The 57,069-nt window shown below is 73.4% G+C and carries 48 protein-coding genes, 1 tRNA gene, 1 pseudogene and 1 riboswitch (1 of these 51 only partly in view); of the genes and pseudogenes, 25 read left to right on the top strand and 25 right to left on the bottom strand.

Going from position 1 to position 57,069, the window contains the following annotated elements; all coding sequences use genetic code 11:
- Together ABD249_RS03025 and ABD249_RS03020 are read left to right on the top strand one after the other, a co-directional pair.
- On the top strand, nt 1-774 hold the 3' portion of the coding sequence (locus tag ABD249_RS03025; protein ID WP_344340158.1) for an HAD hydrolase family protein. It extends 36 nt beyond the left edge of the window; only the last 774 of its 810 coding nucleotides appear in the window; the start codon falls outside the window, past its left edge; the stop codon is at nt 772-774.
- 29 nt (nt 775-803) lie between these two features.
- Nucleotides 804-2,075, top strand: a complete 1,272-nt coding sequence (locus tag ABD249_RS03020) for a RuBisCO large subunit C-terminal-like domain-containing protein (protein ID WP_344340156.1) — start codon at nt 804-806, stop codon at nt 2,073-2,075.
- Here ABD249_RS03020 and ABD249_RS03015 read toward each other — a convergent pair.
- On the bottom strand, nt 2,072-2,851 hold the full coding sequence (locus ABD249_RS03015; protein ID WP_344340154.1) for a triose-phosphate isomerase family protein: 780 nt from the start codon (nt 2,849-2,851) through the stop codon (nt 2,072-2,074). The genes ABD249_RS03020 and ABD249_RS03015 overlap by 4 nt on opposite strands.
- An 88-nt stretch (nt 2,852-2,939) precedes the next feature.
- Between ABD249_RS03015 and ABD249_RS03010 the strand changes: the two genes are divergently transcribed.
- The gene (locus ABD249_RS03010; RefSeq protein ID WP_344340153.1) at nt 2,940-4,592 is read left to right on the top strand and encodes a glycerol-3-phosphate dehydrogenase/oxidase; all 1,653 of its coding nucleotides are present in this window, start codon (nt 2,940-2,942) and stop codon (nt 4,590-4,592) included.
- A gap of 104 nt (nt 4,593-4,696) precedes the next feature.
- Here ABD249_RS03010 and ABD249_RS03005 read toward each other — a convergent pair whose 3' ends face one another.
- Nucleotides 4,697-5,770: a BMP family lipoprotein gene (locus ABD249_RS03005; RefSeq protein WP_344340150.1), complete on the bottom strand. Its 1,074-nt coding sequence runs from the start codon at nt 5,768-5,770 to the stop codon at nt 4,697-4,699.
- A 135-nt stretch (nt 5,771-5,905) separates the two neighbouring features.
- Nucleotides 5,906-7,018, bottom strand: a complete 1,113-nt coding sequence (locus tag ABD249_RS03000) for a mannose-1-phosphate guanylyltransferase (RefSeq protein ID WP_344340149.1) — start codon at nt 7,016-7,018, stop codon at nt 5,906-5,908.
- Nucleotides 7,019-7,130: 112 nt separating this feature from the next.
- On the opposite strand from ABD249_RS03000, the gene ABD249_RS02995 reads away from it, so the two are divergent.
- Entirely contained in the window at nt 7,131-8,285 is a 1,155-nt protein-coding gene (locus ABD249_RS02995; protein ID WP_344340147.1) for a glycosyltransferase family 4 protein, read from the top strand.
- A gap of 58 nt (nt 8,286-8,343) precedes the next feature.
- Here ABD249_RS02995 and ABD249_RS02990 read toward each other — a convergent pair whose 3' ends face one another.
- Both ABD249_RS02990 and lipB read right to left on the bottom strand, forming a co-directional pair.
- Nucleotides 8,344-9,399 (bottom strand): lipoyl synthase, encoded by a 1,056-nt coding sequence (locus tag ABD249_RS02990; protein ID WP_344340144.1) that lies wholly within the window; start codon nt 9,397-9,399, stop codon nt 8,344-8,346.
- Nucleotides 9,396-10,082, bottom strand: a complete 687-nt coding sequence (lipB, locus tag ABD249_RS02985) for a lipoyl(octanoyl) transferase LipB (protein WP_344340143.1) — start codon at nt 10,080-10,082, stop codon at nt 9,396-9,398. Before lipB ends, ABD249_RS02990 begins: the two co-directional genes overlap by 4 nt.
- A 179-nt stretch (nt 10,083-10,261) precedes the next feature.
- Here lipB and sdhC point away from each other — a divergent pair, with 179 nt between their 5' ends.
- The 8 genes from sdhC to ABD249_RS02945 all read left to right on the top strand — a co-directional run bounded on the left by sdhC (nt 10,262) and on the right by ABD249_RS02945 (nt 19,155).
- The gene (gene sdhC, locus ABD249_RS02980; protein ID WP_344340141.1) at nt 10,262-10,684 is read left to right on the top strand and encodes a succinate dehydrogenase, cytochrome b556 subunit; all 423 of its coding nucleotides are present in this window, start codon (nt 10,262-10,264) and stop codon (nt 10,682-10,684) included.
- Nucleotides 10,684-11,148 carry a succinate dehydrogenase, hydrophobic membrane anchor protein gene (sdhD, locus tag ABD249_RS02975; protein ID WP_344340139.1) on the top strand — a complete coding sequence of 155 codons (465 nt, stop codon included), beginning with the start codon at nt 10,684-10,686 and terminating at the stop codon, nt 11,146-11,148. The genes sdhC and sdhD overlap by 1 nt, the downstream gene beginning before the upstream one ends.
- 20 nt (nt 11,149-11,168) lie before the next feature.
- Complete coding sequence (sdhA, locus tag ABD249_RS02970; protein ID WP_344340138.1) at nt 11,169-12,959, top strand: succinate dehydrogenase flavoprotein subunit; 1,791 nt, start codon at nt 11,169-11,171, stop codon at nt 12,957-12,959.
- Nucleotides 12,960-12,961: 2 nt separating this feature from the next.
- Nucleotides 12,962-13,918: a succinate dehydrogenase iron-sulfur subunit gene (locus tag ABD249_RS02965; protein ID WP_344340136.1), complete on the top strand. Its 957-nt coding sequence runs from the start codon at nt 12,962-12,964 to the stop codon at nt 13,916-13,918.
- An 81-nt stretch (nt 13,919-13,999) separates the two neighbouring features.
- Entirely contained in the window at nt 14,000-14,827 is an 828-nt protein-coding gene (locus ABD249_RS02960) for a siderophore-interacting protein (protein ID WP_344340134.1), read from the top strand.
- Nucleotides 14,828-14,916: 89 nt separating this feature from the next.
- Entirely contained in the window at nt 14,917-15,738 is an 822-nt protein-coding gene (locus tag ABD249_RS02955) for a TspO/MBR family protein (RefSeq protein ID WP_344340132.1), read from the top strand.
- A gap of 58 nt (nt 15,739-15,796) precedes the next feature.
- The gene (locus ABD249_RS02950; protein WP_344340130.1) at nt 15,797-17,575 is read left to right on the top strand and encodes a dynamin family protein; all 1,779 of its coding nucleotides are present in this window, start codon (nt 15,797-15,799) and stop codon (nt 17,573-17,575) included.
- Entirely contained in the window at nt 17,572-19,155 is a 1,584-nt protein-coding gene (locus ABD249_RS02945) for a GTPase (protein WP_344340128.1), read from the top strand. The genes ABD249_RS02950 and ABD249_RS02945 overlap by 4 nt, the downstream gene beginning before the upstream one ends.
- 40 nt (nt 19,156-19,195) lie before the next feature.
- Here the strand turns inward: ABD249_RS02945 and ptsP are convergent, their stop codons facing one another.
- Entirely contained in the window at nt 19,196-20,845 is a 1,650-nt protein-coding gene (gene ptsP, locus ABD249_RS02940) for a phosphoenolpyruvate--protein phosphotransferase (RefSeq protein WP_344340126.1), read from the bottom strand.
- A 47-nt stretch (nt 20,846-20,892) separates the two neighbouring features.
- On the opposite strand from ptsP, the gene ABD249_RS02935 reads away from it, so the two are divergent.
- From ABD249_RS02935 to ABD249_RS02895, 9 genes are all read left to right on the top strand, one after another.
- On the top strand, nt 20,893-21,897 hold the full coding sequence (locus tag ABD249_RS02935; protein ID WP_344340124.1) for a YhjD/YihY/BrkB family envelope integrity protein: 1,005 nt from the start codon (nt 20,893-20,895) through the stop codon (nt 21,895-21,897).
- Nucleotides 21,898-21,939: 42 nt separating this feature from the next.
- A complete protein-coding gene (locus ABD249_RS02930) occupies nt 21,940-22,788 on the top strand; it encodes an exodeoxyribonuclease III (RefSeq protein ID WP_344340122.1) in 849 nt (282 codons plus the stop codon).
- 49 nt (nt 22,789-22,837) lie between these two features.
- Nucleotides 22,838-23,836 carry a tryptophan--tRNA ligase gene (trpS, locus tag ABD249_RS02925; RefSeq protein ID WP_344340119.1) on the top strand — a complete coding sequence of 333 codons (999 nt, stop codon included), beginning with the start codon at nt 22,838-22,840 and terminating at the stop codon, nt 23,834-23,836.
- Between the two features lie 82 nt (nt 23,837-23,918).
- Nucleotides 23,919-24,040, top strand: a riboswitch (FMN riboswitch).
- A 47-nt stretch (nt 24,041-24,087) separates the two neighbouring features.
- Nucleotides 24,088-25,140 (top strand): bifunctional diaminohydroxyphosphoribosylaminopyrimidine deaminase/5-amino-6-(5-phosphoribosylamino)uracil reductase RibD, encoded by a 1,053-nt coding sequence (ribD, locus tag ABD249_RS02920; RefSeq protein ID WP_344340118.1) that lies wholly within the window; start codon nt 24,088-24,090, stop codon nt 25,138-25,140.
- A 3-nt stretch (nt 25,141-25,143) separates the two neighbouring features.
- Nucleotides 25,144-25,785, top strand: coding sequence for a riboflavin synthase (locus tag ABD249_RS02915; RefSeq protein WP_344340115.1), 642 nt, complete (start codon nt 25,144-25,146; stop codon nt 25,783-25,785).
- A complete protein-coding gene (ribA, locus tag ABD249_RS02910; protein WP_344340114.1) occupies nt 25,782-27,032 on the top strand; it encodes a GTP cyclohydrolase II in 1,251 nt (416 codons plus the stop codon). The genes ABD249_RS02915 and ribA overlap by 4 nt, the downstream gene beginning before the upstream one ends.
- A gap of 1 nt (nt 27,033) precedes the next feature.
- Nucleotides 27,034-27,519, top strand: a complete 486-nt coding sequence (gene ribH, locus ABD249_RS02905; RefSeq protein WP_344340113.1) for a 6,7-dimethyl-8-ribityllumazine synthase — start codon at nt 27,034-27,036, stop codon at nt 27,517-27,519.
- A 73-nt stretch (nt 27,520-27,592) separates the two neighbouring features.
- Nucleotides 27,593-28,993 carry an MFS transporter gene (locus ABD249_RS02900; protein ID WP_344340110.1) on the top strand — a complete coding sequence of 467 codons (1,401 nt, stop codon included), beginning with the start codon at nt 27,593-27,595 and terminating at the stop codon, nt 28,991-28,993.
- A gap of 123 nt (nt 28,994-29,116) precedes the next feature.
- Nucleotides 29,117-29,587 (top strand): hypothetical protein, encoded by a 471-nt coding sequence (locus ABD249_RS02895; RefSeq protein ID WP_344340109.1) that lies wholly within the window; start codon nt 29,117-29,119, stop codon nt 29,585-29,587.
- Between the two features lie 21 nt (nt 29,588-29,608).
- Here the strand turns inward: ABD249_RS02895 and ABD249_RS02890 are convergent, their stop codons facing one another.
- From ABD249_RS02890 to ABD249_RS02880, 3 genes are read right to left on the bottom strand one after another with little or no spacing between them, the layout of a single operon-like run.
- Nucleotides 29,609-30,436, bottom strand: a complete 828-nt coding sequence (locus tag ABD249_RS02890; RefSeq protein WP_344340108.1) for an ABC transporter permease — start codon at nt 30,434-30,436, stop codon at nt 29,609-29,611.
- Nucleotides 30,433-31,290 carry an ABC transporter permease gene (locus ABD249_RS02885; RefSeq protein ID WP_344340106.1) on the bottom strand — a complete coding sequence of 286 codons (858 nt, stop codon included), beginning with the start codon at nt 31,288-31,290 and terminating at the stop codon, nt 30,433-30,435. The genes ABD249_RS02890 and ABD249_RS02885 overlap by 4 nt, the downstream gene beginning before the upstream one ends.
- Nucleotides 31,287-32,210 carry an ABC transporter ATP-binding protein gene (locus tag ABD249_RS02880; protein ID WP_425546278.1) on the bottom strand — a complete coding sequence of 308 codons (924 nt, stop codon included), beginning with the start codon at nt 32,208-32,210 and terminating at the stop codon, nt 31,287-31,289. The genes ABD249_RS02885 and ABD249_RS02880 overlap by 4 nt, the downstream gene beginning before the upstream one ends.
- A gap of 72 nt (nt 32,211-32,282) precedes the next feature.
- On the opposite strand from ABD249_RS02880, the gene ABD249_RS02875 reads away from it, so the two are divergent.
- Nucleotides 32,283-34,127 carry an ABC transporter ATP-binding protein gene (locus tag ABD249_RS02875; RefSeq protein WP_344340102.1) on the top strand — a complete coding sequence of 615 codons (1,845 nt, stop codon included), beginning with the start codon at nt 32,283-32,285 and terminating at the stop codon, nt 34,125-34,127.
- A 1-nt stretch (nt 34,128) separates the two neighbouring features.
- Here ABD249_RS02875 and ABD249_RS02870 read toward each other — a convergent pair whose 3' ends face one another.
- From ABD249_RS02870 to gabT, 3 genes are read right to left on the bottom strand one after another with little or no spacing between them, the layout of a single operon-like run.
- Entirely contained in the window at nt 34,129-34,971 is an 843-nt protein-coding gene (locus ABD249_RS02870; protein ID WP_344340100.1) for a nucleotidyltransferase domain-containing protein, read from the bottom strand.
- Nucleotides 34,972-34,974: 3 nt separating this feature from the next.
- Complete coding sequence (locus ABD249_RS02865) at nt 34,975-36,444, bottom strand: NAD-dependent succinate-semialdehyde dehydrogenase (RefSeq protein WP_344340098.1); 1,470 nt, start codon at nt 36,442-36,444, stop codon at nt 34,975-34,977.
- A gap of 54 nt (nt 36,445-36,498) precedes the next feature.
- A complete protein-coding gene (gene gabT / locus ABD249_RS02860) occupies nt 36,499-37,881 on the bottom strand; it encodes a 4-aminobutyrate--2-oxoglutarate transaminase (RefSeq protein WP_344340093.1) in 1,383 nt (460 codons plus the stop codon).
- Between the two features lie 93 nt (nt 37,882-37,974).
- On the opposite strand from gabT, the gene ABD249_RS02855 reads away from it, so the two are divergent.
- On the top strand, nt 37,975-39,468 hold the full coding sequence (locus ABD249_RS02855) for a PucR family transcriptional regulator (protein WP_344340091.1): 1,494 nt from the start codon (nt 37,975-37,977) through the stop codon (nt 39,466-39,468).
- A 61-nt stretch (nt 39,469-39,529) separates the two neighbouring features.
- Nucleotides 39,530-40,822, top strand: a complete 1,293-nt coding sequence (locus tag ABD249_RS02850; RefSeq protein ID WP_344340090.1) for a cation:proton antiporter — start codon at nt 39,530-39,532, stop codon at nt 40,820-40,822.
- Here the strand turns inward: ABD249_RS02850 and ABD249_RS02845 are convergent.
- From ABD249_RS02845 to ABD249_RS02830, 4 genes are all read right to left on the bottom strand, one after another.
- Complete coding sequence (locus ABD249_RS02845; protein WP_344340088.1) at nt 40,794-43,004, bottom strand: MMPL family transporter; 2,211 nt, start codon at nt 43,002-43,004, stop codon at nt 40,794-40,796. The two genes, ABD249_RS02850 and ABD249_RS02845, sit on opposite strands and share 29 nt — an antisense overlap.
- A complete protein-coding gene (locus ABD249_RS02840; RefSeq protein WP_344340086.1) occupies nt 43,001-43,564 on the bottom strand; it encodes an isochorismatase family protein in 564 nt (187 codons plus the stop codon). The genes ABD249_RS02845 and ABD249_RS02840 overlap by 4 nt, the downstream gene beginning before the upstream one ends.
- Before the next feature lie 42 nt (nt 43,565-43,606).
- Nucleotides 43,607-44,038 carry a MarR family winged helix-turn-helix transcriptional regulator gene (locus ABD249_RS02835; RefSeq protein ID WP_344340084.1) on the bottom strand — a complete coding sequence of 144 codons (432 nt, stop codon included), beginning with the start codon at nt 44,036-44,038 and terminating at the stop codon, nt 43,607-43,609.
- Between the two features lie 111 nt (nt 44,039-44,149).
- Nucleotides 44,150-44,222 (bottom strand) — tRNA-Thr (locus tag ABD249_RS02830).
- Nucleotides 44,223-44,373: 151 nt separating this feature from the next.
- Between ABD249_RS02830 and ABD249_RS02825 the strand changes: the two genes are divergently transcribed.
- A complete protein-coding gene (locus ABD249_RS02825) occupies nt 44,374-46,062 on the top strand; it encodes an ABC transporter ATP-binding protein (protein WP_344340083.1) in 1,689 nt (562 codons plus the stop codon).
- A gap of 93 nt (nt 46,063-46,155) precedes the next feature.
- Here the strand turns inward: ABD249_RS02825 and ABD249_RS02820 are convergent, their stop codons facing one another.
- The 9 genes and pseudogenes from ABD249_RS02820 to ABD249_RS02780 all read right to left on the bottom strand — a co-directional run.
- Nucleotides 46,156-47,109, bottom strand: a complete 954-nt coding sequence (locus ABD249_RS02820; protein ID WP_344340081.1) for an ABC transporter permease — start codon at nt 47,107-47,109, stop codon at nt 46,156-46,158.
- Nucleotides 47,106-48,110 carry an ABC transporter permease gene (locus tag ABD249_RS02815; RefSeq protein ID WP_344340078.1) on the bottom strand — a complete coding sequence of 335 codons (1,005 nt, stop codon included), beginning with the start codon at nt 48,108-48,110 and terminating at the stop codon, nt 47,106-47,108. Before ABD249_RS02815 ends, ABD249_RS02820 begins: the two co-directional genes overlap by 4 nt.
- Before the next feature lie 73 nt (nt 48,111-48,183).
- Entirely contained in the window at nt 48,184-49,857 is a 1,674-nt protein-coding gene (locus ABD249_RS02810; protein WP_344340077.1) for an ABC transporter substrate-binding protein, read from the bottom strand.
- A 168-nt stretch (nt 49,858-50,025) separates the two neighbouring features.
- Nucleotides 50,026-50,622 (bottom strand): TetR/AcrR family transcriptional regulator, encoded by a 597-nt coding sequence (locus ABD249_RS02805; RefSeq protein ID WP_344340074.1) that lies wholly within the window; start codon nt 50,620-50,622, stop codon nt 50,026-50,028.
- A gap of 49 nt (nt 50,623-50,671) precedes the next feature.
- Nucleotides 50,672-52,276: an alpha/beta hydrolase gene (locus ABD249_RS02800; protein WP_344340073.1), complete on the bottom strand. Its 1,605-nt coding sequence runs from the start codon at nt 52,274-52,276 to the stop codon at nt 50,672-50,674.
- Nucleotides 52,277-52,330: 54 nt separating this feature from the next.
- Complete coding sequence (locus tag ABD249_RS02795) at nt 52,331-53,482, bottom strand: DNA polymerase III subunit delta' (protein ID WP_344340071.1); 1,152 nt, start codon at nt 53,480-53,482, stop codon at nt 52,331-52,333.
- A gap of 1 nt (nt 53,483) precedes the next feature.
- On the bottom strand, nt 53,484-54,110 hold the full coding sequence (tmk, locus tag ABD249_RS02790; protein WP_344342510.1) for a dTMP kinase: 627 nt from the start codon (nt 54,108-54,110) through the stop codon (nt 53,484-53,486).
- A 13-nt stretch (nt 54,111-54,123) separates the two neighbouring features.
- Nucleotides 54,124-56,784, bottom strand: a complete 2,661-nt coding sequence (gene topA / locus ABD249_RS02785) for a type I DNA topoisomerase (RefSeq protein WP_344340070.1) — start codon at nt 56,782-56,784, stop codon at nt 54,124-54,126.
- A gap of 28 nt (nt 56,785-56,812) precedes the next feature.
- A pseudogene (locus tag ABD249_RS02780) lies at nt 56,813-57,069 on the bottom strand (hypothetical protein); the annotation flags it as partial.

Below are 57,069 nucleotides of genomic sequence, written 5' to 3'. Positions count from 1 at the left end.
GTCGACGTCGACGGCACGATCGCCGGCGCCGACCACCGGGTGAGCGACCGCACCGCGGCCGCCATCCGCGGCGTGCTCGACGCGGGGCTCCCGGTCTACCTGCTCACGGGGAGGTCGCGCCGCAGCGTGCTCGGCCTCGCCCGCGAGCTCGGCATCGACAACGCCGTCGCGGCCTCGAACGGGTCGATCGTCTTCGACCCGGTCGCCGACCGCGACATCCGCACCATCCCGCTCGGCGCCGACGAGGTCGCAGCCCTCGTCGGCCTGCACCACGACCTGGGCCTCGGCCTCACGTGGTGGACGCGCGACGACATCTGGGTCGACGCGCCGGGGCCCCTCGCCGACATGCTCGCCTCGCTCAACGAGGAGGACGTGCGGATCGGCGCGATCGACGACGTCCGCCCCGGCGAGATCGTCAAGATCATGCTGCACGGCACGCCGGAGGCGCTCGACGCCGCCGCGGCCGAGATCCTGCAGCGCGTCCCCCAGGCGACGCGCTCGATGGACGTCTTCTTCGAGGTCGTCGCCCCGCACGCCACCAAGGCGACGGCGCTCGACCTCCTGCTCGGCGACGCGATCGACCCCGCCGACGTGCTCGGTCTCGGCGACGGCGGCAACGACGTCATCTGGCTGCGCCGCATCGGCCACCCCGTCGCGATGGGCAACGCCCGCGACGAGGTGCTCGCCGTCACGACGCGCCAGACCGGGCACCACGCCGACGACGGCGCGGCGCAGATCCTCGAGACGCTCGTCGAGCATCTCGCCGCCGTCTGAGCGCTCCCCTCCCGCACGAAAGGCCGGCCATGCCCTCCGCCCTCGACCTCTTCGCCCTGCCCGAGCACCTGCGGGGGGACGCGTACGTGCTCGCGACCTACGCGCTCGAGCTGCCCGCCGACGCCGACGCGCTCGGCCGCATGGGCGCCTTCGCCGTCGGCCAGACCATCGGCACGTGGCTGCCCGTCCCGGGCATCACCGCCGAGATGCGCGCCCGCCACGAGGCGCGCGTCGTGAGCGTGCTGCCGGTGCCGCCGATCGACGTCGGCGACGCCCCCGAGCGCATCGCCTACCTCGTGCGCATCGCGCTGCCGACGATCAACTTCGGCGACTCGATCCCCATGCTCCTCACCACCGCGCTCGGCAACGACTCGTCGACGTCGGTCGAGGCGAAGCTCGTCGAGCTCGAGCTGCCCGACTCGCTCGCCGAGCGGCTCTCCGGCCCGAAGCACGGCGTCGAGGGCCTGCGGGCGCTCACGGGCGTGCACGACCGCCCGCTGCTGCTGAACATGATCAAGCCGTGCGCCGGGCTCACGCCCACGGCGGCGCGCGACATCTTCCGCGACGTCGCGCTCGGGGGCATCGACCTCATCAAGGACGACGAGCTCATCGCGAACCCCGAGTACTCGCCGGTCGTCGAGCGCGTGCGGCTGTTCACGGAGGCCGCGAGGCAGGCCGCGGGCGAGACGGGCGTCGACACCATCTACGTGCCGAACGTCACGGACCGGCCCGACCGCATGCTCGACACCGCGCGTCGCGCCGTCGAGGCGGGCGCGCGCGCCGTCATGGTCACGTACGCCACCGCCGGCTACGGGGCGCTCGAGGCGCTCGCCGAGGCGGTCGACGTGCCGGTGCTCGGCCACTTCGCCGGCGCCGCGCCCTACTTCGAGGGCCCGTCGACCGGCATGTCCGCGCCGCTCGCGATGGGACTGCTGCCCCGCATCGCCGGCGCCGACATGGCGCTCGTGCAGACGCCGTACGGCGGCGGCTCCATCCGCACGCTCCCCTACCTGCGCACGGCGCACCAGATGCTGCTGCCGCGGCCCCACATCCGCCCCACGATGCCGATCATCGGCGGCGGCGTGCACCCCGGCACGGTCGATCGCTACGTGACGGACCTCGGGCTCGACACGATCCTCGGCGTCGGCGGCGCGATCCAGGGGCATCCGGGCGGCGCCGCCGCGGGCGTGCGCGCGATGCGCCAGGCGATCGACGCACGCCTCGCGGGCACAGCGCTCGAGGATGCGACGGCCGAGCACGAGGAGCTGCGCCAGGCGATCGAGGCCTGGGGCAGCATCTAGCGGGCGGTCGCCTCGCGCACCTCGGCCACCGCCGCGAGGAAGCCGCGCGGGTCGACGCCGGCGCGACCGAGGAAGACGCCGTCGGGGATGCCGGCGAGCCTGCCCGCCTCGCGACCGTGCGCCGCGATCGCCGCGAAGGTGCCGGGCCCCGCGCTGCCGCCGTAGAGCACGCGGGACTCGCCCGTGCGCTCGGCGAGCATCGCGCGGATGCGCTCGACGACCGCGACGACGTGCGCGGGCGGCGCCGGCTCGGGCGCGCCGATGGCCCACGTCGGCTCGTAGGCGACGACGACGGGCGCGTCGTGCGGCACGTCGGCGAACGCGACGTCGAGCTGCGGTCGGATGACCTCCTCGGGGTCGCGGCCGCGCTCGGGCTCGCCCACGATGAGGATCGGCACGATGCCGTGCGCGGCGGCCGCCGCCGACTTCGCGCGGAAGTCGTCCGGGCCCTCGCCCAGGTGGCGCACGCGCTCGGGATGCCCGACCATCGCCAGGCGCGAGCCGAGGCCGGCGAGCAGCTCGGCGCTCACCTCGCCCGTGTACGGGCCGATGGGATGGGCCGACACGTCCTGCGTGCCCACGAGGGCGCCGAGCGGCGCGAGCGCGTCGACGCCCTGCGCGACGAGCGGGTACGGCAGGCAGGCGAAGGCGCCCTCGCCCCCCGTCTCGGCGAGGCCGTCGCGGACGACCGCGATCCACTCGCGCGCGGCGTCGGCCGTCAGGTAGCCCTTGGGGCTGCAGCCGGTCATGGTCTCGGGCAGTCGCATCGCGCGCATCTCCTCATCGTCGAGGTTGTGTATGGTTGTATAGACAGCCTAGTCGCTCGCGCATCGACCGCGCGGGCGCCGTCGATGGAGACAGAGCATGACCGCATTCGCACGTGCCGACGCCGCTCGCCTGAGCGCCGGCTCCTACGACCTCCTCGTCGTCGGAGGAGGCATCAACGGCGCGGCCATCGCGCGCGACGCCGCGACGCGCGGCCTCGCCGTCGCCCTCGTCGAGCGCGGCGACCTCGCCATCGGCACGTCGTCGTGGAACTCGCGCCTCATCCATGGCGGCCTGCGCTACCTCGAGCACGGCGAGGTGCCGCTCGTCTACGAGTCGCTCCACGACCGCGAGGCCCTGCTGCGCATCGCGCCGCACCTCGTCCAGCCGCTCGGCTTCGTCGTGCCGCTCTACCGCCACAACCACCTGCCCGGATGGATGTTCCGCGCCGGCGTCACGCTGTACGACGTGCTCTCGGCGGGCAAGTCGATGCCGTCGACGCGGCACATGGGCAGGAAGGCGCTCGACGCCGAGCTGCCGGGGCTCGACAAGCGCCGTCTCGGCGGCGCCGTGCGCTACTACGACGGCCAGGTGACCTTCCCCGAGCGCCTCGTGCTCGAGACCGCGATCTCCGCCGCCGACGCGGGCGCCGACGTCGCGACCTACGTCGAGGCCGTCGCGCTGCGGCGCGACGGCAGCCGCGTCGTCGGGATCGACGCGCGCGACACGCTCACCGGCGAGACCTTCGCGATCGAGGCCGCGTGCGTCGTCAACGCCGCAGGACCCTGGGTCGACGAGCTCGGCGAGCGCGCGGGCCTCGCGCGGCAGATCGGCGGCACGACCGGCACGCACTTCGTCGTCGACCCGTTCCCGGGCGCACCGGACTCGTGCATCTACTTCGAGGCGCGCAGCGACAACCGCGCGATCCTCGTCATCCCGTGGAACGGCCGATACCTCATCGGCACGACCGACGACCGCTTCGACGGCGACCCGGGCGCCGTGCGCGGCACCGACGCCGAGGTCGCCTACCTCCTCGCGGAGACGAACGCGCTCGTGCCCGGCGCCGGCCTCACGACCGACGACGTGCTGTACACCTACACGGGCGTGCGTCCGCTGCCGTACCGGCCGGGCGTCAAGCCGGGCGCGATCCCCCGCAGCCACCTCATCGTGCGCCACGACGAGGTGCCGGGGCTCGTGACGATCGTCGGCGGCAAGCTCACGCCCCACCTCTCGCTGGGGAGGCAGACCACCGACGTCGTCGCGAAGGAGCTCGGCCGCACGCTGCCGAGGTCGCGCACCGCGACGCAGGCGCTGCCGGGTGCGACGACCGACCGGTGGGCGCGCGGCCGTCGCGCCGCCTCGGTGCTCTCGACCAGCCTGCCGTGGCGCGGCGAGATCGCCGAGCGGCTCGTCACCGTCTACGGCTCCGCCGCGCGCCGCATCGGCGCGCTGCACGAGGCCGAGCCGGACCTGCAGGTGACGTTCGGCGAGGGACGCGGTGCCGTGACGGGTGCCGAGCTCGCCCACGCCATCCGGGAGGAGGCCGCGATGACGCTCGTCGACCTGCTGCACCGCCGCGCGATGGTCGGGCTCGAGCCCGCCCTCGGCACCGACGTCGACCGCGAGGTCGCGGCGTTCGTCGCCCCGATGCTCGGGTGGGACGACGCACGCGTCGAGCAGGAGGTCGCGGACCATCGCACCTACGTCACGAGGCTGCTCGGCGGCGTCGTGCGCGCCCGCGTGCGGGCCTGACGCACTCCCGCCCGGCGACGGGCGGGCGCCGTCCTCGATCCCGCGACACGAGGACGGCGAGGGCCCCGGATGCACAGCACCCGGGGCCCTCATCGCGTGCGCGACTACGGCGAGCTGGGGCTCTCGACCGCGACGTCGCCCGCGACGATCTGCTCGCGCAGAGCGTCGAGCTCGGCCTGCAGCTCGGGGCTCACGCGGTCGGCGAGGTCGTGGTAGTCGGACAGGCCGACGCCCTCGTTCTCGAGCGTGCCCACGAGCGGCTCGTCGGTGACCTCGCCCGAGTCCACGAGGTCGCCGATCGCCTGCACGACGAAGTCCTGCGTGTTCTTCTCGACCGTCGTGAGCAGCAGCGGGTGGTACTCGTCCGGCAGCGTCTCGTAGCCGTCGGAGTCGACCCAGATCACGAGGGCGCTCGAGCCGGCGTCGAGCGAGGCGAGGAACGCGCCCTCGCCGACCTGCCCTGCGACGGGGAGGATGACGTCGGCGCCCTGCGCGATGAGCGACTGCGCGGTCGCCTGGCCGAGCTGCACGTTCTCGAAGTCGCCCGTGAAGATGCCGTCCTGCGCCTCGACGTCCCAGCCGATGACCTGCACGGCCGTGCCGTGCGCGGCGTTGTACGCCTCGACGCCCTGCACGTAGCCGTCCATGAAGAGCGTGACGGGCGGCTGGTTGCCGCCGCCGAACGTCGCGACGACGCCCGTCTCGCTCACGCCCGCGGCGAGGTAGCCGGCGAGGTAGGAGGCCTGGGCGGTGTCGAAGACGATGGGGCGCACGTTCGCACCCTCGACGACCTCGTCGACGATCGCGAACTGCACGTCGGGGTTCTCAGCGGCCTGCTCGCCGGTCGCGGCGGCGAGCTCGTAGCCGACGGTGAGGACGAAGTCGCAGCCCGTGCCGACGGCGGCCTCGACGTTCGGCGCGAGGTCGGACTCGCTCGTGGACACGAGCACGTTCGCGTCGATGCCGTACTCCTCCTCCGCCTGCTCCATGCCGGCCCACGAGGCCTGGTTGAACGAGCGGTCCTCGAGGCCGCCGGAGTTCGTGACCATCTGGGCGCAGACGTCGCTCGCAGGTCCGGCGCCGGCGTCGCCGCCGTCCTCGGGTGCGGCCTGGCAGGCGGTGAGCGCGAGCGCGACGAGCGCGACGGGCGCGGCGAGACGGAGGGCGGTGCGGGACATCGTGGTGCTCCAGGGTGCGGTGGTGCGGGTGGAAGTCACCATAGCCCGGCAGCATGCGCCCCGGCCGGGATCCGGACGCGCCCGCGACCCCTGACGGGGGACGGGGCACGCCGGGACGACGCGACGCGGGACGGGCTAGAGCACCGTGCCGTTGCCGGATCGGCGGATGGCGTCGACGACCTGCTTGACGCGCTGCGCGTGCTCGGTCGTCGTCACGAGCAGGGCGTCGCCCGTGTCGACGACGACGATGTCGCGCACGCCCACGAGCGAGATGACGCGGTCGGTGGTGGAGACGACGATGCCGGAGGCGCCGTCGGCCAGCACGGTCGCCTTGCCGGAGAGGATCGCGAGCCGGTCGGCGCCGAGGCCGCCGTTGTGCAGCTTCGCGACGGCCGAGAAGTCGCCCACGTCGTCCCAGTCGAAGTCGCCCGGCACGACGACGAGGCCGCCGCGGGCCGCCGCGGGCTCGGCGACCGAGTAGTCGATCGCGATGCGCTTGAGCCGCGGCCACAGGCGGTCGACGGCGGGTCCGCGCGTCGCCTGGTCGTCCCACGCCGCCGCGAGCTCGTCGATCTGCGCCGCGAGCTCGGGCTCCGTCGTCGCGAGCTCGGCGAGCAGCACGTCGGCGCGGGCGATGAACATGCCGGCGTTCCAGAGGAAGTCGCCGGAGGCGAGGTAGGTGCGCGCGTCCTCCGCGCTCGGCTTCTCGACGAAGCGCACGACCTCGGTGACCCCCGGCGCCTCGGCGATGCCCGCGGGCTCGCCCGCCTGGATGTAGCCGAAGCCGATCGCGGGCTCGGTGGGCGTGATCCCGATCGTCGCGATCTTGCCGGTGCGCGCGGCCGCGACCGCGTCCGTCACGGCACGGCGGAAGCCGCGCTCGTCGGCGATGACGTGGTCGGCGGCGAACGAGCCGACGACGACGCCCGGCTCGCGCCGCTCGAGGATGGCCGCGGCGAGCAGCACGGCGACGGTCGACTCGCGCGGCTCGGCCTCGAGCACGATGTTCGCGTCGGTCAGCGCCGGCAGCTGCGCCTCGACGGCGGCGCGGTGCGCCCTGCCGGTCACGACCATGACGCGCTGCTCGCCGGCGAGCGGCGCGAGGCGCTCGAACGTCGACTGCAGCAGCGTGCGGCCGGATCCCGTGAGGTCGTGGAGGAACTTCGGCGCATCGGCGCGCGACAGCGGCCAGAGCCGCGAGCCGACCCCTCCTGCGGGGATGATGCCGTAGAACCCGTCGATCGTCATGCACGCGACGCTATCGGCCCGCGCCGCAGCGCCCCTGACCGACGCGAGGCGTTCACACGGCATCCATGTGCGATGCCTCCGGCCGTCATCGGCGATGCCTAGCGTCGGGCACGTGCGGATCGAGCGCGTCGCCATCGTCACCGAGAGCTTCCTCCCGACGGTCAACGGGGTGACCTCCTCCGTCATCCGGGTGCTCGAGCACCTGCAGTCGACGGGCAGGCAGGCAATGGTCGTCGCACCGCGCTGCGGCGCCCCGACCCAGCTGCACGGCGCCCCCGTGTTCGAGGTGCCGTCGTTCGCGTACCGCGAGTTCCCCGTCGGCATGCCGAGCCCGCAGCTGCACGGCCTGCTGCAGCGCTTCCGGCCCGACGTCGTGCACGCGGCCTCGCCGTTCCTGCTCGGCGGGCAGGCCATCGCGGAGGCGCGGCGCATCGGCGTGCCGTCGGTCGCGATCTACCAGACCGACATCGCGGGCTTCGCGCGCCGCAACCGCCTCGGCGCGGGTGCGCCGATGGCGTGGAAGGTGCTGCGTCGCATCCACAACCAGGCCGACCGCACCCTCGCGCCCTCGTCGTCGTCGATCGCCGACCTCGCCGCCGCCGGCGTCGAGCGCGTCGAGCACTGGGCGCGCGGCGTCGACCTCGACGCCTTCCACCCCGACCACCGCGCCGGCCCCGCGGCGCTCGCCCTGCGCGCCCGGCTCGCGCCGCGCGGCGAGACGATCGTCGGCTACGTCGGTCGCGTCGCCCCCGAGAAGGGCCTCGAGCGGCTGCGCGCCCTGCAGGGCATGCGCGGCATCCAGGTGGTCGTCGTCGGCGACGGCCCCGGCATGGCTGCCGCCAGGCGCGCGCTCGCACCGCTCGGCGCCACCTTCCTCGGGCAGCTGACCGGCGCGCCGCTCGCCGCGGCCTACGCCGCGCTCGACGTCTTCGTGCACACGGGCGCCGAGGAGACGTTCGGCCAGACGCTGCAGGAGGCGGCCGCCGCCGGCCTGCCGGTCGTCGCGCCTCGATCGGGCGGCCCGATCGACCTCGTCGACCACGGCGTCACGGGCTTCCTCTACGAGCCCGACTCGGCCCGCGCGCTGCGCGACGCGGTGCGCACGCTCGTCGACGCCTCGACGATGCGCGCGCGCATGGGCGAGGCGGGCAGGCGCCGCGTGCTGCAGCGCACGTGGCCGCGCGTGTGCGACGAGCTGCTCGCGCACTACGAGGGCGCCCAGCGGCACGCGCTGCGCGGCGCGACGGCCACGCCGGCCATCGCCTGACCGGGTGGGCCGGCACGGCTCGGTCTGCGCGGCTCACCCTGCGCGGCCGCCTCGTCGGCTACGCGACGGCGCGGCCGCCGTTCGTGATGCCTCCGGCGGTCGTCCCCGACGCGCCCATGCCCGCGAGGATCGACGCCGTCCTGCCGGTCCCGCGCGCCTCGAGCGCCTGCCGGTAGAGCGTGCCGGCGCGGTACGACGAGCGCACGAGCGGGCCGGACATGACGCCCGCGAAGCCGATCTCGGTCGCGGCCTCCGCGAGGTCGGCGAACGCGGCGGGCTCGACCCAGCGGTCGACGGGGTGGTGCCTCGGCGACGGGCGCAGGTACTGCGTGATCGTGATGAGGTCGCAGCCCGCCTCGTGCAGCGCGTGGAGCGTGTCGAGCACCTCGGCGTCGGTCTCGCCCATGCCGAGGATGAGGTTCGACTTCGTCACGAGCCCCGCCTCGCGGCTCCAGCGCAGCACGTCGAGGCTGCGCTCGAACCGGAAGCCCGGGCGGATGCGGCGGAAGATGCGCGGCACGGTCTCGACGTTGTGCGCGAAGACCTCCGGACGCGTGGCGAAGAGCTCCTCGAGCAGGTGCCGGTTGCCCGTGAAGTCGGGCGCGAGCATCTCGACGCCCACGCCGGGGTTCGCCTCGTGGATGCGGCGCACCGTCTCGGCGTACAGCCAGATGCCCTCGTCCTCGAGGTCGTCGCGGCACACGCCGGTCACGGTCGCGTAGCGCAACCCCATCTGCCGCACCGACTCCGCGACGCGCATCGGCTCGAGGCGGTCGAGGAGGGCGGGCCTGCCCGTGTCGATCTGGCAGAAGTCGCAGCGACGCGTGCACTGGTCGCCACCGATGAGGAACGTCGCCTCGCGGTCCTCCCAGCACTCGTAGATGTTGGGGCAGCCCGCCGACTGGCAGACGGTGTGCAGGTCCTGCTCCTCGACGAGCGCCGTGAGCGCCGTGTACTCCGGGCCCATCCTCGCTCGCGTCTTGATCCACGGCGGCTTGCGCTCGATGGGCGTCTGCGCGTTGCGCACCTCGAGGCGCAGCAGCCTGCGCCCCTCGGGTGCTCGCGCGGGCCCGCCCGCGTCGACGACGGCGCCGTCCGGTCCTGCGCAGCTCATGCGGCCTCCCCCTCGGCGACGACGACGCTCGGATGCGCGGATGCGACCGGCGGATGGACGGCGGCGACGCCGAGGGCGAGCAGCGCCTCGGCGAACGCCTCCCCCACCGCCTCGACGCTCGGCGCGCGCCCGAGCTCGGCGGCGATCGACGTGACGCCCGCGTCGGCGATGCCGCACGGCACGATGCGCGCGAAGGCGGCGAGGTCGGGATCGACGTTGATCGCGATGCCGTGGGTGCTGACGCCGCCCGCGACGCGCACGCCGACCTGCGCGACCTTGCGGTCGCGCGACCAGGGCGAGCCGTCGCCGAGCAGCCAGACGCCTGCGCGGCCGCGCACGCGCTGCACGTCGAGGCCGAGCGGACGCAGCGTGGCGAGGATCGCCTCCTCGAGCCTGCGCACCCAGTCGACGACGCCGAGCTCGCCGATCGCGACGATCGGGTAGGCGACGAGCTGGCCGGGGCCGTGCCACGTGATGCGGCCGCCGCGATCGACCTCGACGACCCGCGAGCCGTCCGTCGGCAGGTCCGACGGCTGCGTGCTCGTGCCCGCCGTGTAGACCGAGGCGTGCTCGAGCAGCAGCAGCGCATCCTCGCCGCCGGCGGCCACCTCGTCGTGGAGCAGGCGCTGCTGCGCCCATGCCGTCTCGTAGTCGACCTCCCGGCCGAGCCGCATCACTCGCATGGCTCGACGATAGCCCTTTCTGCACTCGGTGCGGAAAAAGGATCTCGGACGGGGTCCGACGCGCCGTGGCGACGGCCAAGAATCACGGATCTTGCCGTGGGGGTGGCGGACGACCCCTTCCCTGCGGCGTAGGATGAGAGACGCAATCCGCTCGAACGAGACTCGTGAGGAGGGACCGCGTGACCAGCTCCCGCACCCCGACCCTCGCCGATCCCAAGCCGGGGCGCGTCCGCATCACGGGGACGCTCTACCGCGGCAACGAGGGCATGTGGTCGTGGGTCCTCCACCGCATCTCGGGCATCGGCATCTACTTCTTCCTCCTGGTGCACGTGCTCGACACGTCGCTCATCCGCGTGAGCCCAGAGGCCTACAACGCCGTCATCGCGACGTACAAGAACCCGATCATGGGGCTCGGCGAGGTCGCACTCGTGGGCGCCGTCGTGTTCCACGCGATGAACGGCCTGCGCATCATCGCGGTGGACGCCATCCCCGCCGCGACGCGCATCCAGCGCATCCTCTTCTGGGTGGTCATCGCGGTCGTCATCGTCCTGATGGCGGGCTTCACGCCCACGCACCTCATCAACGTCTTCGGGGAGCACTGATGACCGCCACCGTCGAGAGCCCCCGGACGCCGTACGCGTACCCCGCGCGCTCGACGGGCCGTCGCGGCCCGAACCTCGAGAAGGCCGGCTGGATCTTCATGCGCGCGTCGGGCGTCGTGCTCGTCGTGCTCATCTTCGGCCACCTCGCCTACAACCTGCTGTTCACCCCCGGCGGCATCCAGGCCATCGACTTCGGGTTCATCGGCGGCAAGTTCGCGAACCCGCTGTGGCAGTGGTGGGACGTCGTGATGCTCTGGCTCGCGGTCCTCCACGGCTCGAACGGCATGCGCACGATCGTCAACGACTACGTGCACCGCGAGGGCCTGCGCCGCATCGCGCTCGGCGCCATCGCCTCGAGCGCCTTCATCCTCATCGCCCTCGGCACGCTCATCACGTTCACCTTCGACCCGTGCCCCACGGGCGTCGAGGCCGAGCTGCTGCCGTCCTTCTGCGCGACCCGCTGATCCAGGAGTCCCACCACCACATGACCGAGTCGACCGTGTCCGACGGCATCCACTACCACCAGTTCGACGTCGTCATCGTCGGCGCAGGCGGCGCAGGCATGCGCGCAGCCATCGAGGCGGCGCCGCACGCCTCGACCGCCGTGATCACGAAGCTCTACCCGACGCGCTCCCACACGGGTGCCGCGCAGGGCGGCATGGCCGCGGCCCTCGCCAACGTCGAGGACGACAACGCCGAGTGGCACACGTACGACACCGTCAAGGGCGGCGACTACCTCGTCGACCAGGACGCCGCCGAGATCCTCACGCGCGAGGCGATCGACGCCGTGCTCGACCTCGAGAACATGGGCCTGCCGTTCAACCGCACGCCCGACGGCAAGATCGACCAGCGTCGCTTCGGCGGGCACACGCGCGACCACGGCAAGGCGCCCGTGCGTCGTGCGTGCTACGCCGCCGACCGCACCGGCCACATGATCCTGCAGACGCTCTACCAGAACTGCGTCAAGCACGGCGTGAACTTCTTCAACGAGTTCTACGCCCTCGACCTCGTCATGACCGAGGTCGACGGCGTCAAGCGCGTCGCGGGCGTCGTCGCGTACGAGCTCGCCACGGGCGAGATCCACGTCTTCCAGGGCAAGTCGGTGATCTTCGCGACCGGCGGCTTCGGCAAGATCTTCAAGACGACGTCGAACGCGCACACCCTCACGGGCGACGGCGTGGGCATCATCTGGCGCAAGGGCCTGCCGCTCGAGGACATGGAGTTCTACCAGTTCCACCCGACCGGGCTCGCTGGCCTCGGCATCCTCCTCACCGAGGGTGCCCGCGGCGAGGGCGCCATCCTGCGCAACGCCTCGGGCGAGCGCTTCATGGAGCGGTACGCCCCCACGATCAAGGACCTCGCGCCGCGCGACATCGTCGCGCGCTCCATGGTGCAGGAGGTGCTCGACGGCCGCGGCGCCGGCCCGCACAAGGACTACGTCTACCTCGACTGCACCCACCTGGGCGCCGAGGTGCTCGAGACGAAGCTGCCCGACATCACGGAGTTCGCACGCACCTACCTGGGCGTCGACCCCGTGGTCGAGCGCGTGCCCGTGTACCCGACGGCGCACTACGCCATGGGCGGCATCCCCACGAACAACGACGCCGAGGTCCTCAGCGACAACGACACCGTCGTGCCGGGGCTCTACGCGGCCGGCGAGTGCGCGTGCGTCTCGGTGCACGGCTCGAACCGCCTGGGCACGAACTCGCTGCTCGACATCAACGTCTTCGGCAAGCGCGCGGGCAACAACGCCGTGACGTACGCCAAGGGCGCCGACTTCGTGCCGCTGCCGGACGACGCCGCGGACGGCGTCGTGGGCTGGCTCAAGCAGCTGCGGGCGTCGACGGGCACCGAGTCGGTCGCGCAGATCCGCAAGGAGCTGCAGGAGACGATGGACCGCAACGCGCAGGTCTTCCGCACCGAGGACACCCTGAACGCCGCGGCGGCCGAGGTGCGCGACCTGCGCACCCGCTACCTGGGCGTCGCGGTGCGCGACAAGGGCAAGCGCTTCAACACCGACCTCCTCGAGGCCGTCGAGCTGGGCTTCCTGCTCGACCTGGCCGAGGTCCTGGTCGTGTGCGCGCTGAACCGGAAGGAGTCGCGCGGCGGGCACATGCGCGACGACTTCCCGAAGCGCGACGACGTGAACTACATGCAGCACACGATGGCGTACCTGTCGGGCGATGCCCACTCGTCGGAGTCGGATGACCACATCCGCCTCGACTGGAAGCCCGTGCGCAAGACGATCTACGAGCCCACCGAGCGGAAGTACTAGCGATGGCGACGCACGAGGACGAGCAGCACGACCCCGAGACGGTCCGACAGGACGCCGTCGAGCAGGGCGACCCCCAGGCGCAGGCCGAGGAGGCCGCCGACCAGACGACGACCGACGGGCAGTCGGTCTCGCCGTCGGAGCCCGGCACCGCCATCGGCGGCGAGGTCGCCGCGGGTCCCGAGACGACCGGTGGCGAGCCGGTCCCGGATCCCGCGCCGCCGGTCGAGCCCGAGCCGGTCGAGGAGCCGCAGTCGTTCACGGTCACCCTGAACGTCCGTCGCTACGACCCCGAGGTCGATGACGAGCCCAAGTGGGTCGACTACGACGTCGAGATGTACCCGACCGAGCGCATCCTCGACGCCCTGCACCGCATCAAGTGGGAGCAGGACTCGACGCTGGCCTTCCGCCGCTCGTGCGCCCACGGCGTGTGCGGCTCGGACGCCATGCGCATCAACGGCCGCAACCGCCTCGCGTGCAAGGCGCTCATCAAGGACTTCGACACCTCGAAGCCCATCTACGTCGAGGCCATCAAGGGCCTGCCGCTCGAGAAGGACCTCATCGTCGACATGGAGCCGTTCTTCGACTCCTTCCGCGAGATCCAGCCCTTCCTGCAGGCGACGGGCAAGCCCGACAAGGAGCGTCACCAGACGATCGCCCAGCGCGAGCGCTTCGACGACACCACGAAGTGCATCCTGTGCGCGGCGTGCACCACGTCGTGCCCCGTGTTCTGGACCGACGGGCAGTACTTCGGCCCGGCCGCGATCGTGAACGCGCACCGCTTCATCTTCGACAGCCGCGACGAGGCGAGCCAGGTGCGCCTCGACATCCTCAACGACAAGGAGGGCGTGTGGCGCTGCCGCACGACCTTCAACTGCACCGACGCATGCCCGCGCGGCATCGAGGTGACGAAGGCGATCGCCGAGGTCAAGGCCGCCATGACGACGGGCCGCGTGGTCTGACGACCCGCGACCGCTGAGACGGCTCGGAGGCTCGCGCCTCCGGGCCGTCTCGCGTCCCACCGTTCGATCCCCAGGAGCAGCATGTCCGCACCCGCCCGCCGCGTCCGTCCCGTCCACGTGCTCGAGGTCCTCGAGGTCGAGCGCCGGTCGCCGCACGTCGTCCGCGTCTGGGCGGGAGGCGACGGCGTCGCGGCCTTCGCCGGCAGCGAGCAGACCGACCGCTACGTCAAGCTGTGGTTCGCCCGGCCGGAGCTCGGCCTCGAGCCGCCGTACGACGTCGAGGCGCTACGCGCGACGCTGCCGGCCGACGACCTGCCTGTGACGCGCACGTACTCGGTGCCCGTCGTGGAGGCCGACCGCGTCGCGATCGACTTCGTCGTGCACGGCGACGTCGGCATCGCGGGCCCCTGGGCGCTCGCGGCGCGGCCGGGCGACCGGCTGGCGTTCTCGGGCCCGAGCGGCGGCTACCTGCCCGACCCGGACGCCGACGCGCACCTGCTCGCGGGCGACGAGTCGGCGCTGCCTGCCATCTCGGCGGCGCTCGCGTGGCTCGTCGAGCATGCCCCCGCCGCCGTGGGCACCGCGTACGTCGAGGTGACGGACGCCGCCGACGAGCTGCCCGTCGCGGCCCCTGCGGGCGTCGACGTCGTCTGGCTCCATCGCGGCGCCGCCGTCGCGCCGGGCTCGTCGTCCGTGCTCGCCGACGCCGTCGCGCGGCACGCGTTCGTCGACGGTCGCACGCAGGTCTTCGCGCACGGCGAGCGGGAGGCGATGAAGGCGATCCGCGACGTCGTGCAGCAGCGCGGCATCCCGCGCACCGACCTGTCGCTGTCGGGCTACTGGGCCGCGGGCCGCACGGAGGACCGGTTCCAGGCCGAGAAGCGCGAGCCGATCGGGCAGATCCTCTAGACCCGCCCGCGGCATTCGTCAGTCGATCGAGTAGTCAGCCGGCTGTCAAGCCCGCGCGGCGTCGGCGTCGCAGCAGTAGCGTCGTGAGCATGGCCACCGACGCACGCCCGGCATCCTCCCCCACGACGCTCGATCGCGTCCGCGCGATCCTCGTGCTCGTGGCCGTCCCCGCCACGCTGCTCGGCGCCGCGCTCGGCTCCGGCCTGCTGGGCGGCGGCACGGCCGAGGGCGTCGGCGAGGGTGCCTTCGCCGCGAACGCCACGCCGCTCGCGCCCGGCGGCCCGGCGTTCTCGATCTGGTCGGTCATCTACCTCGGCCTCGCGCTCTACGGCATCTGGCAGGTGCTCCCCCGCAACCATGCCGACACCCGCCAGCGGCGCATGGGCTGGCTCGCGCTGGCCTCGATGGTGCTGAACGCGGCGTGGATCGTCGCGAGCCTCATGGACGCCGTCGCGCTCACGGTCGTCATCATCGTCGCGCTGCTGCTGTCGCTCATCGCGATCTTCGAGGTGCTGCGCCGCGTCCGCCCCGCGACGCTCGTCGAGACCGTCGTCGTCGACGGCACCTTCGGCCTCTACTTCGGCTGGGTGTGCGTCGCGACGGTCGCGAACGTCGCCGCATGGCTCGCCGACATGGGCCTGCGCATCGAGGAGTTCGCGATCCCCGCCTCCATCGTGCTCGCCGTCGTCGCCGCCATCGGCGTCGGCGTCGCCATCCGCGGCCGCGGTCGCATCGGCCCGATGCTCGCGATCGTCTGGGGCGTCGCGTGGATCGCGATCGCCCGCGCGACCGACGAGCCCGCCTCGATCGCCGTCGCCGTCGTCGCCGCCATCGTCTGCGTCGTCGTCGCCGCGACGACCATCGCGGTCCGCGTGCGCGGCCATCGTCGTCCCGCCCGCGCCATCGCCTGATCGCGCCGACGCGTTCCCCGGACAGCGCGCTCGAAGCCCGCTGCGCCATGCTGGTGCCGTGACCGACGCGACGATCGCCGCCCTCGAGCGGCTCGAGGCGCTGCGGCGCGCGCTCGAGGAGACGCGGCTGCCGTTGGCCGTCGAGGGCGTGGACGCAGCGCGCGACCTGCGCAGACGAGCGCTCGCGCAGATCGACGACTACGTCGAGCCGCGGCTGGCGAACCTCGACGCGCCCCTGCTCGCGGTCGTCGGCGGCTCGACGGGTGCCGGCAAGTCGACCCTCGTCAACGCGATCGTCGGGCTGCCCGTGACGCGCACGGGCGTCATCCGCCCCACGACGCGCCAGCCGATCCTGCTGCACGCGCCGTCGGATCGCGGATGGTTCGCCTCGACGCGCATCCTGCCGGAGCTCGCGCGCATCACGGGCACGGTGCGGCAGACGCCCCAGCCCGCGTCGGCCGCGGGCGACGAGCCCGACGCGACGCGCATCGGCTCCGTCGTGCTCGTCGGCGACGAGCGCGTGCCGGCCGACCTCGCGATCGTCGACGCCCCCGACCTCGACTCCGTCGCCGACGAGAACCGCGCCCTCGCCGGGCAGCTGCTCGCCGCCGCCGACCTCTGGCTCTTCGTCACGACCGCCAACCGCTACGCCGACGCGGTGCCGTGGGCGGCGCTCGACGACGCGGCCGGCCGGGACGTGACGGTGGGCGTCGTGCTCAACCGCGTGCCGGCGTCGTCCGCGGGCGAGGTCGAGGACGACCTGCGCCGCATGCTCGGCGAGCGCGGCCTCGGCGCTGCCCCGATCTTCACCGTCGTCGAGTCGCCGCTCGACGAGCTCGGCATGCTCGCGCCGGACGCGGTCGCCGCCATCCGCGGCTGGCTGGTGGGCATCGCGGGCGACCGCGCCGAGCGCGCCCGCATCGCCGGCCGCACCCTCGCGGGCGCCGCGTCCAGGCTCGCCGCGACGACGCGGGAGGTCGCCGTGGCGCGCGCTGCGCAGGTCGCGGCCGCCGACGAGCTCGACCGCATCGTGGCGACCCGCTACGACGACGCCGCCGACCGCATCCACGCCGCGACGAGCGACGGCACGCTGCTGCGCGGCGAGGTGCTCGCCCGCTGGCAGGACTTCGTCGGCACCTCCGACGTCTTCCGCACGATCGAGGGCTGGTTCTCGCGCACCCGCGACCGCGTCGGCGCCTTCCTGCAGGGCCGCCCCGCGCCCGTCGTGCAGGTGGAGACGGCGATCGAGCACGGGCTGCACGCCGTCGTCGTCGACGAGGCGGGCGGCGCCGCGGGCGACGCGTGGCAGCGCGTGCGCGCGACGCAGGCGGGCAGGCAGCTGACGGCCGGCGTCGACCTCTCGCGCGAGGGCGACGACGTCGCCGGCCGCACGTCGCGGCTCGTGCGCGAGTGGCAGGCCGCGCTCGTGCAGCGCATCTCGGACCAGGCCGGCGACAGGCGCGTCAAGGCGCGCGTCCTCTCGCTCGGGCTCAACGCCGTCACCGTCACGCTCATGGTCATCGTCTTCGCGTCCACCGGCGGGCTCACCGGCGGCGAGCTCGCGATCGCGGGCGGCTCGGCGGTCGTCGGCCAGAAGCTGCTCGAGACCGTCTTCGGCGAGGACGCCGTGCGCCGCATGGCGAAGGACGCGCGCGACGACCTCGACGAGCGCGTGCGCGCGCTGCTCGCCGAGGAGGCCGCGCGGTACGCGCCGCTGCTGGATCCCGTGCGCGAGGGCGCGAGCGCGACGGACCTCGAGGATGCGTCGCACGCGCTCGAGCGTGCGATGGCCACGGTCGCGACCGAGCCGCTCGACGAGCCCGAGGCGCGCGCGTGAGCCTCGACGCCTCGCTCGACGCGCTCGAGGACGCCGCGGAGCTCGGCGTCGGCCGCATCGACGACGCCGACGTCGACGCCATCCGCGCCGTCCTCGCCGGCGCGGCGTCGCGGCGTGCGCTCTCGAGCGAGCACACCGTCGTGGGCCTGTTCGGCGCGACGGGATCCGGCAAGTCGTCGCTGCTGAACGCCGTCGTCGGGCAGGAGCTCGCGCGCGCGCACGTGCGCAGGCCGACGACCTCCGAGCCGCTCGCCGCCGTGTGGGGCGCCGAGGGCTCCGACGCGCTGCTCGACTGGCTGCAGGTCACGGACCGCCGGCACGTCGACGAGCCCTTCGCCGGCGACGCGTCGCTGTCGCTCATCCTGCTCGACCTGCCGGACTTCGACTCGGTCGCGCCCGAGCATCGCGCGATCGCCGAGCGCCTCGCCGGGCAGGTCGACGTGCTCGTGTGGGTCGTCGATCCGCAGAAGTACGCCGACGCCGTGCTGCACCACGCGTTCGTCGCACCGCTGCGGTCGCACGGCGCCGTCACGGCTGCCGTGCTCAACCAGGTCGACCTCCTGCCGGCGGGCGCCGTGCCCGACGTCGTCGCCTCCCTGCGCGGGCTGCTCGCCGCCGACGGGCTCGCGGACGTGCGGGTGCTGCCGGCGAGCGCCACCACCGGCGAGGGCATCGAGGCCGTCCGCGCCGTCGTCGCCCGCTTCGCGCGCGACCGCGCCGCTCGGTCCGCCCGGCTCGCCGCCGACGTGGCGAGCGCTGCCGCGCGACTCGACGCCCCGGCCATCGCGCCCGAGGTGCCCGCGGCGGACCGCGAGCGTCTCGTCGACGGGCTGTGCGCGGCCGCGCGCGTCGACGTCGTCGCGCAGGCGACCGGTGCGTCGTACCGCAAGCGCGCCGGTCAGGCGACCGGCTGGATCCTCACGGCGTGGCTGCTGCGGCTGCGGCCCGACCCGCTGCGCCGCCTGCACCTGCTCCCCCAGCGGCGGCCGCGCGACCGCGACGCCGACCTGCACCGCACCGCCCTGCCGACGCCGTCGTCCGCCGAGCGCGCGCAGGCGTCGCTCGCGGTGCGCGGCTACGCCGACGCCGCGGCGGCCGGCCTCGGCGACGGCTGGCGCGCCGCGGTGCTCCAGGCGGCGAACGACGCCCTGGCGATCGTGCCCGACGCGCTCGACCGCGCCGTCGCCCGCACCGACCTCGGCGCACGCGGCTCGTGGTGGTGGATCGTCCTCGCGATCGTGCAGTGGATCGCGCTCGGCACCGCGCTCGTCGGCGTCGGCTGGCTGCTCGCCGCCGCCCTGCTGCCGCTGTGGGGGCTGCCCGGCCCCGAGGTGCCGCTCGAGCAGGGATGGCCTGTGCCGACGCTGCTGATCGCCGCCGGCGTGCTGCTGGGCATCCTCGTCGGGCTGCTGGGCGCCGGGCTGGGCGGCGCGATCGGTGCCGCGCGCCGTGGGCGGGCGCGCAGACGCCTGCGCCGCGCCGTCGCCGAGGTCGCGCGCGTCGACGTCGTCGAGCCGATCGTGCTCGAGCGCGACCGCGCGGTGATGTTCGCCGACGCCGTGCGCCGCGTGCGCGGCTGACGCCCCGGGCCGCGCCTGCGACGACCGGGTCGGCGCGGTGCTAGGCCGCGGCCGCTGCGTCCCGCGCGCCGGCGGCCGTGGACGCGAGCAGCGCCGCGGCGGCCTTGGCCTGCGCCTGCTCGAGCGTGACCTCGAGCAGCTCGGCGCGCACGTCGGCGAACGCCGCGGGGCTCATCGAGAGCGACGAGACGCCGAGGCCGACGAGCACGACCGCGAGCGCGGGATCGGCAGCGGCCTCGCCGCACACGCCGACGGGCTTGCCCGCCTCGATGCCCGCGTCCCCGAGCATCTTGACGAGCCGCAGGACGGCGGGGTGCCACGGGTCCTGGAAGGAGGCGACGGTGCCGAGCATGCGGTCGGCCGCGAAGGTGTACTGCGTGAGGTCGTTCGTGCCGATCGACACGAAGTCGGCCGCCGCCATCACCTGGTCGGCGAGCACCGCGATCGACGGGACCTCGGCCATCGCGCCGACGACCTTGAGCCCGAGCTCGCGGCCCAGGGCGACGAAGTACTCCGTCTCCTCCTGGTTCGCGATCATCGGCGCCATGACCCACAGCTCGGCGTTCGTCGCGGCGTCGGCGGCCGCGAGCGCCTCGAGCTGGTCGCGCAGGATCTGCTCGCTCGCGCGCAGGGCGCGGATGCCGCGCAGGCCGAGCGCCGGGTTCTCCTCCTCGGCGTCGTTGAGGAAGGCGAGCGGCTTGTCGGCGCCGGCGTCGAGCACGCGCACGACGACCTTCTTCCCCTCGAACGCCTGCAGCATCCGCGTGTAGGAGTCGGTCTGCGAGGCGACCGACGGGGCCTCCTTCGCGTCGAGGAAGAGGAACTCGGTGCGGAACAGGCCCACGCCCTCCGCGCCGAGCTCGAGCGCCTTCACGGCGTCCTCGGGGCGGCCGACGTTCGCCAGCAGCGGCACCTTCGTGCCGTCGGCGAGCGCGCCCTCGGTGAGCGGCGCGTCGGCGCGCTCGGCGCGCGTCCGCGCCTCGACACGCGCGGCCTCGACCTCGTCGTCCGACGGGTCGAGCACGACGATGCCCGACTTCGCGTCGACGACGACGCGCGTGCCGTCCGGCACCTCGGCGAGCAGGCCGACGACGCCGACGACGGCGGTGATCGACTTCGAGCGGGCGAGGATCGCGGTGTGGCTCGTGGGCCCGCCGTCCTGCGTCACGAGCGCGAGCGTGCGCTCGAGGTCGAGGGTCGCGGTGTCGGCCGGCGCGAGGTCGCGCGCGATGAGGATGAAGGGCTCGTCGGACTCGGGCACGCCCGGGGCCGCGACGCCGCGCAGGCGCGCCACGACGCGCTGCGACACGTCGTCGAGGTCGGTCGCGCGCTCGGCCATGTAGCCGCCGAGGGCGATGAGCATCGTCTTGAACTGCTCGAACGCGTCGTGCACGGCGCGCTCGCCGTTCGTGCCCTGGCCGATGCGCGTCGCGACGTCGTCGGCGAGCGCGGGGTCCTGCGCCATGAGCGACGCCGCCTCCAGCACCTCCTGCGCCTCGCCGCCCGCGGTGCGTCCGCGGTCCGAGAGCTCGGCGGCGACGTGCGCGAGGGCGTCGCGCACGCGCTGGGTCTCCTCGGCCGCATCCGCCGTCAGCGGCTCGGTCGACGGCGGCGCCAAGGGCTCCGGCATGCGCAGTACCACTCCCGCTGCGATTCCGCGACCGACACCGACTCCACGCAGCTCTGCCATGCCGCAAGACTACGCTGTCCAGACGTCGACACGACCGGGGGTAGACCGTGGCGCAGACCGCCTTCGAGCGCATCATGCAGACGCGTCCGGCGCGCACGCTGACCCACTACGGGCAGGCCAAGGGGCCCATCTTCGCGCAGGGCATGACCCTGAGCGCCTTCCTGTCGCTGTTCGCGGCGCTCTTCATCGGCTTCGCGATCTTCGCCCTCGTGCTCGGCGGCGACAGCGCGCTGCGCGACCGCGTCGTCGACGCGATCGCCGGGAGCGTGCCCGGGCTCATCAGCACGGGCCCGGACTCGAACGGGCTGCTCGACGTCGACGCCATCGTCGAGTCGAGCGTGCTCGGCTGGGGCACCGCGATCGCGGCCGTCGGCATCCTGATCACCGCGATCGGCTGGATCGGCACGAGCCGCGAGGGCTTCCGCGCCGTCTTCGGCCTGCCGGACGTGCGCACCCTCCCCGTGCTCCTCAAGGTCGGCGACCTCGGCGTCGCGCTCGGCATCGGCGTGCTCGTGCTCGCCTCGGCCGCGCTGCTCGTCGTCACGTCCGCGATCGCCGACATGCTCGGCGTCGGCGGGCTCGGGCAGGTCGTCGGCATCCTGGCGCAGCTCGCGCTCGACGCCGCGGTCGTCGCGCTGCTCTACCGCTTCGCCGGTCGCCTGCGCCTCCCCGCCAAGCAGCTGCTCGGCGCGTCCCTCGCGTGCGCCGTCGCGTTCTTCGTGCTCAAGCAGTTCGCGGCGCTGCTGCTCTCGGGCGGCTCGAACCCGCTCGTCGCCGGCTTCGCCGCCATCCTCGGCATCCTCGTCTGGCTGAGCCTCGTCAACCAGATCCTCCTCATCGCGCTCGCGTGGATCTCGGTGGGCACCGTCGGCAAGGCGTACGCACGCCTCGAGGACGTCGAGATCGCGCGCGCCGAGGCCATCGAGCAGGCCAAGCGGGATCGGGCGGCCCTCAAGGAGGAGATCGCGCAGCGCGAGAGGCCCGACCCCAAGCAGGGGCTGCTCATGCGGCAGACGCACAAGCGCCTCGCCAAGCGCGTGCGCAGGCGCTGACGCCCGAGGGCGCGTCGGTGGTGCGCCGGTAGGCTGGGCTCCATGCGCATCGTGTCCGTCAACGTCAACGGCATCCGGGCGGCGGCGGGCAAGGGCATGCTCGAGTGGCTCGACGAGGCGAGGCCCGACATCCTGTGCCTCCAGGAGGTCCGCGCGCAGGACGAGGACGTCCTGCGCATCCTCGAGGGCTGGCACGTGCTGCACGACGCGGCCACGGCGAAGGGCCGCGCCGGCGTGGCCGTCGCCTCGCGCATGCCGTCGATCGCGCACCGCACCGACATCGGCCTGAAGACCTTCGACACGAAGGGTCGATGGCTCGAGGCCGACTTCCTCCTGCCCGCCGACGACGCGGGCGTCGAGCGCGTGCTCACGGTCATCTCCGCCTACGTGCACTCCGGCGAGGCGGGCACCCCCAAGCAGGACGCGAAGATGCGCTTCCTCGCCTCGATGCTCAAGCGCCTGCCACAGGTGCGCGCGCACACCGACCTCGCCGTCGTCATGGGCGACCTCAACGTCGGCCACACCGAGCGCGACATCCGCAACTGGAAGGGCAACCGGCGCAGCGCCGGGTTCCTGCCCGAGGAGCGCTCGCACCTCGACCGCATCCTCGGCGCCGAGGGCCGCATCGTCACGGGCGTCGACGGCGTGCGCGGCAAGGGCCAGGGCTGGGTCGACGTCGGGCGCGCCCACGCCGGCGACGTCGACGGCCCGTACACGTGGTGGTCGCAGCGCGGGCGCGCGTTCGACACCGACACCGGCTGGCGCATCGACTACCAGCTCGCCACCCCCGCCCTCGCGCAGACCGTGACGTCGTACGCCGTCGCGAAGGCGAGCGCGTGGGACACGCGATGGTCCGACCACGCCCCCGTCGTCGTCGACTACGCGCTCTGAGCACGACCCTCGCGGCGCCGTGCGCGCCCCAGGCATCGAAGGAACCAGCATGACCACCAAGCCCCGCCTCTACTCCGGCATGCAGCCCTCGTCGGGCTCGCTGCACATCGGCAACTACATCGGCGCGATCCAGCAGTGGAGGGCGATGCAGGAGGAGTACGACGCCTACTTCTCGATCGTCGACCTGCACGCCATCACCGTGCCGCAGGACCCGAGGACGCTGCGCGAGCAGGTCCGCACCGTCGCGGCGCAGTACATCGCCGCGGGCATCGACCCCTCGCGCTCGTGCCTCTACGTGCAGTCGCACGTGCCCGCGCACGCGCAGCTCGCCTGGGTGCTGTCGACGATCACGGGGTTCGGCGAGGCCGGCCGCATGACGCAGTTCAAGGACAAGTCCGCACGTCAGGGCGCCGACGCCGCGTCGGTCGGGCTCTTCACCTACCCGATCCTCATGGCCGCCGACATCCTGCTGTTCGACGCCGCGGCCGTGCCCGTCGGCGACGACCAGAAGCAGCACGTCGAGCTCACGCGCGACCTCGCGACCCGGTTCAACGCCCGCTACGGCGACACGTTCACGGTGCCCACGCCCGTGATCCAGGGCGAGGCGGCGCGCATCTACGACCTGCAGGAGCCCACGGCGAAGATGTCGAAGTCGGCCGCGACCGACAAGGGCCTGCTGTCGCTGCTCGACGAGCCCGCGCGCCTGGCGAAGAAGATCCGCTCGGCCGTGACCGACATGGAGGGCGTCGTGCGCGCCGACCGCGCGACGAAGCCCGGCGTCACGAACCTCCTCGCGATCCTCTCGAGCGTCTCCGGCAGGTCGGTCGCCGACCTCGAGGTCGAGTTCGACGGCCAGCAGTACGGCGCGTTCAAGGCCGCGGTGGCCGACGCCGTCGTCGCCGAGGTCGAGCCCATCCGCGACCGCGCGCTCGCCCTGCTCGACGACCCGGCCGAGCTCGACCGCATCCTCGCCGCGAACGCCGCCCGCGCCTCCGAGGTCGCCGAGGCCACGCTCGACCGCGCCTACCGCGCGATCGGGCTGCGCTAGCGCGGCCCGGCCATCGTCGGTCCCTCGGTGGACGCGGGAATGCCCGCCGACGGGGGCGAGTTGTAGGATCCACGTACACGTCGAGTGCTCACGGGGTCAGTGCAAGTCTGAACCGGCGGTCAGAGTCCGCGAACCACCCACCCGGGTGGCCGAGCAGGTGGAACTCCTGCACCGACGGTGAGAGTCCGGATGGAAGTGGCACCTCGAGTGGGTCGCCCCTGTGCGCCCACGGCCTCGACACCGGAGGACGAGTGGCGACAGGGCAGGCGGCGGCGACCGCGACGGGCGCGGAGCGCGAGGCGCTCGATCGGGCCATCGCGCTCGCCCTGCGCGGCCCGCGCACGCACAACCCGCAGGTCGGCTGCGTCGTGCTCGGCGCCGACGGCACGGTGCTCGCCGAGGGCCACCACCGCGGTGCGGGCACGGTGCACGCCGAGGTCGACGCCCTGTCGCAGCTCGCGCCGGGCGCCGCCCGCGGCGCGACGGCCGTCGTCACCCTCGAGCCGTGCGACCACGTCGGCCGGACGGGCCCGTGCTCCGAGGCGCTCATCGCCGCCGGCGTCGCACGCGTCGTCTACGCCGTCTCCGACCCGGGCACCGCCTCGTCCGGTGGCGCCGCGCGGCTCGCAGCCGCGGGCGTCGACGTCGTGCGCTCCCCCGACGACCGCGCCGAGGCGGTCGTGGCCGACTGGTGCTTCGCCATGCGGCACGGCCGGCCGCACGTGACCGTGAAGTGGGCGCAGTCGCTCGACGGACGCGCGGCCGCCGCCGACGGCTCGAGCAGGTGGATCACCGGCGAGCGCGCCCGGGCGCACGTGCACGCGCAGCGCGCGGCGCACGACGCCATCGCCGTCGGCACCGGCACGGTGCTCGCCGACGACCCGGCGCTCACGGCGCGCACCGACGACCCGAGCGCCCCGCAGCCGCTGCCGGTCGTCGTCGGCGCGCGCGACGTGCCCGCCGACGCCCGCGTCCGCGCGCATCCGCGCGGGCTCGTGCAGCTCGAGGGCGCCCCCGACGTCGTGCTCGCCGCCCTCTGGCGCGAGCACGGGGTGCAGACGCTCTACGTCGAGGGCGGCCCCACCCTCGCGTCCGCCCTGCTCGCCGCCGGGCTCGTCGACGCCATCCACTGCTACGTCGCGCCCACGCTCCTCGGCGGGGGCCGCACCGCCCTCGGCGACCTCGGCATCGCGACGATCGCCGATCGACTGCTGCTCGACGACGTCGCGCTCGAGCACCTGGGCGACGACCTGCTCCTGACCGCGACCATCCGACCTGCCGCCACCGCGGCGAAGGAGGGCTGACCCATGTTCACAGGGCTCATCGAGGAGATCGGCGAGGTCGTCGCGCTCGAGCGCGACGGCGACTCCGCCCGCCTCACCGTGCGCGGACCCCTCGCGGTCTCGGACGCGACCCACGGGGCCTCCATCGCCGTGAACGGCCTGTGCCTGACGGTCGTCGCGCAGACGGCCGACGCCTTCACCGCCGACGTCATGGAGGTGTCGCTGCGCATGTCGCAGCTCGGCGAGCTGCGCGTCGGCGATCGCGTCAACCTCGAGCGCGCGGCGCAGGTCGGCGACCGGCTCGGCGGGCACATCGTGCAGGGCCACGTCGATGGCACGGCGACCGTGCTCGAGACGGAGGACGGCGACGCGTGGCAGCGCGTGCGCCTCAGCCTCGACGACGAGCTCGCACCCTTCGTCGCGCGCAAGGGATCCATCACGCTGCAGGGCGTGAGCCTCACGGTGTCGGACCTCAGCGACGAGGCCGAGCCCGAGCAGTGGCTCGAGGTCTCGCTCATCCCCGAGACGCTCGAGGCGACGACGCTCGGCGCGCTCGCGCCGGGCGATCGCGTCAACGTCGAGACCGACGTGCTGGCGCGCCACGTCGCGCGGCTGCTGCTGCTCGAGCGGGCGCGCGACGCCCGCACCGATGGAGGACGCGCATGATCGGCACCATCGAGGAGGCGGTGCGCGCGCTGCGCGGCGGCCGCCCCGTCATCGTCGTCGACGACGAGGGCCGCGAGAACGAGGGCGACCTCGTGCTCGCCGCCGAGCTCGCGACCGCCGAGGAGATCGCGTTCCTCGTGCGGCACACCTCCGGCTTCCTCTGCGCGCCCGTCGCGGGCGCGATCGCCGATCGCCTCCGGCTGCCGCTCATGGTCTCCGACAACGAGGACCTGCGGCAGACGGCGTACACCGTGACGGTCGACGCCGCCGATCGCGCGACCACCGGCATCTCCGCCGACGACCGCGCCCACACCCTGCGCGTGCTCGCCGACCCCGCCTCGGGGCCCGGCGACCTGCGCCGGCCCGGCCACGTCGTGCCGCTGCGCGCCGTCGAGGGCGGGTCGCGCGTGCGTCCCGGCCACACCGAGGCGACGGTCGACCTGCTGCTGCTCGCGGGCATGCAGCCCGTCGGCGTCATCGGCGAGCTCGTCGAGGACTCGGGCGAGATGCGGCGCCTGCCCTCCCTCATCGCGTTCGGGGCGGAGCACGACGTCGTCGTCGTGACGATCGCCGACCTCGTCGCCCACCTCGACGCCGGCGCGGTCGCATCCGTGCTGCCCGTCGACCCGTCGCTCGTGCCGCGCGTGCGCTACGAGGTGTGCACGACGGTGCCGACGGTGCACGGCGACGTGCGCATGTTCGCCTACCGCGACCTCGTGACGGGCGCCGACCACGTCGCGATCGTCGCCGGCCACCCCGTCGACGACGGTGCGCTCGTGCGCATCCACTCCGAGTGCCTCACGGGCGAGGCGTTCGGCTCGCTCAAGTGCGAGTGCGGGCCGCAGCTCGACGCGGCCCTGCAGCGCATCCAGGAGGCGGGCGAGGGCGTCGTCGTGTACCTGCGCGGGCACGAGGGGCGCGGCATCGGCCTCATCAACAAGCTGCGCGCCTACCGGCTGCAGGAGGACGGCCTCGACACGCTCGACGCCAACCTCGCGATGGGGCTGCCCGCCGACGCGCGCGAGTACGGCGCCGCCGCCGCGATCCTGCGCCAGCTGGGCCTGTCGAGCATCCGCCTGCTGTCGAACAACCCCGACAAGGCGACGCAGCTCGAGCGGCATGGCATCGCCGTCGTCGCCCGCGAGCCGCTCGTCGTCGGCATCGGCGCGTTCAACGAGGGCTACCTCGAGACGAAGCGAGACCGCATGGGGCACGTCCTGCCTCAGCAGATGACGACAGGAGACTGACATGGCAGGTTCGGGAGCACCGAAGGTCGCGCTCGACGCGACGGGCATGCACGTGACGATCGTCCACGGCATGTGGCACGACGTCATCGCGGGCGGGCTGCTCGCCGGCGCGCGCGCAGCGCTCGCGTCGATGGGCGCGACGGTGCAGGAGATCCCCGTCGCCGGGGCGTTCGAGCTGTCGGTCGTGTCGCAGGCCGTGCTCGAGGGCGACGCCGAGGCGGTCGTCGCGCTCGGCGTCATCCTGCGCGGCGGCACGCCGCACTTCGACTACATCGCGAGCGCCGCGACGCAGGGTCTCACCCATGTCGCGCTGCGCACGGGCAAGCCCGTCGGCTTCGGCGTGCTGACGATCGACGACGAGCAGCAGGGCATCGACCGTGCGGGCCTGCCCGGATCGCGGGAGGACACGGGAGGCGGCGCCGCCGAGGCTGCCGTCGGCGCTGCGCTCGCGCTGCGCCGCGTCCGGGGTGGGGTCGAGGCGCGCTGACGCGCCACGTCGCGATGCGCGGTGCGGGTCGCCGGCCTGGCTAGGCTGCTCCCAGCACATCCGAAGGAGCCTCATGGCTGACGCATCCGTCATCACCGAGCCCACGAAGCCCGCGAACTCCCGCGGCCGGGTCATCTTCGCGAGCCTCATCGGCACGTCCATTGAATTTTACGACTTCTACATCTACGCGACCGCCGCCGTGCTCGTGTTCCCGCGGCTGTTCTTCCCGGCCGAGAACGAGGCGGCGCAGCTGCTCGCGTCGCTCGCGACCTTCGGCGTCGCCTTCGTCGCACGACCGATCGGCTCGATCCTGTTCGGGCACTTCGGCGACCGCGTCGGCCGCAAGACGACCCTCGTCGCGTCGCTGCTGACGATGGGCGTCGCGACGGTGCTCATCGGCTGCCTGCCGACGGCCGTCACCCCGGGCTGGGAGATCGCGGCGCCCGCGCTCCTCGCGATCATGCGCTTCTGCCAGGGCCTCGGCCTCGGCGGCGAGTGGTCGGGGGCGGCGCTGCTCGCGACCGAGAACGCGCCGGCCGGCAAGCGCGCGATCTACGGCACGTTCCCGCAGCTGGGCGCGCCGATCGGCTTCATCCTCGCCAACACGGTGTTCATCGTCATCAACGCGACGCTGCCGCCCGAGGACTTCGAGGCGTTCGGCTGGCGCATCCCCTTCCTGCTGTCGGCCATCCTCGTGATCGTCGGCCTGTACGTGCGCCTCAAGCTCATCGAGACGCCCGCCTTCACGAAGGTCGTCGAGCGCAACGAGGTCGTGCGACTGCCGCTCGGCCGGGTGTTCCGCCACAACTGGCGGCAGATCGTCCAGGGCACGCTCATCATGTTCGCGACGTACGTGCTCTTCTACCTCATGACGACGTTCACGCTCACCTACGGCACGACGGCCTCGACCGTCGAGGCCGGTGCTGCTGCCGCGGAGGCCGCCGGCCGCCCGTTCGACCCGGACGCGTTCGTGCCGGGCCTCGGCTACCTGCGCAACGACTTCCTGTGGATGCTCATCGTCGGCGTCGTGTTCTTCGGCATCTTCACGCTCGTCGCCGGACCGCTCGCCGAGCGCTTCGGCCGCAAGTGGATGCTCACGGCCGTCACCGCCGCGATCGTCGTCTTCGGCCTCCTGTGGGTGCCGCTGTTCGGCGCCGGCTTCCCGGGCGTCATGGTGACGCTCATCCTCGGGTTCACGCTCATGGGCCTCACGTTCGGGCCGATGGCGGCGTTCCTGCCCGAGCTGTTCCCGGCGAACGTGCGCTACACGGGCTCCGCGATCGCCTACAACCTGTCGAGCGTGCTCGGCGCGGCCCCCGCGCCGTTCATCGCCGTCGCGCTCTGGGGCGCCGCCGACGGCTCTCCGGTGCTCGTGGGCGTCTTCCTCGCCGCGGCGGGCGTCGTGACGCTCGTCACGCTGCTGCTGTCGAAGGACACGAGCGAGCAGGACTACGTCGGGACGACGTCGGCCTGACGCACGGCTGCCGGCCGCGGTTGGGGCCCGGGACACGACTCGGAGGGGATGCGGATCGCATCCCCTCCGTTCGTGCATGCGACGCCCACGCCGTTCGGGGGCTCGCCCCGTAGCGTCGGCAGCATGAGCCGCATCCGTCGCCGCACCGCCGCCGCCGTCCTCGCCGTCGCCGTGGCCGCGCTCGGCCTGTCCGGGTGCATCGCGCTGCCCGAGGACCCCGAGCCGTCGATGCCGTGCGGGGCGCTCACGACGCATCCGCTGCCGCGATGCTCGCAGGTCGAGGTGCTCGGGTCGACGTCCGCGACCTTCTGGCAGTCGCAGGCGGTGCCGGGGTTCGACGGCGGCACGTACGTCGTCACCGATCCCGCGGCGATGCACGACCTCGACGACGTGCTGGGCACGCGCGTCACCGGCGACGCCGTCGTCACCGGCGAGTGCGACGGCGGGCGCACGACCGAGCTCACGGTCGACACCGCGCGCCTCGGCACGATCACGGTCGTCGTCGACACCTGCACCGACGAGGCGCTCGCGAGCGACGTCGACGACCTCGTCGCGCAGTGGCACGCGGACGGCGTCGCGCAGCCGGTGCCGTGACGCGCGGCGTGCCCGCTCGCCTCAGCGCAGGAAGAGCGCGCGGAGCCGCGACGTGGTGAAGAGGATGCCGAGCACCGACATGACCGCGAGGTACGCGACGTGGATGGCGAGCGACCAGTCGAGCACGCCGAGGGTGAGCTGCCGCATCATGTCGACGCCGTGCCACAGCGGCATCGCCATGATGATCCACTGCACCGCCTGCGGGTACACCTCGATGGGGAAGAACGTCGCCGACAGCAGGAACATCGGCATCATCACGAAGTACACGTAGTCCAGGTGCTGGAAGGTCTTCATGTAGCTCGTGACGGCCATGCCGAGGCTCGCGAACGCGAAGGCGATGAGCACGGCCGCGGGGATGGCGAGCAGCGCCGTGGGCGACAGGTTGAGCCCCATGATCGTCGTCACGGCCATGAAGCCGCAGGCGTACAGGAAGCCGCGGAAGAGCGCCATGAAGATCTCGCCGAGCGCCACGTCGAGCGGGCCGAGCGACGTCGACAGCATGCCGTCGTACAGCCTCCCGTAGTGCATCTTGAAGAAGACGTTCATCGTCGAGTCGAAGACGGCGCCGTTCATCGCCGAGACCGCCATGAGCGCCGGCGCGATGTAGGCCGCGTACGGCACCTCGACGCCGCGGTACTCGAGGACGCCGATGAGCGTGCCGAGGCCGATGCCCATCGACAGCAGGTAGAAGATCGGCTCGAAGAATCCCGAGACGACGACCGTGAGGTTGTTGCGACGCATGACGTGCATGCCGCGACCGATGACGGCGCGCGCGTTGCCCGAGTAGATGCTCGACAGCGGTCCGCGGGGGCGCTGCGTCAGCAGCGGCTCGGAGGCGTGCACGGTCACAGGTCGAGCCTCCGGCGGAAGACGCGCACGGCTGCCAGCAGCCCGACGGTCGCGAAGCCCACGAGCACCGCGACGTGGGTCGCGAGCAGCCATGCTGGCACCTCGGCGCCGTAGAGGGCCCACCTGCCGAGGTCGACGGCATGCCACAGCGGCGAGATCCACCCGATCCACTGCAGCGCGATCGGCAGCGTCTCGAGCGGGAAGTACGTGCCGGAGAAGAGCATGAGCGGCAGCGTGACGAAGCGGTCGATGACGTTGAGCTGCCCGCGGTCGTGCTCCTGGTGCGCCGCCCACGCGGTGACGGGCAGCGCGACGGCGAGCACGAGCAGCAGCGCGATGGGCACGAGCCACAGCGCACGTGACGAGCCCGTGACGCCGAGGATCCAGATGGCGGCGACGTAGACGACCGCGGCGGGCATGACGCGCACGAGCGTGCCGATCGTGTAGCCGACGACCATCTGCGCGGGGCTCACGGGGCTCGAGCGCATCGCGAGGAAGATCGGCACCCACCTGAAGCCGCCGAAGACGCCGTACGTCGACTCCTGGGCGGCCGTCTGCATGGCCGATCCGAGCACGAGCGCCGGGGCGAGGAAGAGCAGGAAGTCGGCCCCGCCGACGTCCTGCCCGCCCTGCGCGTCGTTCACGACGATCGCGAGGCCGAAGCCGAGGCCCGCGACGTAGAGGAAGGGCGAGGCGAGGCCGAGCCCGATCCAGGTGCCGACGTAGGAGCGCATGGCGCGGATGCGCTGCTCGGCGACGTACCACCAGCCGAGCCTGCGGGTGCGGCGGGCCGCGGCGATGCCGATCGCGACGCGCTCCGCGTCGCTCGTCGCCGGCTGCACGGGCGCGCTCATTCGATGAGGGTGCGGCCGGTGAGCCGGAGGAACACGTCCTCGAGGCTCGACCGCCGCACGAGGCTCGTGATGGGCTCGAGGTCCTTCGCGCGGATGGCCTGCAGCGCGGCGTCGCCGTCGTGCGCGTAGACGAGGATGCGGTCGGGCAGCACCTCGAGGCGGTCGCCGATGCCGGCGATCGACGCCGCGGCCCCCTCGTTGCGGCTCGATCCGAACCGCACCTCGAGCACCTCGCGCGAGGAGTGCTCGCGGATGAGCGCCGCAGGGCTCCCCTCGGCGACGATGCGGCCGTGGTCGACGACGACGAGGCGGTCGCACAGCTGCTCGGCCTCGTCCATGAAGTGCGTCGTGAGCACGAGCGTCGTGCCGCGCTCCTTGAGGCGGAAGAGGCGATCCCACAGGATGTGGCGCGCCTGCGGGTCGAGACCGGTCGTCGGCTCGTCGAGCAGCAGGACGCGCGGCTCGTTCATGAGCCCGCGCGCGATCGTGAGGCGCCGCTTCATGCCGCCCGAGAGGTCGTCGACGCGCGCCGTCGCCTTCTCGGTGAGCTGCGCGAACTCGAGCAGCTCGTCGGCGCGCTGCTGCACGACGGCCCGCGGCAGGCCGAAGTAGCGGCCGTAGACGACGAGGTTCTCGCGTGCGCGCAGCTCGGTGTCGAGCGTGTCGGCCTGCGGCACGACGCCCAGCTGGGCACGGATCTCGGGGCCGTGGTCGTTCGTGTCGAGGCCGAGGACGTCGAGCGAGCCGCCCGTGCGGGTCGAGACGGCGGAGATCATGCGCATCGTCGTCGACTTGCCGGCGCCGTTCGGGCCGAGGAAGCCGAACGACTCGCCCTGCTCGATGTCGAAGTCGATGCCGTCGACGGCCGTGAAGTCGCCGTAGCGCTTGACGAGACCTCGGGCGGAGATGACGGCTGGCACGAGCACCCACTGTAGCCGCGGCCTCCGACGCCGCTCCTGGGAGCGTGCTCGCGGGTGGGATGATGGTCGACGATGAGCGAGCGACGAGGTTTCCTGCGCCGAGGCGCCGACGACGGCCCCAAGGCATCGGTGCGCGAGCTGCTCCCCTACCTGTTCCCCAAGAAGGGGCTGCTGGCCGGGGCGCTCGTGCTCTCGGTCTTCGGCGCCGTCACGAGCCTCGTGCAGCCGCTGCTCGTGCAGCAGATCATCACGGCCGTGCAGGACTCCGAGCCGCTCACGTGGCTGCCCTGGGTGCTCGTGGGCATCGTGCTGCTCGACGGCATCGTCGGCGGCGTGCAGCACTTCCTGCTGCAGGTGCTCGGCGAGCACGTCGTGCTGCGCACGCGCACGCAGCTCGTCGGCCGGCTGCTGCATCTGCCGATCGCCGAGTTCGACCAGCGCCGCACCGGCGACCTCGTCAGCCGCGTCGGCAGCGACACGACCCTGCTGCGCGCCGTGCTCACGCAGGGCCTCGTCGAGTCGGTCGGCGGCCTCCTGACCTTCGTCGGCGCGATCGTGGCGATGCTGATCATCGACCCGATGCTCTTCGGCCTCACGCTGCTCGTCGTCGTCGTCGCGTTCGGCGCCGTGCTCGTCGTCATGCCGATGCTCACGCGCGCGACGCGCGCCGCGCAGGAGCAGGTCGGCCACCTCACGAGCGCGCTCGAGCGGGCGATCTCGGCCGTCCGCACCGTGCGCGCCGCGAACGCGACCGATCGCGAGATCGCCGTCGTGGGCGAGCGCTCGACCGCCGCGTTCGGCGCCGGCGTGCGCGTCGCGCGCATCTCGGCGCTCGTCGTCCCCATCGCGGGCATCGCGGTGCAGGTCGCGTTCCTCGTCGTCATCGGCGTCGGCGGCCTGCGCGTCGCGACGGGCGAGCTGCCCATCGCATCCCTCGTGGGCTTCCTGATGTTCCTGTCGTACATGATCTTCCCGCTCGGCCAGATGATCGGCGCCGTCACGGCGGTCTCGACGGCGCTCGGCGCGCTCGGCCGCATCCAGGAGATCGTCCGCATCGACGCCGAGGACGCCGGCGACGTCGTCGACGACGTCCGCACGTCGGATGCCGCGATCGCCTTCGAGGGCGTCTCCTTCCGCTACCCCGAGGCCGTCGTGCGCTCGCGCGCCGCCGCGGAGGGCGCCGACGCCGAGGCCGCGGACGAGCTCGCGAGCCCCACGGTGCTGCACGACGTGACGTTCACGGTGACGCCGGGCTCGCGCACCGCGATCGTCGGCCCGTCGGGCGCGGGCAAGTCGACGCTCTTCGCGCTCATCGAGCGCTTCTACGACCCCACCTCGGGCACGATCGTCGTCGACGGCCGCGACGCGCGATCGCTCGAGCGCCGAGCGCTGCGCGCGGGGATCGGCTACGTCGAGCAGGACGCCCCCGTGCTCGCCGGCAGCGTTCGCGACAACCTGCTGCTCGCCGCGCCCGACGCCTCCGACGCGCGCCTGCTCGAGGTGCTCGAGCGCGTGAACCTGCGCGAGATCGTCGACCGCTCCGCCGACGGCCTCGACGCCGCGGTCGGCGAGCACGGCGTGCGGCTCTCGGGCGGCGAGCGCCAGCGACTCGCCATCGCGCGCGCGCTGCTGTCCGCGCCGGCGGTCCTGCTGCTCGACGAGTCGACCTCGAGCCTCGACGGTCGCAACGAGGCGCAGCTGCAGGCGGCGATCGACGCCGTCGCCGTCGGGCGCACGCTGCTCGTCATCGCGCACCGGCTCTCGACCGTCGCCGACGCCGACCAGATCGTCGTCCTCGACGCCGGCCGCGTCGTCGCGACGGGCACGCACGCCGAGCTGCTCGAGTCGTCGCCGCTGTACCGCGAGCTCGCGACGCACCAGCTGCTCGTGCCGGCCGACGCGGGCACGCAGGCCTAGGTCACGCCCTCGCGGCGTCCCGTCCGTCGGGGCGGCCGGCGCTCGCGATCGTCGCCGACATGAGCGCGACGGCGCGGGCGCGCCACTCGGCGCGCGGCGGGCTCGCGGGCAACGGCAGGTCGCGCACGTGCGCGAGCGCGACGTCGACGATGCCCGCGGCCTCGTCGAAGCGCGCGAGCGCGAGCACGCCGGCCTGCTCCTTCGTGAGGATGCGCCCGGTCACGATCGTCGCGTCGAGGCGCGCGGGCCCGAGGACGCACCACGCGAGCCACGCGGCCGTCATGGGGCGCGTGCGGCGCGCGACGGCGTCGCGCACCGAGGCCCAGTAGCCCTCGAGGTTCGCGCGGTTCCACTCGACGAGCCGATCGGGCTCCGCGTCGAGCCCCCACGTGGCGATCGGGGCGCCGCGCACGACGACGCCGCCGTCGAGCAGCTCGCGCCACACGACGGGGTTCACGTCGAACGCCTCGCCCATCGCGAACTGCTCGCCCGTGTGCGACGCGATCGGGCGGATGGTCGTCACGGGATGCGCGAGCTCGCTCGCGTGCACGAACGACGCGTTGCACGCCGCCGAGATGCCGTGCCCGCGCGCGACGCGACCTGCGAGTCGCGGCAGCTGGGAGCGGTGCAGCCTGCGCAGCATCCGCATGTCGCGCCTGCGCACCGCCCCGCCGCCCAGCACGACGAGCAGATCGACGTCGCTGCGGCCCGGCCGGTACGCCCCGAGCGCGATCGACCCGGCGATCGCGCACGCCACGACGCGGCCGGGCAGCAGCCGGTCGGCTGCTCGCAGGTAGGCGCGCACGGCGTGGACGACCTCCGGGTGCAGGTCGTCGACGCCCATGGGTCAGGCGTACGGGTTCGGCATGAGCGTGTACTTCGTCTCGAGGTACTCGTAGATCCCCTCGGCGCCGCCCTCGCGGCCGAGCCCCGACTGCTTGACGCCGCCGAACGGACCGGCGGCGTTCGACACGACGCCGACGTTGAGGCCCATCATGCCCGTGTCGATGAGGTCGATCATCCGCTGGCCGCGCGCCGCGTCCTGCGTGAAGACGTAGCCGACGAGGCCGTACTCCGTCGCGTTCGCGAGCCGGACCGCGTCCGCCTCCGTCGCGAAGCGCTGGATGCCGACGACCGGGCCGAAGATCTCCTCGATCGAGACGGACATGTCGGCCGAGACGCGGTCGATGACCGTGGGCTCGAAGAAGGAGCCCGCGCCCTCGATCGCCTTGCCGCCCGTCGTGAGGACGGCGCCGGCGGCGACGGCCTCGTCGACGAGTCGCACGGCGTTGTCGACGGCCTTCGGCTCGACGAGCGGGCCGATCTGCACGCCGTCCTCGGTGCCGCGGCCGACCTTCATGCCCTGCACGCGCTCGGTGATGCGCGCTGCGAACTCGTCGGCGACGGACTCGTGCACGATGAAGCGGTTCGCCGCCGTGCACGCCTGGCCGATGTTGCGGAACTTCGCGAGCATGGCGCCCTCGACGGCCTTGTCGAGGTCGGCGTCCTCGAAGACGACGAACGGCGCGTTGCCGCCGAGCTCCATCGACGCCTTGAGCACGTGGTCGGCCGCCTGCTTCAGCAGTCCGACGCCGACGGGCGTCGACCCGGTGAACGACACCTTGCGCAGGCGGTCGTCGGCCATGATGCGGTCGGTGAGCGCGCCGGTGCTCTTCGTCGTGATGACGTTGACGACGCCCTTCGGCAGGCCCGCGTCCTCGAGCAGCTGCACGAACGCGAGGGTCGTGAGCGGCGTGAGGGTCGCGGGCTTCACGACGGCGGTGCAGCCGGCGGCGATCGCGGGTGCGATCTTGCGCGTCGCCATCGCGAGCGGGAAGTTCCACGGCGTGATGAGGTAGCACGGGCCGACGGGCCGATGCGTGACGATCATCTGGCCGGTGCCCTCGGGGTTCTGGGCGTAGCGGCCGCCGATGCGCACGGCCTCCTCCGAGAACCAGCGCAGGAACTCGCCGCCGTAGGCGACCTCGCCGCGCGCCTCGGCGAGCGGCTTGCCCATCTCGAGCGTCATGAGGAGGGCGAAGTCCTCCTTGCGCTCCTGCAGCAGCTCCCACGCCTTCCGCAGCACCTCGCCGCGCACGCGCGCGGGCGTGCGCGCCCAGTCGTCCTGCGCCGCGACGGCGGCGTCGAGCGCGCGGACGCCGTCGGCGACCGAGCCGTTCGCGATCGTCTTGATGACCTCGCCGGTCGACGGGTCGCGCACGTCGATCGTGCCGTCCTCGCCGTCCACCCACGCGCCGTCGATGTAGAGCGCGCCGTGCACGCCCTCCAGCAGCGCCGTCTCGTCGTGGTGCGTCATGGATGCTCCTTCGCAGTTCGCTGGTCCCAGCCTAGGCCGGATGGTGGGGTGGTCTCAGGCCGTCGCGAGCGCGTGCGTCAGCACGTCGAGGCCCTCGCGCAGCAGGTCGTCGCCGATCGCGAGCGGCGGCAGGAGGCGGATGACGTTGCCGTCGGTGCCGCACGTGAGCAGCACGACGCCCGCCGCGTGCACGGCGGCGGCGACGCGCGCGGTGCGCGCCGCGTCGGGACGCCCGTCGGCGTCGACGAGCTCGATCGCCATCATCGCGCCACGGCCGCGCACGTCGCCGATGCCGTGGCCCGCGCGCTGGGCGGCGAGCAGACGCTCCTCGACGATCGCCTGGATCTCGCGCGCCCGCTCCACGAGCCCGCCCTCGAAGGCGGCGATCGCCGCGAGTGCCGCCGCGCAGGCGACGGGGTTGCCGCCGTACGTGCCGCCGAGGCCGCCCGCGTGCGCGGCGTCCATGATCTCCGCGCGACCCGTGACGGCCGAGAGCGGCAGCCCGCCCGCGAGGCCCTTCGCGGTCACGACGAGGTCGGGCTCGAGGCCGAAGTGCTCCGAGGCGAACATCGCGCCGGTGCGAGCGAAGCCCGTCTGCACCTCGTCGGCGATCACGACGATGCCGTGCCGCCTCGCCCACGCGGCGAGCGCGGGCAGGAAGCCGTCGGCGGGCACGATGAAGCCGCCCTCGCCCTGGATGGGCTCGATGAGGATCGCCGCGATCTCGTCGACCTCCACCTGCCGCTCGATGCGGTCGGTCGCGATGCGCGCGGCCGTCTCGCCGTCGAGGCCGTCGCGGAACGGGTACGACATCGGGGCGCGGTGGATGTCGGATGCGAACGGTCCGAAGCCGCGCTTGTACGGCATCGACTTGGCCGTGAGGCCCATCGTGAGGTTCGTGCGGCCGTGGTAGGCGTGGTCGAAGGCGACGATCGTGCTGCGTCCGGTCGCGACGCGCGCGATCTTCACGGCGTTCTCGACCGCCTCGGCGCCCGAGGTGAACAGGGCGCTGCGCTTGGAGAAGTCGCCGGGCGTCAGGCGGTTGAGCGCCTCGGCGACGGCGACGTAGCCCTCGTAGCCCGTGACGGTGAAGCACGTGTGCGTGAACTGCTCGAGCTGGTGCGTCGCGGCGGCGACGACCGCGGGGTCGGCGTTGCCGACCGACGTCACGGCGATGCCGGAGCCGAGGTCGATGAGCGAGTTGCCGTCGGCGTCGACGACGACGCCGCCGCCCGCGGCCGTGACGAAGACCGGAAGCGCCATGCCGACGCCGCGCGCGACGGCCTCGGTCTTGCGCTCGAGGAGCGCGCGCGACGCCGGCCCGGGGATCGCCGTGCGCAGCCGCCGCACCTGCTCGAGCGACGGGCCGCCCCGGGGAGCCGCGACGGGCGCCGACGCGTCGACGCGATCCTGCTCGATGACCTGCTGCGCGCCCATGACGCCTCCTCGCTGCTCGTGCCCTCACGCTAGGGACGGCAGGGCCGATACGCAGTGCCACCGTGGCGGTTCTTGCATGCGATGATCGCCACCATGGCACCGCGCTCATCGCCCCGCTCCCCCGTCGTCCCCACCGTCGAGGCGATGGCCGCCGAGCCCTCGCTCGCGCTGCGGGGCATCGTCGTCGGCGACGAGCGGCGGGCGACGCCCATCTCGTGGATCGCGAGCTCGGACCTGCCCGATCCGACGCCCTTCCTCGCGCGCGACCACGTCCTGCTCACGACCGGCAGGCAGCTCGTCGAGGACGACGGCAGGGCGCCCGGCTACGTGCGCGCGCTCGTGGACGCGGGCGTCCTCGCGGTCGGCTTCGGCACGGGCCTGCACGCCGACGTCGTGCCGCCGGCGCTCGTCGACGCGTGCCTGGCCGCCGACCTCCCCCTGCTCGAGGTGCCGTACGCGACCTCGTTCCTCGCCATCATCCGCTGGAACGCCGAGCGGTCGACGGCGCGCGAGCGCTGGGCGGCGGAGGCGCAGCGGTCGATCGCCGCCGCGGCGAGCCGGTCGGACGGTGCGGCCGCGGTCGTGCGCGCCCTCGCGCGCGAGCTCGACGTCGACGCCGCGCTGCTCGACGACCGGGCGCGCGTGCGCTCCGCCGCCGGTCGCGGCGTCGATGCGGCGCTCGTCGACGAGGCGCTCGCGGTGCTGCGCGCCGGCCGCCGCGCGGCTCGCGCGACCGACGGACCCGACGGCGCGTGGACGCTCGTGCAGACCCTCGGCGGCGCCGGGCGGCTCCACGGCGCGCTCGCGATCGCCGGCGCCGTCGCGCTCGACGCCCCGGCTCGCTCCGTGGCGACCACCGCCGCCGGCCTCCTCGACCTCGCCCTGTCGACGTCGCAGGTCGCGCGCGATCGCGTCGCGGCGCTCGAGGGCGCGATCCTCGAGCACGCCCTCGCGGGCGACGTCGCCTCGGCGAGCGCGCTGCTGGCACGCGTCGGCGAGGCGCTGCCGGCCGAGCCGATCGTCGTCGCGATCGTGGCGGGCGCCGCGAGCGTCGACGCGGACCTCGCAGGCACGGCGCTCGTGGCGCAGCGCGACGGGCAGACGGTCGTCGCCGCGAGCGCCGGGCAGCGCACGGCCGTCGCGGCCGCGCTCGACGCCGCCCGGGCGCCGGTGGGCTGGTCGGCGCCGTCGTCGTGGGCGGCGGCGGGCACGGCACTCGCGCAGGCGCGCACCGCGCTCGGCCGGTCGCGCAGGCTCGCCCTCGCCTCCGCGACGTTCGACCCCGGCGCCGACGGGCTGCTCGGGCTGCTCGACGACCCGCAGGTGCGCGCCGCCGCCACCGCGCATCTCGGCGCGCTGCCGACGACGCAGGCGGGCGCACGCGACCTCGCCCTCGCGCGGACGTGGTTCGCGCACGACTGCGCATGGGACGCCGCCGCCCGGGCCACGGGACTCCACCGCCACACCCTGCGCGACCGCGTCGTGGCGCTCGGCAGGTCGCTCGGCCTCGACGTCGCCGCCTTCGCCGACCGCGCGACGCTCTGGGCGTGGCTGCAGGCGACGGCCGAGCCCGCTGCATCCCCTTAGCAGCATCCGCCCATCCGCAGGACCTGCTTGCCGGGTCGCCGCCCGCGCGTGAGACTGCATCGTGACCGCGGACCTGGCGTACCTGATCTTCGGCGTCGCGCTGCTCATCGCCGTGGTCCTGCCCGCAGCCCTCGAGCGCGTGGCGCTGTCGGCTCCCGCCGTGCTGCTCGCGGTCGGGTGCCTCATCGGGCTCCTGCCCGTGTGGGATGCGGAGAGCCTCTCCCCGATCGTGCACGCCGACGTCACCGAGCACCTCGCCGAGGCCACCGTGCTCGTCTCCCTCATGGGGGTCGGGCTCGCGCTCGACCGTCCGCTCAGCCTGCGTCGCCTGGGCGACTGGCGCCGGTGGTCGGCGACCTGGCGACTCCTCGCGATCACCATGCCGCTGTGCATCGCCGCCGTCACGCTGCTCGGCTGGTGGTGGATGGGGCTCGCGCTGCCGGCGGCGCTGCTGCTGGGCGCGGCGCTCGCCCCCACCGACCCGGTGCTCGCGAGCGACGTCCAGGTCGAGGGCCCGGGGCAGCCGAGCGAGTCCACCGGCACGATCGACGAGACCGACGAGGTCCGATTCGCGCTGACGTCCGAGGCCGGCCTCAACGACGCGCTCGCGTTCCCCTTCGTCTCCGCCGCGATCCTCCTCGCCGGCCAGGCTGTGGCGTCGGAGTGGATCGGCGCATGGGTCGGCTTCTACCTCGTGGGCAAGATCCTCATCGGCGCCGTCCTCGGCGTCGCCGTCGGCTGGGTGCTCGGACGCATCGCGTTCCGCTCGTCGAAGGAATCCATGCGGGTGGCGGATCGTCGCCAGCCCCTCATGGCGGTCGTCGTGCTCCTGCTGGCGTACGGGGTGGCCGAGGTGGCCCAGGGGTACGGCTTCGTGGCCGTGTTCGTCGCCGCCCTCACCCTCCGCTCGGTCGAGCGCGGGCACGAGTACCACCGGCAGATGCACGCGACCATCGAGCGGCTCGAGCAGCTGCTGACCCTCATCGTGCTGCTGCTGCTCGGCATCTCGCTCGCCAACGGCCTCCTGGCCGACCTGACCCCCGGGGGCGTCGCCGTGGGCGTCGCACTCGTGTTCGTCGTCCGACCGCTGACGGGGTGGATCGCGCTCACAGTCGGCAGGCGGCGACCCACGAGCGGCGACCGCGCGCTGCGCGGTCGCGAGCGGCTCGCCGTCGCGTTCTTCGGCATCCGGGGCATCGGGTCGATCTTCTACGTGGCCTACGCCGCGGGCGAGGCCGGCTTCGCCGAGCTGCCCGAGCTCTGGTCGACCGTCGGCTTCACCATCACCCTCTCGGTGATCGTGCACGGCATCACCGCGACCCCGATCATGCGGCGGGTGGGCGCCCAGCGCTGACGCTCGTGCCGCGGCGCCAGAGCGCCGAGGGCCACCACGTCGCCGGGCCGAGGTCGAGCGCGAGCGCCGGCACGAGCAGCGACCGCACGAGGATCGTGTCGATGAGCACGCCGAGCGCGACGATGATCGCGATCTGCAGCAGGAACAGCACGGGGATGACCGCGAGCGCCGCGAACGTCGCCGCGAGCACGACGCCGGCCGACGTGATGACGCTGCCCGTGACCCGCAGGCCTTGGAGGACGCCCTCGCGGTGGCCGAGCCTGCCGACCTCCTCCCGCACGCGCGTCATGAGGAAGATGTTGTAGTCGACGCCCAACGCGACGAGGAAGACGAACGCGAACAGCGGCACCGACGGATCCATCGCCTCCCTGCCCATCGCGTGCAGGATGAGCGCCGCGACCCCCAGCGCCGTCGCGAACGACAGCACGGTCGTGAGGATGAGCAGGATCGGCGCGACGATGGCGCGCAGCAGCAGCGCGAGGATCACGAGGATCACCGCGAGCACGATCGGGATGATGAGCGCGCGGTCGTGGATGGCGGTGTCGTTCGTGTCGACGGCCGTCGCGGTCGTGCCGCCGACGAGCGCACCGTCGAGGTCGGCGTCGGCGAGCGCGGCGCGCAGGTCGCGCACCGTCTGCTGCGCGGCATCGGAGTCCGGCGCCGCGTCGAGCGTGAGCTGCAGCAGCACCCGACCGTCGACGACCTGCGGCTCGCCGGGCGGTGCGCCGGCGACGGCGGGCACGGGCACGGTGCCGCCGGGCGCGTCCTCGCTCGAGGCCGCGACGGCGTCCACCCCGTCGACGTCCGCGGCGGCCTCGGCGACCGCGTCGAGGTCGCTCTCGTCGGCGAGCACGTACGTCGGCGCGCCCGAGCCGCCCGGGAAGTGGTCCGAGAGCACCGTCTGCCCGTCGCGCGCCTGCGAGGCGCCCGTGACGAACTCGCTCGAGGGCACGCCGTTCGCCTGCAGCTGCGTCATGCCGAGGGCACCGGCGGCGAGCACGAGTGCCGTGACGATCCACACGGGCCGCGGGCGACGGCCGACGAGCGCGGCGACGCGGCCCCACAGGCCGGCGGTCGCGGGCTTCGCGGCGACCGCGTCGCGCTCGTGCGCGCCGTGGTGCCTGGGGCGCACCGGCCAGTAGGCGGCGCGACCGACGGCGTAGAGCAGCGCGGGCAGCAGCGTGAGGCCTGCGAGCAGCGACATCGCGATGCCGATCGCCGCGACGGGGCCGAGCTGCCGGTTCGACTGGAGATCCGAGAGCAGCAGGCACAGGAGGCCGGCGATGACGGTGCCGCCGGAGGCGAGGATCGGCTCGAACGAGCCCTTCCACGCCGCGATCGTCGCATCCCACCGCCGCGCGTGCTGCGTGAGCGCCTCGCGATAGCGCGCGGTGTAGAGCAGCGCGTAGTCGGTCGCCGCGCCCACGACGAGGATGAAGAGGATGCCCTGCGTCTGCCCGCTCAGCTGCAGCACCCCCGCCTGCGCGAGCAGGAAGACGACGAGGATCGCGAGGCACAGCGCGGCGACGGAGGTGAGCAGCACGAGGATCGGCAGCAGCGGCGACCGGTACACGATGACGAGGATCACGAGCACGGCGGCGAGCGCGACGAGCAGCAGGATGCCGTCGATGCCCCCGAACGCCTCGGCGATGTCGGCCGCGAAGCCCGCGGGGCCCGTGACGGCGCCCGTGAGCCCGTCCGGCGCCTCGTCGACGAGCGCCCGCATCGCCTCGACGGCGACGTCGACGGCCTCGGCGTCGCTCGAGTCGATCACGGCGACGATCTGCACGGCCTCGCCGTCCTCGCTCGGGATCGCGGGCGACGCCTCGACGACGCCCTCGACGGCGCCGACGTCCGTCGCGAGCGCCTGCGCGTCGGCGAGCTGCGCCTCGGAGAGCGCGCCGTCGCCCTCGAGCACGACGATCGCGGGGATGCGGTCGTCGCCCAGGAAGCCGCCGAGCGACTCCTGCACGGCCGTCGCATCCGCCGACTGCGGCAGGAACGCCGCCTGGTCGTTCTCGACGACCTCGTCGAGCCTGCCGAACGTCGGTCCGCCGACGCCGAGCGCCGCGAGCCAGCCGACGATGAGGACGGCGGGGATGACGGCGCGCAGCCAGCGCGGCATGCGGCGGGGCTGCGAGCGCTCCACGGCGTCCGCGCGCTCGGGGGTGCGGGCGCTCATCGGACGACGACGCCGGCGTCGGCGAGCTCGGTGAGCGCCGCTGCACGGGTGCCGGGTGCGACGGCGGCCGTCAGGCCGTCGACGACGACGGTCGCGGGCACGACGCGGATGCCGTCGAGGGCCGAGGCGCGCACGCAGTAGTCCGTCGCGATGCCCACCACCACGAGCTCGTCGATGCCCGCCTCGTCGAGCACGGCCTCGAGCGTGCGGCCGTCCTCCGTCTCGCCCTCGAAGGCCGAGTAGGCGGGCTCGCCCTGCCCCTTGAAGACGTGCACGTCGACGAGCGAGCGGTCGAGCGCGGGGTGGTAGTCGGCACCGGGGGTGCCGGCGACGCAGTGCACGGGCCACGTGTCGACGAAGTCGGGCTCGCCGGCGGCGAAGTGCCCGCCGTTGTCGTCGTCGCCGTGGTGCCAGTCGCGGCTCGCGACGACGAGGGCGTAGTCGCTCGCGCGCACGTGCTCCGTGATCGCGGCGGCGACGGCGGCACCGCCGTCGCAGCCGAGGGCGCCGCCCTCGGTGAAGTCGTTCTGGACGTCGACGATGAGGAGCGCACGGGGCATACGTCCGATGCTACGCCGGCTGACCTTCTGCCCGCAACGCGGTCAGGACCATCGCCGAGCGCTGAGCGCCTGCACGATCTGCAGCAGCTGCGCGCGCAGCAGCTCCGGGTCCTCGACCGCGGGGATCGCCTTCGCCTCGAGCGAGCGCGCCTGCGACCACGACGCCCTCCCCGCCTCGGTGCGCGCGACGAGGCGCGACCGTCGATCGGACGGGTCGAGCGTGCGCTCGACGTGCCCCTCGCGCTCGAGCCGATCGATCGTGCGGGAGATGGTCTGCACCTCGACGCGCGCACGGCGGGCGATCTCCGACTGCGCGAGCGGACCGTCGCCGAGGAGGTCGAGCACCACGAGTCCCGCGTGCGTGAGCCCGGCGCCCTGCAGCGTGTCGTGCCACTCGTGCTCGACGAGCCTCGCCGCCATCGCCAGCAGCCGCCCCGTGGGCCAGTCGCGCATGTCGGGGGCGTCGGCGGGCATGGGCTCCACCGTATCCCCGGATGCCGTGCGCGCCCTCCGCCCGCGAGGACCGTCGCGTCGCCCGGGACATGCGGAAGGGCCCCCGCCTGGGCGAGGGCCCTTCCTGTCCGGAGCCACCCGAGGGAATCGAACCCTCGACCTATTCATTACGAGTGAATCGCTCTGCCAACTGAGCTAGGGCGGCATGTGCCGCACGCGGCACGATCAGCAATGCTAGCAAACTTCGCGGGTGCTCGCGTCCCGCTCGCGCACCTCGGACCGGCGCAAGGCTACGGTCGTGTGACGATCCGACGGTGCGCGACGCGGCGTCGCCGCGCGTCGGGCAGGATTGCTCCATGACCGAGCCCGCAGCCGAGCCCGTCGAGCCCGCCACCGCCCGCGACGCGACGCCCGACGCCGCAGCGCCGCTGCTGCGCGTGCGCGACCTGCGCGTGTCCTTCCGCACGATGGCGGGCACCGTCGAGGCCGTGCAGGACGTCTCCTTCGACATCGAGGCGGGCGAGACCGTCGCGATCGTCGGCGAGTCGGGCTCCGGCAAGTCGACGACCGCCATGGCGATCATCCGCCTGCTCGCGTCGAACGCGACGATCGCGGGCGGCAGCATCCAGCTCGACGGGCGCGAGCTCGTCGGCCTCCCCGAGGCGAGGATGCGCGCCATCCGCGGCGCGCAGATCGGCATGGTGCCGCAGGACCCGATGTCGAACCTCAACCCGGTCTCGAAGATCGGCACCCAGGTCGCCGAGACGCTCCTCGCCCACGGCAAGGCGACGCGCCGCGACGTCGGCGCGAAGGTCGTCGAGGCCCTGTCGGCCGCGGGCCTGCCCGACGGCGAGGCGCGCGCGAGGCAGTATCCGCACGAGTTCTCCGGCGGCATGCGGCAGCGCGCGCTCATCGCGATCGGCCTCGCCTGCGCGCCCCGCCTGCTCATCGCCGACGAGCCCACGAGCGCGCTCGACGTCACGGTGCAGCGCACGATCCTCGACCAGATCGGCCGCCTCACCGAGGAGCTCGGCACGAGCGTGCTGCTCATCACGCACGACCTGGGCCTCGCCGCCGAGCGCGCGTCGAAGGTCGTCGTCATGCACCGCGGCCGCGTCGTCGAGGCCGGCCCCGCCGCCGACATCCTCCAGCGCCCGCAGCACGAGTACACGAAGGCCCTCGTCGCCGCGGCGCCGAGCGTCGCCGCCGCGCGCGCCCAGGTCATCGAGCACCGTCCCGAGGGCGAGGAGGCGCCCGCCGCCGCCGACAACATCGTCGAGGTGCGCGAGCTCACGAAGGTCTACCCCGTGCGCGGCGGCGACGACTTCACCGCCGCGAAGGACGTCTCGTTCGTCATCCCCCGCGGCTCGACCGTCGCGATCGTCGGCGAGTCCGGCTCGGGCAAGACGACGACGGCGCGGATGCTGCTGAAGGCCGTCGAGCCCACGTCGGGCTCGATGCTCTTCGACGGCCAGGAGATCGCGGGCCTCAAGGGCGAGGCGCTGCGCGACTTCCGCCAGCGCGTGCAGCCCGTCTTCCAGGACCCCTACTCGTCGCTCAACCCCTCGTTCACGATCGGGCGCATCGTCGGCGAGCCGCTCGACGCCTACCGCAGGGGCTCGCGCGCCGAGCGGCGCGCGCGCGTCGCCGAGCTCATGGATCAGGTGTCGCTGCCGCAGTCGATGCTGCGCCGCTACCCCGGCGAGCTCTCCGGGGGCCAGCGGCAGCGCGTCGCGATCGCGCGCGCCCTCGCGCTCAAGCCCGACCTCGTCGTGTGCGACGAGCCGGTCTCGGCGCTCGACGTGCTCGTGCAGTCGCAGATCCTGCACCTGCTCGGCGAGCTGCAGCGCGAGCTCGGCCTGTCGTACCTGTTCATCTCCCACGACCTCGCGGTCGTGCGCCTCATCAGCGACCACGTCGCGGTCATGCAGCGCGGCGAGATCGTCGAGCAGGCGCCGAGCGAGGAGCTCTTCCAGAACCCGCGGCACCCGTACACGCGGCAGCTGCTGGCATCCATCCCGGGCGCGGAGCTCGGCGCGGCCTGACCCCGGCCGCGGGGGCGCGACGACCGTCGTGCCGCGTCGCGGCGACCGGCGCCGCCCGCCGACGGGCGAGCCGCGCCGGCGGCGGACGACGGGCTACGCCTTGCGCTGCCGCGGGTCGAGCGCCTCGCGCAGCGACTCGCCGAAGAGCGTGAAGCCGAGCGCCGTGATCGCGATGCAGATGCCGGGCAGGAACGCCAGGTGCGGCGCGATCGCGAGCTCGTTCTGCGCGTAGGTCAGCATGCGGCCCCACTCCGCGGTCTCGGGGCGACCGCCGCCGAGGCCGAGGAACGACAGTGCCGCCGCGTCGATGACGGCGGTGGCGAGCGCGAGGGTCGCCTGCACGACGACCGGACCGAGCGAGTTCGGCAGGACGTGGCTCATCGTGATCGAGCGGCGCGACAGGCCGAGCGTCTGCGCGGCGAGCACGTAGTCGGCCGAGCGCTGCTGCAGCATCGACGAGCGCAGCAGGCGCGCGAAGATCGGCACCTGGCTCGCACCGATCGCGATCATGACGGCGGCGGGCGTCTGCCCGAGCACCGCGGCGATCGAGACGGCGAGCAGCAGGTTCGGCACCGAGAGCAGGATGTCGACCAGGCGCATGACGAGGTTGTCGACCCAGCCGCCGAAGCCCGCGGCGATCAGGCCGAGCAGCATGCCGCCCGCGAGCCCGAGCGCCGTCGAGACGAGGCCGATGAGCAGCGACGCCTGCGCGCCCCAGATGAGCTTCGACAGCACGTCGCCGCCGAAGCGGTCGAGGCCGAGCGGGAACTGCGCGAGCTCGCCGGGCACCGGGATGCTCGTGGGCGTGATCTCGCCACGACCGGGCAGCGCCGTGCCCGCGTAGGGGGCGAGGACGGGCGCGAGGATCGCGACGAGGACGAAGAGGCCGACGATCGCGGCGCCGACGATGGCCTGCGGGTTGCGGCGCAGCCGCGCGAAGGCCGCACCCCACACGCTCGTGCCCGCCTCGCGGCGGACGGGACCCTTCGGCTCCTGCGGGTCGGGGGCGACGCTCGCGCCGCTCGTGGGAGGGAGGACGGCGCTCACTGGACACGCACCCTGGGGTCGATGAACGAGTAGCTGACGTCGACGACGAGGTTGATGAGCGCGTAGCCGACGGCGATGAACAGGATGAAGCCCTGCAGCACGGGGAAGTCGCGCGAGAAGATCGCGGACGCGAGGAACTGCCCGACGCCGCTGAAGGCGAAGACGGTCTCGGTGAGCACGGCGCCGGAGATCAGCAGCCCCACCTGCAGGCCGATGGTCGTGACGACCGGCAGCATGGCGTTGCGGAGCACGAAGCGGTCGCGGATCGTCGACTCGAGGATGCCCTTCGACCGCGCGGTGCGCACGTAGTCGGCGCCGAGCACGTCGAGGACGCTCGCGCGGGTGATGCGCACGATGATCGCGAGCGGGATGGTGCCGAGCGCGATGCCGGGGAGCACGAGGTGCAGGAACGCGTCGCCGGCGGCGTCGAGCTCGCCGGTGAGGAACCCGTCGAGCACCCAGAAGCCCGTGAAGTGCGTCGCGTCGATGCGCGGATCCTGCCTGCCGTCCGGCGGGAACCAGCCGAGCTGCACCGCGAAGAGGTACTTGAGGATGAACGCGAGGAAGAAGACGGGCACGACGATGCCGAGCAGGCTCAGCACGACGGAGCCGTGGTCGATCGCGCGGCCGTAGTGCTTGGCCGCGAGGTAGCCGAGCGGCACCCCGATGAGCACGGCGAAGAGGATCGCGAACGTCGCGAGCTCGAGCGTCGCCGGGAACCGGCGCGCGAACTCCTCGAGCACGGGCCTGCCCGTCTCGATCGAGACGCCGAAGTCGCCCGTGAGCAGTCGCCCCATGTAGGTGACGTACTGCTCCCAGAGCGGGCGGTCGAAGCCGTAGAGCGCGTTGATGCGCTCGACCGCCTCGGGCGTCGCGCGCTCGCCGAGGAGCGCGGTGGCGGGTCCGCCCGGGAGGGCGCGGACCCACAGGAACAGCAGCAGGCTCAGCCCGACGAGGGTCGGGACGAGGAGCAGGAGCCGCTTGCCGATGACTCGGAGCACGGAGGCCTTTCGTCAGGATGAGGCGGGAGGGGCCGTTCGGCCCCTCCCGCCCAGGATCATGCGCTCGTCGAGACTACGACGACAGCTCGATCAGGTTGAACACCTCGTCGTTCACCGGGCTCGTCGGGTACGACTCGACGCGCTCGGAGAAGGCGAGCGAGGGGGCCGGGTGCGCGAGCGGCACGCCGGGGGCGAACGTCGCGACCTCCTCGTTGATGGCCTCGTACAGCGGGATCTGCGCGTCGAGGTCCGGCTCCGCACGCGCGGCGGCCAGGTCGTCGAACAGCTGCTGGTTGTCGAAGCCCCACTCGTTGGACTGGCTGCCGAAGAAGACGCCGAGGAAGTTGTCGGTGTCGTTGTAGTCGCCCGTCCAGCCGAGCAGGTGCAGACCGTGGTCGGCACCGCCCTGGATGCGGTCGAGGTAGTCGGGCGACCAGGCGTTCGGCTGCGGGTCGACCGTGATGCCGACCTCCTCGAGCTGCGCGGAGAGGTTCGTGAAGATCTCCTCCGGGTTCGGCATGTACGGACGCGAGACGTTCGTCGGGTAGTTGAACTGCACCGTGAAGCCGTCCGGGTAGCCGGCGTCGGCGAGCAGCGCACGGGCCGCGTCCGGGTCGTAGGCGTACTCGGTGATGTCGTCGTTGTAGCCGGCGACCGACGGCGGGATGAACTGGTTGGCGACCTCGGTGCCCTCGGGCAGCGTCTGCGACACGAGCTGGTCGCGGTCGATCGCCATCGTGATCGCCTGGCGCACGCGCGGGTCCTGCAGCTCGGGCACCTGCTGGTTCATGCCCAGGTAGAGGATCGTGAACGGGTCGCGCGACTCGATGAGGTAGCCGTCCTCCTCGAGCGCCGAGGCGTCCGCGGGGCTCACGAGGTCGTAGCCGTCGATGTCGCCGGCCTCGAGCGCCTGGCGGCGTGCGGTCGGGTCGTCGATGACGCGGAAGATGATCTCCTGGACCTGGCCCTGGTCGCCCCAGTAGTCGCCGTAGGCGCTGAGCTCGAGCTGCGCGCCGCGCTCCCATGCCTCGAACTGGAACGGACCGGTGCCGACGGGGTGGCCGTTGGCGTACTCGCTGAGCGTCGGGGCCTCCTCGGTGCCGCCGACGTCGTCGGCGCCGAACTCCTCGAGCGCTGCGGGGCTCTGCATCGCGAAGGCGGGCAGCGACAGGGCGGAGATGAAGCCGGCGAAGGGCTGCGCGAGCGTGACGGTCGCGACGAGGTCGTCGTCGACGGCGCACGAGTCGTAGACCGCGTCCTCGGGGCTGTCGGCGTAGCCCTTGAAGAGGCTCGTGTAGTAGTAGGCCATGCTCTCGGCCTGCGCGACGCCCGTGAAGTTGTACCAGCGGTCGAAGTTCGCGCACACCGCGGTGGCGTCGAAGTCGGTGCCGTCGTGGAACGTCACGCCGTCCTGCAGCTGGAACGTGTACGAGAGGCCGTCGTCCGACTGCTCCCAGCTCTCGGCGAGCAGCGGAGCGGGGTCGGCCGTGCCGGCCTCGACGCCGACGAGGCCCTCGAAGATCTGCCGCGAGACGCGGAACGACTCGCCGTCGCTCGCGAACGCGGGGTCGAGGCTCGCGGGGTCGGCGGATGCGGCGAACACGAACGTCGAGTCGACGTCGCCGCCCTCGCCGCCCGCTGCGGGCTCGTCGCGGTCGCTCTGCACGCAGCCGACGAGCGCGACGACGGCTGCTGTGCCACCTGCGAGCGCCGCGATGACGCGGCGCCGGGTTGCGGGTCGGGACACGGTGACCTCCTGGGTCCTGGTGCGGGGATGCGTGGGGACGGCCGTCGACCTCGATCGACGGCGAGCACGCGTTCCCCGTACGCTACCCGCGCCCGGGGCGCTGGATCGTCGAGATGGCGAGGTCGTGACAGGACTGTGACCACCCCGCGACGTGGGGCTCGCGCCCGGTCAGACGATGCTCGCCTGGCGCACCATGCGGCGCACCTCGGCGAAGGTCGCACGCACGGCGTCGTCGAGGGTCTCGGCGCCGGCTCGGTCGACCCAGCGCATCCAGCCGGCGCGCAGCGCGCCCATGGCCACGAGCGCCGCGATGCGTCCGCGCTCGAGCGGCCGATCGCTGCCGTCGAGCTCGGCGCGGCGCTCGGCGAGGCGCACGAGGTGCTGCTCGATCTCGTGGCTCTGCATGATGCGCCGGGCGAAGAGCTCGGGATGCTGCCGCATGACGTCGCGGCGCAGCAGGATGAGGTCGCGGTCGAGCTCGCGATCGCCCAGCACGCGCAGCGCCGTCGTCTCGAGCATGTCGAGCAGGTCGTCGCCCACGCTCGGGTCGGCATCCTCGGGGAAGCGCATCGGCTCCCCCACGAGCGCCTCGTCGCGGGTGGCGAAGTAGTTGAAGAACGTGCGCGGGCTGACGTCGGCGCGGGCGGCGATCGCGTCGACCGTCGGATGGAGGTCGCCGAGCTCGAGGGCGAGCTCGAGCGCGGCGCGCTGGATCGCCGCGCTCGTGGCGCGCCGCTTGCGCGCGCGGAGGCCGTCGTCCGTCATGGCTCCATTGTTGCAGTCGCTGCAAGGTTGCAGCGAATCCGCCTGGCGATCAGCAGTCGAGGTCGTCCGTCGGAGCCGCGCCCGTCAGGAAGTACGCGTTGACCGGCTCGTCGACGCAGGCGTTGCCGAGGTTGTACTGCGAGTGCCCCTCGGCGTCGACTGAGATGAGCACGCCGCTCTCGAGCTGGTCGGCGAGCGAGACGGACTGCTCGTACGGCGTCGCGGGATCGTTGCGACCGCCGATGACGACGATGGGCTCGGCACCGGGCGCCGTGATGACGTGGGGCTCGCGCGTCGCCTCGAACGGCCACGACGCGCAGATCGACATGCCCGTGAAGTCCTCCCACAGCGTGGGCGCGACCTCCTGGATGCGCGTGGCGTTCGCACGCACGTCCTCGAAGTCCGTCACGGGCGGCGCGTCGAGGCAGTTGACGCCGATGAGCGCCTCGAACGAGTTGTCGGCGAAGGTGCCGTCGGGGTTCACGCCGTAGTAGCGGTCGGACTCGGCGAGCGCCGAGTCGGGATCGCCGGCGATCGCGTCGGCGAAGACCGAGCGCAGCGTCGACCACTGCGACGGCGAGTAGAGGTTCGCCGCGATGGCCGTGAACATCGACGACGAGCCGAGCTGCCGACCGTCGCTCGCCGGCAGCGGCGCCGCCTCGAGCCCGTCGAGGAACGCGCCGATCTGCTGCATGCCGGCGTCGGCATCGGGGGCGTCGAACGGGCACGAGCCCACGCTCAGGCAGTCGGCCATCCAGTTGCGCAGGGCGAGCTCGAACCCGCCCGCCTGGAAGATCGTGCCGTCGGCGTCCGACGCGTCGGGCGCGACGGCGGCGTCGAGCACGAAGCGGCCGACGTGCTGCGGGAAGAGGTCGGCGTAGGTCGCGCCGAGCAGCGTGCCGTACGAGACGCCGAGGTACTGGAGGCGCTCCTCGCCCAGCAGCGCCCGGATGAGGTCCATGTCGCTCGCGGCCTGCTCGGTGCCCATGAACTCGAGCGCCTCGCCCGTGAACTGGAGGCAGGCGTCGGCGAACTCGGCGCCGGCGTCGAGCTGCTGCTGCAGGTCCTCGTCCGACAGCGGCTCGGGCGCCGGCCCCTCGGGGATCTCGTAGAGGTAGTCGTACAGGAACGCGGGGTCGTCGTAGCACGTGATGGGCGTCGACTGCCCGACGCCGCGGGGGTCGAAGCCCACGAGGTTGTAGTGCTCGAGCACCTCGGGGGCCAGCAGGTACTCGGCGTAGTCGCGCACGTACTCGAGGCCCGAGCCGCCGGGGCCGCCGGGGTTGTAGAGCATCGAGCCCCACACCTCGCCGTCGGCGGGCCGCACGATCATGCTGACCTCGATCGAGCGCCCGTCCTCGGGCGCGAACCAGTCCATGGGGGCGTCGATCGTGCCGCACGTGTAGCCGGCGTCGCACAGCGTCCAGTCGACGTCCTGCCCGTAGTACGGCTCGAGCGCCGCGTCGACGTCCTCGCCCGTGGGCGTGAAGTCGAGCAGGCCGGAGCCGTCCGGCGACGTCGTGGGGCCGCTGCCGCCACCGGGGCCGGGGCCCGGGCCGATGGCCGGCGGCAGCACGATGCAGCCGGAGAGCACGATCGCGACCGCGGCGGCGAGCGCTGCGGCCGAGCCGCCGCGACGGAGCATCGAAGCCATGGGAGTCCCTTCGTCCGCGCTCATGCTACGGGGACGATCCGTGCGCCAGGCGCGTCAGCGGCGATCGTCGGGCGATGCGATGACGACGAGCAGCGCCTCGAGCGACAGCAGCGGCGGGACGTTCGCCTCGATGCGCTCGCGGGCGAGCTGGATGCCGTCGAGCACCGCGAGGGTGTCCTCGGGTCGCCGGCCGCGTGCCGCCTCCTCGATGCGCGCGCGCTGCGCCGCGTTGACGAGCTCGTGCGCGACGCCGAGCTGCGTCAGCAGGATGTCGCGGAAGAGCGACAGCAGGTCGACGAGGATGCGGTCGACGCCGTCGCGCAGGCCGCGCCTGGCCCGCCCCTTCTGCCGTTCCTCGAGCTCGCGCAGCTGCTTCCGCAGCTGCGGCGGCACGGTGCCGCCCGGTGCGATGCCGAGCTGCCGCAGCACCTGGTCGCGCTCGGCGGCGTCCTGCTCGGTGCCGAGCGCCTCGGCGTCGGCGCCGGCGATCTCGACGTACCGCGCAGCCGCGAGCACCGCGTGCCCGGCCGTCTGCACGCGCAGCGCGACGTCGAGCGTCTCGGCGCGACGCGCGCGCGCCTCCTCGCTCGTGGCGAGCCTGCGCGCCATGCCGATGTGGCTCTGCGCCTCGCGCGCGACCTGCGCCGCGAGCGCGGGGTCGACGCCGTCGCGCTCGACGAGCAGCCGGGCGACGGCGTCGGCGTCGGGCACGCCGAGCGACACGGTGCGCACGCGCGAGCGGATGGTCGGCAGCAGGTCGCTCTCGCCGGGCGCGCACAGGATCCACACCGTGTCCTCGGGCGGCTCCTCGAGCGCCTTGAGCAGCGTGTTCGACGTGCGCTCGGTCATGCGATCGGCGTCCTCGACGACCACGACGCGATGCCGCGACGTCGCCGGCGACATCGACGCGCGCTGCACGGCCTCGCGCGCGGCGTCGATCGAGATGAGCACGCCCTCGGTCGCGAGCACGACGAGGTCGGGATGCGTCCGCGCCGTCACCTGCACGTGCACGCGCTCGTCGATGGTGCCGGGAGGCGACAGCAGCGACGACGCGAAGGCGAACGCGAGGTTCGAGCGGCCCGATCCTGGCGGGCCGGTGATGAGCCACGCGTGCGTCATGGCCGACGAGTCGGGCGCGGCGGCGGCACGACGCAGGGTCGCGACGGCGTCGTCCTGGCCGATGATGTCGCCCCAGGGATCCGCCACGTCAGGCCTCCAGCAGCCCGGCGACGCCCTCGCGCACGCGAGCGTGGATCGCGTCGGGGTCGGCGGCGGCGTCGACGACGAGGAAGCGCGCCGGCTCGCTCGCCGCGAGCGCGAGGTACTGCCGGCGCACGCGGGCGTGGAAGTCGTCCGGCGCGGCCTCGAGGCGGTCGTACGGCGCATCCGCGCGGGACGCCATGCGGCGGCGCCCCTCCTCGGGGTCGAGGTCGAGCAGGACCGTGAGGTCGGGCAGCAGGCCGTCGGCCGCCCAGAGGGAGAGCTCGCGCACCTCGTCGGCGCCGAGCACGCGCCCCGCCCCCTGGTACGCGATCGACGAGTCGAGGTAGCGGTCCTGCAGCACGACGGCCCCGCGCTCGAGCGCGGGTCGCACGAGCGTCGCGACGTGATGCGCGCGATCGGCGGCGTAGAGCAGCGCCTCGGCGCGCGGGGCGACGTGGCCGCGACGATGCTGCACGAGATGGCGGATCTCGACGCCGAGCTCGGTGCCGCCGGGCTCGCGCGTCGTCACGACCTCGCGGCCGGCCTCGCGCAGCCACGCCGCGAGCAGCGACGACTGCGTCGACTTGCCGGCGCCGTCGCCACCCTCGAGCGTGATGAAGACGCCGGACATCGCTGCCACCGGGCTACTTCTTGGCGGCGGGGCGGCGCTTCGCCGCGGGCTTCTTCGCCGGCTTCTTGACCGGGCCCTTCTCGCGCTTGATCTGCAGCAGCTCGACGGCACGCTCGAACGTGACGGCCGAGACCTCCTCGCCGCGCGGGATCGTCGCGTTCGTCTCGCCGTCGGTGACGTACGGGCCGAACCGGCCGTCCTTCACCTTGATCGGCTTGCCGCTGACGGGATCCGCGTCGAACTCGGCGAGCGCCGACGACTGCCTGCGGGCGCCGTACTTCGGCTGCGCGAGCTTCTCGAGCGCCTGCTCGAGCGTGATCGTGAAGATCTCGTCCTCGCTGTCGAGCGAGCGCGTCTCGTCGCCCTTCGTGATGAACGGGCCGTAGCGGCCGTTGCGCACCGTGATGGGCACCTCGGACTCCGGGTCGATGCCGATGGTGCGCGGCAGCGACAGCAGCTGCACCGCCGTGTCGAGGTCGACCGTCTCGGGCGACATCGACTTGAAGAGCGATGCGGTGCGCGGCTTGGGCGGCTTCGGCGCCTTCTTGGGCTTGCCCGTCTTCGTCAGCTCGGGCTCGGCCGTGCTCTCGGGGACGAGCTCCTGCACGTACGGGCCGAACCGGCCGTCCTTGACGATGATCGACTGCCCCGTCTCGGGGTGCTCGCCGAGCACGCGCTCCTCGACGGGCGGCGCGTCGAGCAGCTCGGTGGCGCGCTCGAGCGTGAGCTCGTCGGGCGTGAGCTCCTCGGGCACGTTGGCGCGCTGGATCGTGCCCTGCTCGTCGGTGCGCTCGAGGTAGGGGCCGTACTGGCCGACGCGGAGCGTGATGCCCTCGCCGATGTCGATCGAGTTGACCGCGCGCGCGTCGATCTCGCCGAGGTTGCCGACGACGTCGCGCAGGCCCGGCTTGCCGTCGTGCCCGCGGTAGAAGCGCGACAGCCACTCGACGCGGTCGGCGTCGCCGTCGGCGATGCGGTCGAGGTCGGCGAGCATCTCGGCGGTGAAGTCGTAGTCGACGTACTGGCCGAGGTGCTCCTCGAGCAGGTTGATCGTCGCGAACGCGATCCACTCGGGCACGAGCGCGCCGCCGCGCACCGTGACGAAGCCGCGGCGCACGATGGTGTCGATGATCGACGCGTACGTCGACGGGCGACCGATCTCGAGCTCCTCGAGCGCCTTGACGAGGCTCGCCTCCGTGTAGCGCGGGGGCGGGGTCGTGACGTGGTCCTTGCGGTCGAGCCGCTCGAGGCCGAGGGCGTCCTTCGCCTGCACGTCGGGCAGCGTCGCATCCTGCTCGGCGTCGTCGGCGTACCGGTCGACGTCCTTGCCCTCCTCGTACGCCTGCAGGAAGCCGGGCTCGGTGATGACGGTGCCCGAGGCGGTGAACTCGGCGACGCCGCGGCTCGTGGCGTCGGAGGCGATCGTGATCGTCGCGGTCTGCCCCGTCGCGTCGATCATCTGGCTCGCGACCGTGCGCTTCCAGATGAGGTCGTAGAGGCGCGACTCGTTGTCGGTGAGGCGGCTCGCGAGCGACTTCGGCGTCTGGAACGCGTCGCCGGCGGGGCGGATGGCCTCGTGGGCCTCCTGCGCCGACTTCGACTTGCCGGAGTAGAGGCGCGGCGCGGGCGGCACGGAGCCGTCGCCGTAGAGCGACTGCGCCTGGTTGCGCGCGGCGTTGATCGCCTGCGCGGAGAGCGAGGGCGAGTCCGTCCTCATGTAGGTGATGTAGCCGTTCTCGTAGAGCGACTGCGCGACCGACATCGTCTGCTTGGCGGAGAAGCGCAGCTTGCGGCCGGCCTCCTGCTGCAGCGTCGAGGTCGTGAACGGCGGCGACGGGCGACGCCGGTACGGCTTCGACTCGACGCCGGAGACCGTGAACGACGACCGCTCGAGCTCGTCGCCGAGCGCCGCAGCGGCCTCGGCGTCGAGGATCGTGCGCACGCCCTTGACCTGGCCGCGGTCGTCGAAGTCGGATCCCGTGGCGACGCGTGCGCCGTCGAGGCGCACGAGGCGGGCGAGGAAGTGCTTGCCCTGCGCGTCGAACGTCGCGGCGAGGCTCCAGTACGCCGCGGGGACGAACGCCATGCGCTCGCGCTCGCGGTCGACGATGAGGCGCGCGGTGGGCGACTGCACGCGGCCGGCCGACAGGCCCTGCCGCACCTTGCGCCACAGCACGGGGCTGACCTCGTAGCCGTAGAGGCGGTCGAGGATGCGGCGGGTCTCCTGCGCGTCGACGAGGTCCATGTCGAGCTGGCGCGTGTTGTCGCGCGCGTGCTCGATGGCCTCCTTCGTGATCTCGTGGAAGACCATGCGCTGCACGGGGACCTTGGGCTTCAGCACCTCGAGGAGGTGCCACGCGATGGCCTCGCCCTCGCGGTCCTCATCCGTCGCGAGGATGAGCTCGTCGGCGTCCTTGAGGGCCTTCTTGAGGTCGGTGACCGTCTTGCGCTTGTCGTCGTTGACGACGTAGTACGGCTCGAAGGCCGAGTCGACGTCGACGGCGAACTTGCCGAACGGCCCCTTCTTCATGTCTGCGGGGAGATCGCGCGGACTCACGAGGTCGCGGATGTGCCCGACGGAGGCCATGACCTTGTAGCCCTCGCCGAGGTATCGCTCGATCGTCTTGCCCTTCGCGGGGCTCTCGACGATGACGAGCTTGGTTCCGTCTGCCAACGCACTTCCCTTCCCGCTGAACGCGCCCTCACCATACATGCGCGGCAGGAGGGCACCGCGCACGCGTTCGCCGCAGGCGTCCCCGCAGGTGACGCGGCGGTCGTCGCCGCGCGGGCCCCGCCGTCGCGCGCCCGGCGATCGGCAGGCCGCCCGCGTCGACGACCGCGACGGTCGCCTCGACGCCCTCGAGCCCGCATGTCGCGACGACGGCGCCGTTCGCCGCGGCGACGACCGCGGCCCGCGCGCAGGGGTCGTCCGCGACCCAGCCGCCCGCCGCGTCGGGCG

Source organism: Agrococcus versicolor (assembly GCF_039531815.1).
Classification (GTDB): Bacteria; Actinomycetota; Actinomycetes; order Actinomycetales; family Microbacteriaceae; genus Agrococcus; species Agrococcus versicolor.
Note: the sequence above shows the minus strand (reverse complement) of the source record. Positions and strands in the feature narration are given on the sequence as shown.

Excerpts from the sequence above, each read along its gene's own strand:
- ABD249_RS03020 (WP_344340156.1), top strand. The coding sequence starts at position 804 with ATGCCCTCCGCCCTCGACCTCTTCGCCCTGCCCGAGCACCTGCGGGGG.
- ABD249_RS03015 (WP_344340154.1), bottom strand. The coding sequence starts at position 2,851 with ATGCGCGCGATGCGACTGCCCGAGACCATGACCGGCTGCAGCCCCAAG.
- ABD249_RS03010 (WP_344340153.1), top strand. The coding sequence starts at position 2,940 with ATGACCGCATTCGCACGTGCCGACGCCGCTCGCCTGAGCGCCGGCTCC.
- ABD249_RS03005 (WP_344340150.1), bottom strand. The coding sequence starts at position 5,770 with ATGTCCCGCACCGCCCTCCGTCTCGCCGCGCCCGTCGCGCTCGTCGCG.
- ABD249_RS03000 (WP_344340149.1), bottom strand. The coding sequence starts at position 7,018 with ATGACGATCGACGGGTTCTACGGCATCATCCCCGCAGGAGGGGTCGGC.
- ABD249_RS02990 (WP_344340144.1), bottom strand. The coding sequence starts at position 9,399 with ATGAGCTGCGCAGGACCGGACGGCGCCGTCGTCGACGCGGGCGGGCCC.
- lipB (WP_344340143.1), bottom strand. The coding sequence starts at position 10,082 with ATGCGAGTGATGCGGCTCGGCCGGGAGGTCGACTACGAGACGGCATGG.
- sdhD (WP_344340139.1), top strand. The coding sequence starts at position 10,684 with ATGACCGCCACCGTCGAGAGCCCCCGGACGCCGTACGCGTACCCCGCG.
- sdhA (WP_344340138.1), top strand. The coding sequence starts at position 11,169 with ATGACCGAGTCGACCGTGTCCGACGGCATCCACTACCACCAGTTCGAC.
- ABD249_RS02965 (WP_344340136.1), top strand. The coding sequence starts at position 12,962 with ATGGCGACGCACGAGGACGAGCAGCACGACCCCGAGACGGTCCGACAG.
- ABD249_RS02960 (WP_344340134.1), top strand. The coding sequence starts at position 14,000 with ATGTCCGCACCCGCCCGCCGCGTCCGTCCCGTCCACGTGCTCGAGGTC.
- ABD249_RS02955 (WP_344340132.1), top strand. The coding sequence starts at position 14,917 with ATGGCCACCGACGCACGCCCGGCATCCTCCCCCACGACGCTCGATCGC.
- ptsP (WP_344340126.1), bottom strand. The coding sequence starts at position 20,845 with ATGGCAGAGCTGCGTGGAGTCGGTGTCGGTCGCGGAATCGCAGCGGGA.
- ABD249_RS02930 (WP_344340122.1), top strand. The coding sequence starts at position 21,940 with ATGCGCATCGTGTCCGTCAACGTCAACGGCATCCGGGCGGCGGCGGGC.
- trpS (WP_344340119.1), top strand. The coding sequence starts at position 22,838 with ATGACCACCAAGCCCCGCCTCTACTCCGGCATGCAGCCCTCGTCGGGC.
- ABD249_RS02915 (WP_344340115.1), top strand. The coding sequence starts at position 25,144 with ATGTTCACAGGGCTCATCGAGGAGATCGGCGAGGTCGTCGCGCTCGAG.
- ribA (WP_344340114.1), top strand. The coding sequence starts at position 25,782 with ATGATCGGCACCATCGAGGAGGCGGTGCGCGCGCTGCGCGGCGGCCGC.
- ribH (WP_344340113.1), top strand. The coding sequence starts at position 27,034 with ATGGCAGGTTCGGGAGCACCGAAGGTCGCGCTCGACGCGACGGGCATG.
- ABD249_RS02900 (WP_344340110.1), top strand. The coding sequence starts at position 27,593 with ATGGCTGACGCATCCGTCATCACCGAGCCCACGAAGCCCGCGAACTCC.
- ABD249_RS02895 (WP_344340109.1), top strand. The coding sequence starts at position 29,117 with ATGAGCCGCATCCGTCGCCGCACCGCCGCCGCCGTCCTCGCCGTCGCC.
- ABD249_RS02885 (WP_344340106.1), bottom strand. The coding sequence starts at position 31,290 with ATGAGCGCGCCCGTGCAGCCGGCGACGAGCGACGCGGAGCGCGTCGCG.
- ABD249_RS02875 (WP_344340102.1), top strand. The coding sequence starts at position 32,283 with ATGAGCGAGCGACGAGGTTTCCTGCGCCGAGGCGCCGACGACGGCCCC.
- ABD249_RS02870 (WP_344340100.1), bottom strand. The coding sequence starts at position 34,971 with ATGGGCGTCGACGACCTGCACCCGGAGGTCGTCCACGCCGTGCGCGCC.
- ABD249_RS02865 (WP_344340098.1), bottom strand. The coding sequence starts at position 36,444 with ATGACGCACCACGACGAGACGGCGCTGCTGGAGGGCGTGCACGGCGCG.
- gabT (WP_344340093.1), bottom strand. The coding sequence starts at position 37,881 with ATGGGCGCGCAGCAGGTCATCGAGCAGGATCGCGTCGACGCGTCGGCG.
- ABD249_RS02855 (WP_344340091.1), top strand. The coding sequence starts at position 37,975 with ATGGCACCGCGCTCATCGCCCCGCTCCCCCGTCGTCCCCACCGTCGAG.
- ABD249_RS02845 (WP_344340088.1), bottom strand. The coding sequence starts at position 43,004 with ATGAGCGCCCGCACCCCCGAGCGCGCGGACGCCGTGGAGCGCTCGCAG.
- ABD249_RS02840 (WP_344340086.1), bottom strand. The coding sequence starts at position 43,564 with ATGCCCCGTGCGCTCCTCATCGTCGACGTCCAGAACGACTTCACCGAG.
- ABD249_RS02835 (WP_344340084.1), bottom strand. The coding sequence starts at position 44,038 with ATGCCCGCCGACGCCCCCGACATGCGCGACTGGCCCACGGGGCGGCTG.
- ABD249_RS02825 (WP_344340083.1), top strand. The coding sequence starts at position 44,374 with ATGACCGAGCCCGCAGCCGAGCCCGTCGAGCCCGCCACCGCCCGCGAC.
- ABD249_RS02805 (WP_344340074.1), bottom strand. The coding sequence starts at position 50,622 with ATGACGGACGACGGCCTCCGCGCGCGCAAGCGGCGCGCCACGAGCGCG.
- ABD249_RS02800 (WP_344340073.1), bottom strand. The coding sequence starts at position 52,276 with ATGGCTTCGATGCTCCGTCGCGGCGGCTCGGCCGCAGCGCTCGCCGCC.
- tmk (WP_344342510.1), bottom strand. The coding sequence starts at position 54,110 with ATGTCCGGCGTCTTCATCACGCTCGAGGGTGGCGACGGCGCCGGCAAG.